The organism is Micromonospora sp. CPCC 206171, assembly GCF_036906755.1.
Lineage (GTDB): Bacteria > Actinomycetota > Actinomycetes > Mycobacteriales > Micromonosporaceae > Micromonospora > Micromonospora purpureochromogenes.
Window position 1 is genome coordinate 56156 of sequence record NZ_JBAKHT010000013.1, and the last position, 56678, is coordinate 112833.

The 56678-nt window shown below is 69.9% G+C and carries 52 protein-coding genes and 4 pseudogenes (2 of these 56 running past the window's edge); 33 read left to right on the forward strand and 23 right to left on the reverse strand.

Going from position 1 to position 56678, the window contains the following annotated elements; translation table 11 throughout:
* The 3 genes from V6U89_RS16745 to V6U89_RS16755 form a co-directional block, all read right to left on the reverse strand.
* A protein-coding gene (locus V6U89_RS16745) for a membrane dipeptidase (protein ID WP_334572115.1) crosses the window boundary here: on the reverse strand, positions 1–743 show its 5' portion. 613 nt of this gene lie to the left of the window's left edge; the window shows 743 of its 1356 coding nt (coding positions 1–743); the start codon lies at positions 741–743; its stop codon lies beyond the left edge, outside the window.
* Between the two features lie 119 nt (positions 744–862).
* Positions 863–1546 carry a response regulator transcription factor gene (locus tag V6U89_RS16750; RefSeq protein ID WP_334572116.1) on the reverse strand — a complete coding sequence of 228 codons (684 nt, stop codon included), beginning with the start codon at positions 1544–1546 and terminating at the stop codon, positions 863–865.
* Entirely contained in the window at positions 1536–3698 is a 2163-nt protein-coding gene (locus V6U89_RS16755) for a sensor histidine kinase (protein ID WP_334572117.1), read from the reverse strand. The genes V6U89_RS16750 and V6U89_RS16755 overlap by 11 nt, the downstream gene beginning before the upstream one ends.
* Before the next feature lie 263 nt (positions 3699–3961).
* Here V6U89_RS16755 and V6U89_RS16760 point away from each other — a divergent pair, with 263 nt between their 5' ends.
* From V6U89_RS16760 to V6U89_RS16775, 4 genes are read left to right on the forward strand one after another with little or no spacing between them, the layout of a single operon-like run.
* Complete coding sequence (locus V6U89_RS16760) at positions 3962–5008, forward strand: M12 family metallopeptidase (protein WP_334572118.1); 1047 nt, start codon at positions 3962–3964, stop codon at positions 5006–5008.
* Positions 5009–5019: 11 nt separating this feature from the next.
* Positions 5020–5757 carry a DUF2589 domain-containing protein gene (locus V6U89_RS16765; protein WP_334572121.1) on the forward strand — a complete coding sequence of 246 codons (738 nt, stop codon included), beginning with the start codon at positions 5020–5022 and terminating at the stop codon, positions 5755–5757.
* A gap of 56 nt (positions 5758–5813) precedes the next feature.
* Positions 5814–6566: a hypothetical protein gene (locus tag V6U89_RS16770; protein ID WP_334572122.1), complete on the forward strand. Its 753-nt coding sequence runs from the start codon at positions 5814–5816 to the stop codon at positions 6564–6566.
* Positions 6563–7150 (forward strand): hypothetical protein, encoded by a 588-nt coding sequence (locus tag V6U89_RS16775; RefSeq protein ID WP_334572123.1) that lies wholly within the window; start codon positions 6563–6565, stop codon positions 7148–7150. Before V6U89_RS16770 ends, V6U89_RS16775 begins: the two co-directional genes overlap by 4 nt.
* 68 nt (positions 7151–7218) lie before the next feature.
* On the opposite strand, the gene V6U89_RS16780 is transcribed toward V6U89_RS16775, so the two are convergent.
* The 5 genes from V6U89_RS16780 to V6U89_RS16800 form a co-directional block, all read right to left on the reverse strand.
* Positions 7219–7719, reverse strand: coding sequence for a hypothetical protein (locus V6U89_RS16780; protein ID WP_334572125.1), 501 nt, complete (start codon positions 7717–7719; stop codon positions 7219–7221).
* A 259-nt stretch (positions 7720–7978) separates the two neighbouring features.
* Positions 7979–8281, reverse strand: a complete 303-nt coding sequence (locus V6U89_RS16785) for a hypothetical protein (protein ID WP_334572127.1) — start codon at positions 8279–8281, stop codon at positions 7979–7981.
* Entirely contained in the window at positions 8266–8595 is a 330-nt protein-coding gene (locus V6U89_RS16790) for a hypothetical protein (RefSeq protein ID WP_334572128.1), read from the reverse strand. Before V6U89_RS16790 ends, V6U89_RS16785 begins: the two co-directional genes overlap by 16 nt.
* Positions 8596–8739: 144 nt before the next feature.
* Positions 8740–10539, reverse strand: a complete 1800-nt coding sequence (locus tag V6U89_RS16795; RefSeq protein WP_334572130.1) for a hypothetical protein — start codon at positions 10537–10539, stop codon at positions 8740–8742.
* 417 nt (positions 10540–10956) lie between these two features.
* Entirely contained in the window at positions 10957–11835 is an 879-nt protein-coding gene (locus V6U89_RS16800; RefSeq protein WP_442933938.1) for an IS5 family transposase, read from the reverse strand.
* A gap of 339 nt (positions 11836–12174) precedes the next feature.
* Between V6U89_RS16800 and V6U89_RS16805 the strand changes: the two genes are divergently transcribed.
* Together V6U89_RS16805 and V6U89_RS16810 are read left to right on the forward strand one after the other, a co-directional pair.
* Entirely contained in the window at positions 12175–12420 is a 246-nt protein-coding gene (locus tag V6U89_RS16805; protein ID WP_334572133.1) for an ATP-binding protein, read from the forward strand.
* A gap of 218 nt (positions 12421–12638) precedes the next feature.
* Entirely contained in the window at positions 12639–12962 is a 324-nt protein-coding gene (locus V6U89_RS16810; protein WP_334572134.1) for an STAS domain-containing protein, read from the forward strand.
* Positions 12963–13079: 117 nt separating this feature from the next.
* On the opposite strand, the pseudogene V6U89_RS16815 reads toward V6U89_RS16810, so the two are convergent.
* The 4 genes and pseudogenes from V6U89_RS16815 to V6U89_RS16830 form a co-directional block, all read right to left on the reverse strand.
* Positions 13080–13930: pseudogene (locus tag V6U89_RS16815) on the reverse strand (IS5 family transposase).
* A gap of 72 nt (positions 13931–14002) precedes the next feature.
* Positions 14003–14851 (reverse strand): DUF4352 domain-containing protein, encoded by an 849-nt coding sequence (locus V6U89_RS16820; protein ID WP_334572135.1) that lies wholly within the window; start codon positions 14849–14851, stop codon positions 14003–14005.
* A 176-nt stretch (positions 14852–15027) separates the two neighbouring features.
* A complete protein-coding gene (locus tag V6U89_RS16825) occupies positions 15028–16041 on the reverse strand; it encodes an ATP-dependent DNA ligase (protein ID WP_334572136.1) in 1014 nt (337 codons plus the stop codon).
* A 230-nt stretch (positions 16042–16271) separates the two neighbouring features.
* Entirely contained in the window at positions 16272–16829 is a 558-nt protein-coding gene (locus tag V6U89_RS16830) for a hypothetical protein (RefSeq protein ID WP_334572138.1), read from the reverse strand.
* Positions 16830–16959: 130 nt separating this feature from the next.
* On the opposite strand from V6U89_RS16830, the gene V6U89_RS16835 reads away from it, so the two are divergent.
* A protein-coding gene (locus V6U89_RS16835; RefSeq protein ID WP_334572139.1) for an IS5 family transposase occupies positions 16960–17765 on the forward strand; the annotation gives its coding sequence in 2 pieces (ribosomal slippage) (positions 16960–17296 and positions 17296–17765; 807 coding nt in all).
* Between the two features lie 105 nt (positions 17766–17870).
* Positions 17871–18345 (forward strand): annotated as a pseudogene (locus V6U89_RS16840) (IS5 family transposase); the annotation flags it as partial.
* Between the two features lie 698 nt (positions 18346–19043).
* Here V6U89_RS16840 and V6U89_RS16845 read toward each other — a convergent pair.
* The gene (locus V6U89_RS16845; RefSeq protein ID WP_334572140.1) at positions 19044–20105 is read right to left on the reverse strand and encodes a hypothetical protein; all 1062 of its coding nucleotides are present in this window, start codon (positions 20103–20105) and stop codon (positions 19044–19046) included.
* Positions 20102–21430: a toll/interleukin-1 receptor domain-containing protein gene (locus V6U89_RS16850; protein ID WP_334572141.1), complete on the reverse strand. Its 1329-nt coding sequence runs from the start codon at positions 21428–21430 to the stop codon at positions 20102–20104. Before V6U89_RS16850 ends, V6U89_RS16845 begins: the two co-directional genes overlap by 4 nt.
* Positions 21431–21604: 174 nt before the next feature.
* On the opposite strand from V6U89_RS16850, the gene V6U89_RS16855 reads away from it, so the two are divergent.
* From V6U89_RS16855 to V6U89_RS16875, 5 genes are all read left to right on the forward strand, one after another.
* Positions 21605–21850 carry a hypothetical protein gene (locus V6U89_RS16855; protein ID WP_334572142.1) on the forward strand — a complete coding sequence of 82 codons (246 nt, stop codon included), beginning with the start codon at positions 21605–21607 and terminating at the stop codon, positions 21848–21850.
* A gap of 42 nt (positions 21851–21892) precedes the next feature.
* Positions 21893–23005 carry a TRAFAC clade GTPase domain-containing protein gene (locus V6U89_RS16860; RefSeq protein WP_334572143.1) on the forward strand — a complete coding sequence of 371 codons (1113 nt, stop codon included), beginning with the start codon at positions 21893–21895 and terminating at the stop codon, positions 23003–23005.
* Complete coding sequence (locus V6U89_RS16865; protein ID WP_334572144.1) at positions 23002–23337, forward strand: hypothetical protein; 336 nt, start codon at positions 23002–23004, stop codon at positions 23335–23337. Before V6U89_RS16860 ends, V6U89_RS16865 begins: the two co-directional genes overlap by 4 nt.
* Before the next feature lie 767 nt (positions 23338–24104).
* Complete coding sequence (locus tag V6U89_RS16870; protein WP_334572145.1) at positions 24105–24578, forward strand: hypothetical protein; 474 nt, start codon at positions 24105–24107, stop codon at positions 24576–24578.
* Between the two features lie 714 nt (positions 24579–25292).
* Complete coding sequence (locus V6U89_RS16875) at positions 25293–25658, forward strand: hypothetical protein (RefSeq protein ID WP_334572146.1); 366 nt, start codon at positions 25293–25295, stop codon at positions 25656–25658.
* A 73-nt stretch (positions 25659–25731) separates the two neighbouring features.
* On the opposite strand, the gene V6U89_RS16880 is transcribed toward V6U89_RS16875, so the two are convergent.
* Positions 25732–26394 carry a C39 family peptidase gene (locus V6U89_RS16880; protein ID WP_334572147.1) on the reverse strand — a complete coding sequence of 221 codons (663 nt, stop codon included), beginning with the start codon at positions 26392–26394 and terminating at the stop codon, positions 25732–25734.
* 784 nt (positions 26395–27178) lie between these two features.
* On the opposite strand from V6U89_RS16880, the gene V6U89_RS16885 reads away from it, so the two are divergent.
* Genes V6U89_RS16885 through V6U89_RS16910 form a run of 6 tightly spaced genes read left to right on the forward strand, consistent with a single transcriptional unit; the run spans position 27179 to position 31699 of the window.
* Entirely contained in the window at positions 27179–27481 is a 303-nt protein-coding gene (locus tag V6U89_RS16885) for an urease subunit gamma (protein ID WP_334572148.1), read from the forward strand.
* On the forward strand, positions 27478–27804 hold the full coding sequence (locus V6U89_RS16890; RefSeq protein WP_334572150.1) for an urease subunit beta: 327 nt from the start codon (positions 27478–27480) through the stop codon (positions 27802–27804). The genes V6U89_RS16885 and V6U89_RS16890 overlap by 4 nt, the downstream gene beginning before the upstream one ends.
* Positions 27801–29504: an urease subunit alpha gene (locus V6U89_RS16895; protein ID WP_334572152.1), complete on the forward strand. Its 1704-nt coding sequence runs from the start codon at positions 27801–27803 to the stop codon at positions 29502–29504. Before V6U89_RS16890 ends, V6U89_RS16895 begins: the two co-directional genes overlap by 4 nt.
* Entirely contained in the window at positions 29504–30187 is a 684-nt protein-coding gene (locus V6U89_RS16900) for an urease accessory protein UreF (protein WP_334572153.1), read from the forward strand. The genes V6U89_RS16895 and V6U89_RS16900 overlap by 1 nt, the downstream gene beginning before the upstream one ends.
* Entirely contained in the window at positions 30177–30899 is a 723-nt protein-coding gene (gene ureG / locus V6U89_RS16905) for an urease accessory protein UreG (protein ID WP_334572155.1), read from the forward strand. Before V6U89_RS16900 ends, ureG begins: the two co-directional genes overlap by 11 nt.
* Positions 30899–31699 (forward strand): urease accessory protein UreD, encoded by an 801-nt coding sequence (locus V6U89_RS16910; RefSeq protein ID WP_334572156.1) that lies wholly within the window; start codon positions 30899–30901, stop codon positions 31697–31699. The genes ureG and V6U89_RS16910 overlap by 1 nt, the downstream gene beginning before the upstream one ends.
* Here V6U89_RS16910 and V6U89_RS16915 read toward each other — a convergent pair.
* Together V6U89_RS16915 and V6U89_RS16920 are read right to left on the reverse strand one after the other, a co-directional pair.
* Complete coding sequence (locus V6U89_RS16915; RefSeq protein WP_334572157.1) at positions 31650–32168, reverse strand: hypothetical protein; 519 nt, start codon at positions 32166–32168, stop codon at positions 31650–31652. The genes V6U89_RS16910 and V6U89_RS16915 overlap by 50 nt on opposite strands.
* Before the next feature lie 48 nt (positions 32169–32216).
* Positions 32217–32672 carry a MarR family winged helix-turn-helix transcriptional regulator gene (locus V6U89_RS16920; RefSeq protein WP_334572158.1) on the reverse strand — a complete coding sequence of 152 codons (456 nt, stop codon included), beginning with the start codon at positions 32670–32672 and terminating at the stop codon, positions 32217–32219.
* Positions 32673–32769: 97 nt separating this feature from the next.
* Between V6U89_RS16920 and V6U89_RS16925 the strand changes: the two genes are divergently transcribed.
* From V6U89_RS16925 to V6U89_RS16950, 6 genes are all read left to right on the forward strand, one after another.
* A complete protein-coding gene (locus V6U89_RS16925) occupies positions 32770–33897 on the forward strand; it encodes a substrate-binding domain-containing protein (RefSeq protein ID WP_334572159.1) in 1128 nt (375 codons plus the stop codon).
* A gap of 446 nt (positions 33898–34343) precedes the next feature.
* Positions 34344–35588, forward strand: a complete 1245-nt coding sequence (urtA, locus tag V6U89_RS16930) for an urea ABC transporter substrate-binding protein (protein WP_334572160.1) — start codon at positions 34344–34346, stop codon at positions 35586–35588.
* 62 nt (positions 35589–35650) lie between these two features.
* Positions 35651–36538 carry an urea ABC transporter permease subunit UrtB gene (gene urtB / locus V6U89_RS16935; RefSeq protein ID WP_334572161.1) on the forward strand — a complete coding sequence of 296 codons (888 nt, stop codon included), beginning with the start codon at positions 35651–35653 and terminating at the stop codon, positions 36536–36538.
* Positions 36535–37677, forward strand: coding sequence for an urea ABC transporter permease subunit UrtC (gene urtC / locus V6U89_RS16940; protein ID WP_334572162.1), 1143 nt, complete (start codon positions 36535–36537; stop codon positions 37675–37677). The genes urtB and urtC overlap by 4 nt, the downstream gene beginning before the upstream one ends.
* Positions 37674–38441, forward strand: coding sequence for an urea ABC transporter ATP-binding protein UrtD (gene urtD / locus V6U89_RS16945; RefSeq protein WP_334572163.1), 768 nt, complete (start codon positions 37674–37676; stop codon positions 38439–38441). Before urtC ends, urtD begins: the two co-directional genes overlap by 4 nt.
* Entirely contained in the window at positions 38441–39133 is a 693-nt protein-coding gene (locus tag V6U89_RS16950; RefSeq protein ID WP_334572164.1) for an ATP-binding cassette domain-containing protein, read from the forward strand. Before urtD ends, V6U89_RS16950 begins: the two co-directional genes overlap by 1 nt.
* Here V6U89_RS16950 and V6U89_RS16955 read toward each other — a convergent pair.
* Positions 39043–39644 (reverse strand): annotated as a pseudogene (locus V6U89_RS16955) (GNAT family N-acetyltransferase). The gene V6U89_RS16950 and the pseudogene V6U89_RS16955 overlap by 91 nt on opposite strands.
* A 530-nt stretch (positions 39645–40174) precedes the next feature.
* On the opposite strand from V6U89_RS16955, the gene V6U89_RS16960 reads away from it, so the two are divergent.
* Positions 40175–41677 carry a hypothetical protein gene (locus V6U89_RS16960; RefSeq protein ID WP_334572165.1) on the forward strand — a complete coding sequence of 501 codons (1503 nt, stop codon included), beginning with the start codon at positions 40175–40177 and terminating at the stop codon, positions 41675–41677.
* A gap of 1474 nt (positions 41678–43151) precedes the next feature.
* Here the strand turns inward: V6U89_RS16960 and V6U89_RS16965 are convergent.
* The gene (locus tag V6U89_RS16965; protein ID WP_334572167.1) at positions 43152–45407 is read right to left on the reverse strand and encodes a hypothetical protein; all 2256 of its coding nucleotides are present in this window, start codon (positions 45405–45407) and stop codon (positions 43152–43154) included.
* A gap of 434 nt (positions 45408–45841) precedes the next feature.
* Here V6U89_RS16965 and V6U89_RS16970 point away from each other — a divergent pair, with 434 nt between their 5' ends.
* Entirely contained in the window at positions 45842–47254 is a 1413-nt protein-coding gene (locus tag V6U89_RS16970; protein WP_334572169.1) for a hypothetical protein, read from the forward strand.
* Positions 47255–47813: 559 nt separating this feature from the next.
* On the opposite strand, the gene V6U89_RS16975 is transcribed toward V6U89_RS16970, so the two are convergent.
* Genes V6U89_RS16975 through V6U89_RS16985 form a run of 3 tightly spaced genes read right to left on the reverse strand, consistent with a single transcriptional unit; the run spans position 47814 to position 49962 of the window.
* The gene (locus tag V6U89_RS16975; RefSeq protein ID WP_334572170.1) at positions 47814–48032 is read right to left on the reverse strand and encodes a hypothetical protein; all 219 of its coding nucleotides are present in this window, start codon (positions 48030–48032) and stop codon (positions 47814–47816) included.
* 26 nt (positions 48033–48058) lie between these two features.
* A complete protein-coding gene (locus V6U89_RS16980) occupies positions 48059–48619 on the reverse strand; it encodes a flavoprotein (RefSeq protein ID WP_334572171.1) in 561 nt (186 codons plus the stop codon).
* A complete protein-coding gene (locus V6U89_RS16985; protein WP_334572172.1) occupies positions 48616–49962 on the reverse strand; it encodes a hypothetical protein in 1347 nt (448 codons plus the stop codon). The genes V6U89_RS16980 and V6U89_RS16985 overlap by 4 nt, the downstream gene beginning before the upstream one ends.
* Before the next feature lie 595 nt (positions 49963–50557).
* On the opposite strand from V6U89_RS16985, the gene V6U89_RS16990 reads away from it, so the two are divergent.
* The 6 genes and pseudogenes from V6U89_RS16990 to V6U89_RS17015 all read left to right on the forward strand — a co-directional run bounded on the left by V6U89_RS16990 (position 50558) and on the right by V6U89_RS17015 (position 55474).
* Positions 50558–50767: a hypothetical protein gene (locus V6U89_RS16990; RefSeq protein ID WP_334572173.1), complete on the forward strand. Its 210-nt coding sequence runs from the start codon at positions 50558–50560 to the stop codon at positions 50765–50767.
* Positions 50768–50975: 208 nt separating this feature from the next.
* Positions 50976–52006 (forward strand): annotated as a pseudogene (locus V6U89_RS16995) (hypothetical protein).
* An 11-nt stretch (positions 52007–52017) separates the two neighbouring features.
* Positions 52018–53040 (forward strand): thymidylate synthase, encoded by a 1023-nt coding sequence (locus tag V6U89_RS17000; protein WP_334572174.1) that lies wholly within the window; start codon positions 52018–52020, stop codon positions 53038–53040.
* A complete protein-coding gene (locus V6U89_RS17005) occupies positions 53037–53543 on the forward strand; it encodes a nucleoside-diphosphate kinase (protein ID WP_334572175.1) in 507 nt (168 codons plus the stop codon). Before V6U89_RS17000 ends, V6U89_RS17005 begins: the two co-directional genes overlap by 4 nt.
* 11 nt (positions 53544–53554) lie before the next feature.
* The gene (locus V6U89_RS17010) at positions 53555–54781 is read left to right on the forward strand and encodes a hypothetical protein (protein WP_334572176.1); all 1227 of its coding nucleotides are present in this window, start codon (positions 53555–53557) and stop codon (positions 54779–54781) included.
* Positions 54782–54820: 39 nt separating this feature from the next.
* A complete protein-coding gene (locus V6U89_RS17015) occupies positions 54821–55474 on the forward strand; it encodes a 3'-5' exonuclease (RefSeq protein ID WP_334572177.1) in 654 nt (217 codons plus the stop codon).
* Between the two features lie 599 nt (positions 55475–56073).
* Here V6U89_RS17015 and V6U89_RS17020 read toward each other — a convergent pair.
* Positions 56074–56678: the 3' portion of a hypothetical protein gene (locus V6U89_RS17020; protein WP_334572178.1), read on the reverse strand. It continues 460 nt past the right edge of the window; only the last 605 of its 1065 coding nucleotides appear in the window; its start codon lies off the right edge, out of view — the gene reads right to left on this strand; it ends in the stop codon at positions 56074–56076.

A 56678-nucleotide genomic window follows, 5' to 3' on the forward strand; every position in this document is an offset into this window, starting at 1 on the left:
ATGAGCGTCTCGCCGAGCGGTGTGAGACCGCCTGTGTTGCAGTGCCCGGCGCGGTAGTCGTATCCGCCGGGGCGCGGCGCTGTGTTCATTCGGAAGACCGGCAGCGACAACGGCGGATTGACCTTGGAGATGGGGCCGCCGTTGCGGGACCAGTGCAGGTTGAGGGCGAACGCGGCCCGGCCGTACGCGCAGTTCTCGAGGTGGATCGGGAACACGTGCCGCACGCCCAGGTCGTGATACCGCTTGACCTGTGCGGCGAGGTCGTCGGGTGTGGAGTGCGGCCCGATGACATCGCCAAAGAGGTGGTCCACCTCGATGCCCAGGACGACGGCGGCCTTTCCGTCGTCGATGATCTGCCGTGCCTGCGCGGCGGAGTAGGCGATCCGGTACCATCCGCGGCCGGGTCCGCCGGCCTCTTTGTCGATAGTGGCCTCGAACTCCTTGGCAGCCTGGAGCTGCCGGTCGACAGCCGGCATGTCGTCGTAGTCGGCGCCCCGGGTCAGGCTGCCCAGAATCCGGCTGTTGACCGCCATCATCACGATCAGCCGCAGGCCGCCCTCGACCGCGCGTTGCAGACCGGACCGCGGTACCGCCTGATGTGTGACGTCGCTCCACCGCGGCCACGCCGGAAAGTCCGCCGCTCCGGCGGTCCGGTGTCCCAGCAGCGCCCTGGGTGACTCTGTGCCCAGCATGATCTTGCCGATGTTGCCCGCCAGGTCGAACAGCCCGTGCGGGCCGTGCACCGATCGGCAGGATCCGAGGCCGGCGTCTCCGGCCGCCGCGGACCCCCAGAGCACCCGGCCTCCGAAGCCCAGGTCGGCGAACTGATGCAGGTGCAGGTCGGCGTAGCCGGATCCGGCGCTCATCGCTGCTCCCCGGTGGTGTGCGAGGTACGGCCCAGTCCGGCCTCCCGCGCGCGGACGATGGCCTCGGCGCGGTCCGCTACGTGGAGTTTGGCGAAGATGTTGGAGATGTGGTTGCGGACGGTCTTGGGGCTCAGCATCAGGTGGCGCGCCAGATAGGCGTTGTTGCGGCCCTGCGCGATGAGGTCCAGGATTTCCCGCTCGCGGGCGGTGAGCACGGGGAATGCTTCAAGGGCGCCGCCGGTTCGGGTTGACGCCTCGAAGAAGGACGAGATCCGCTTCGCGATGGCCGGGCTCGTGATGAACTCGCCCTTGGCGACCGCCTGCACGGCACGTGCGAGCTCGGCAGACCCCGACTCCTTGAGCAGATAACCCCGCGCACCGGCGCGGATGGCGGCGAAGACGGCGTCGCTGTCCTCCACCATGGTGAAGCAGAGCACCGCGATGTGCGGGCTCTCCTGCACCACCGTACGGGTGGCCTCGACGCCGCCCAGCCCGGGCATCCGCAGGTCCATCATCACGACGTCCGGCTGGAGCTCCCGGGCCATGCGGATGGCGTCGTCGCTCGTGTCGACCTCCGCGATCACCTGGATGCCGCCGGTCATGTCCAGCAGCGTCCGCACACCCGCCCGGACGGACGGGTGGTCGTCCGCGACGAGCACACGAATCAGGTCAGCCGTCATCTCCTGCCGTCCTTTCGCGGATCGGCAGCCGCGCCTGTACCGCAGTCGCCGTAATGATCATCGTTCCGCCGAGCTCCTCCGCCCGTTCGGCCGCAGCCTGCAGTCCCGGGCCGGTCCTGAACCTGTCGTCGGCGCGGATGTCGACGAACAGATCGCCGTGCCGCTCCAGACGCGCTCGGCAGCGGGGCGCAGCACCCGCGCACTCGGTGTGCCGGGCCGCCTCGACCGTGATCCAGAACGCGGCCACCTCCACCGCCGCCGGCAACGCGCCGAGGTCGTTCGCCGCGGCGACGTCCACCACCGCTGTCGCGGCGCCGGTCTCGTCGCGGTCTCGGCCCACCCGCTCCCGGATCGCGCCGATCAGGCCGAGCTGATCCAGCGCCGGCGGCCGCATGCCTGAGACGAGCCCCCGGATGTCACCGATCACGGTCCTGGTGCTGCTGATCGCGGCGTCCAACAGGGCGATGACGCGGTCGGGATCGGTCTCGACGAAGGTGCGGGCCTCCCTGAGCTGCCGGCTGTGGGCCGCCAGTGCCGCCTCGAGCCCGTCGTGCAACGCGTGCGCAATGCGTCGGCGTTCCTCCTCGCGGGCCAGGACGAGGCGGTGCCGGGACTCGCGCAACTCGGCGTTCAGCAGCACGACGGCAGCAGCGTTGCCGATGTGCCGGGTCATGCCGTCGAGGAGCCGCCGATCGGCCGGCCCGAACGGCTCCTGCCCCGGTCCGACGTCCAAAAGCATCCGGCCGACTGTCGTCGGCCCCTGCCGCAGCGGGATGACCCACGACGGCCGGCTCGGCGCGCCGAAGGCGGCGACGACGGCCAACCGGCCGTTCGGGGTGTACAGCTCGATGCCGACGTACGCCATCCGCAGCGCACGCGCCAGGGCGGCCGCGACCTCGGTCAGCGCCTTCTGCGGCTCTACGGCGACGTCCACCCGGCTCAGCCGCGACACCAGGCCGAACGGATTGTCGCGCTCGCCGTAGATCAGTCGGGCGATGCGTGACTGCAGCCAATCCCGCAGCGGCTGGACGCTGAAGGCGACCAGGCAGGTGGCGAGGACCACGGCGAGTCCGGGTCCGGCACCCATGAGGTGGCCGAACGTCGAACCCGCGGACAGGTAGATGGTCAGCACGCAGGTGGTCAGGCCCCCGTACAGCAGGGAACGCCGGACGATGACCTCAATGTCGAACAGCCGATAGCGCAGCACCGCCGCCGCCAGGGCGACCACCGACGGCAGCAGGGCCGTGGGAAGCAGTGCGACGTCGAGCAGCGGGCGACGCCACAGCATCGGCAGGGCCCACAGCGCCAGCATGGCGATCGCCGAGAAGATGAAGGCGAACAGGACCCAGCGCAACCGTCGCCGCGCCCAGGGGTCCTCCGTGCGCCGGTAGCCGAGCACCATGAGCCCGGCCGTCACGATCGGCATGATCAGGCTCGGCGCCAGCGACACCTGTGCCGCCCGGCCGAGGGCCTCCAGCCGCCCGTCCGACGACGGCAGCGCGACCGCGAGGTACAGGCCGTGCAGCAGCAGCGGCAGGAGGTACAGCACGGCGATGCGCCGGGCCGGCACGCGAATCGTGGTCCCGGGCATCACCACGGCGAAGTGCCCGGTGGCGCCCCAAACGAGGGCCAGGGCGAGTTCGCCCAGCACGTCGATCACGCGTGGGCCGCGCGTGGCGAGCTGCAGCGCTGTCTCGCCGAGCAGCCAGCTCGTGGTCCCGAAGCCGAACAGCGACGCGACCAGCAACAGGGCGCGGGCGGCCGGGTCCCGTGGCCGGTGCGCGAAGACGAACCATCCCACGGCGAGCATGAGGATCACGGTCAGTAGGGGGCTCCACGCGGTTCCCAGCAGGGTCGTCCAGGACAGGGAGTCGAGCCGGACGACGACGTCGCGCCGCTCATCGTCGCCCAGGACGGTGTAGACGTAGCTGCCGTCCAGGTCCGGGCCGGTGATCCCGACCACGGCGTCGCCCGCGTGGAGACCTTCACACGGGCACACGACGAAGCTGATGGGGATGTGCTCCTGCTGCCAGACCGCGTTGGACAGATGCACGACGCTGCCGTCCGAGGGCGCCGACACGCGGGTCCAGCCTGCCCACCCCAGGAGCAGGATCAGGACCAGACTGGTCGTCGCGGTGAGACGGTGGGCCATGTATCCCTCGCGTGGATCGGATCGGCCTAGCCTCGACGCACTCCAGAGTGACCCGGCATCCACTGACTGTCACGCCATTTCCGCGTCATTTTCAGGTACCGGTGTCCCATCTCCAGATGAGGCCACGGTCAGGCCCCAGCCGCTGGGACATCCCGGCCCCGCCGGGACTGCGCTCACTGCCGTCCGGGTGAGCCCCCGCCGAGACTCTTGCTAGGTGCCGCGCATCGCCGGCGGGCCTACGTCGCGGGAGAGGAGTCGGTGCCATGGCACGGGCGGAGGAAGTCAGACGGTTGCGGTACTGCACGGCGCCGCCGCGAACCGTGCCGGTGTTGCCGCAGGACATGCCGGCGGCGCGGCAGCGCGCCATCATCCTGGGCCGCAGCAAGTGGGTGAACGGAACGCGCCTGCGCTACGCCTTCCTTGATCAGAATTCCGGCAGCGATGCCCAGCGAGATGTGGTCCGGCAGGCGTTCGAGGAATGGGAGGGTCTGGGCATCGGCCTCACCTTCGCCGAGGTCGGTTCGCCCGCGGAGGCGGAGGTGCGCATCGGCTTCGTGTCAGGGGACGGCTCGTGGTCGTACCTGGGCCGGGATGCCCTGCTGGTCCGCCACGACGAGCGGACGATGAACTTCGGATGGGACCTGAGCAACCCGTACGGCAGAACGACGGCCCGCCACGAGATCGGACACGCGATGGGCCTCCCGCACGAGCACCAGAATCCCCACGCGGGGATCGTCTGGGACGAGGAGGCCGTCTACCGGTACCTCGGCGGCCCGCCCAACAACTGGGACCGGGCGACCGTGTACGAGAACGTCCTGCGCAAGCTGGGGGCATCGGAGGTAGAAGGCTCCGACTGGGACCCTGAGTCCATCATGGAGTACGAGTTCCCCGGCGGCCTGGTGCTGAACCCGCGGGCCTACCGGGCCGGCATCTTCCCGCCCGGGACCATCTCGAAGCTCGATACCGAGCAGGTCCTCCGGTGGTATCCAGGGCTCGGCAACCAGGTGGTACGGCTTGAGCCGTTCCAGTCCGTGTCACTAAACCTGGATCCGGGGGAACAGTTCGACGCCGAGATCGTGCCGAGCACCAGCCGGACGTACCGGGTCGGCACCTTCGGTGCCACCGACATGGTGCTCGTACTTTTCGAGGAGGTCGACGGCGGGCTGCGCTACCTCGCCGGCGACGACGACAGCGGCGAGGAGCGCAACGCGCTCATCCGCGTCAAGCTCCTCGCCGGCCGACGGTATGTCGCCCGGGTCCGCATGTACTACGCGTGGCAATCAGGCGCCTCGGCGCTCATGTACTGGTGAAAGGAATCGACATGTCCAAGACCAACGAGACCGGCCGGAACAATCCGAACGACCGGAACGACGACCAACAGCGCCCATCGACCGGTGCGGCCGGACCGGTGGTTCCGGCGGCCAGGACCGGGGAGGCCGCCGCCGTGGCGGTCGATCAGCTGCGGGCGATCTCCCGGGCCGCCGAGGCCGCCATGGCGGTCCTCCCGGCGGCGGCCCCGTCGACCAACTTCGCATCGGAGCTCAACAACATCCCGTTCCGGGTGATGATCGGTGGACCGCTGCAGGCGGCGGTCGACGCCCAGGTCGCGTCCTCGCTCGCGACCATCGACTTCATCAACCGGGTCGGGTTCACCCAGCCTGACCAGGCGGGCAAGCGGGAACTCGTGATGGTCGACTTCACGCACACCCGCAAAGACGTCACCGCGGAGGGTACGGAGACCAGCAAGAACGTCGCCATCAGGGTGCCCCTGCTGGCGATGTTGCCGATCCCCTCGCTGCGCATCGAACACGTCAACGTCGACTTCAACGTCAAGCTGAACTCCGTCGAGACCTCGCAGGTCTCCGAGAAGCTCGGCGTGGAGGCCGAGGTCAAGGCCGGCTGGGGGCCGGTGAGCTTCCGGGTGTCCGGCTCGTACCAGCGGCAGAGCACTACCGGCGTCGAGGTGAAGAAGGAGTATGCGCTGAGCGTCAACGTCAAGGCGGTGCAAGACGAGATGCCTGCCGGACTGGAAAAGCTGCTCGGCATGCTCGCCGCCTAGTCCGGCGCTCCGATGATCTTCCAGTCCACTGCCCTGTGACCGCAAAGGAGTCTGCTGTGACCACCATCCCGCTCGGTGACTACGTCGGCTACTGCTTCACAGAGGCTGTCAGGGCCAGGGAGATCGCGGACGAGTACTCACGGCACATCGCCGAGCAGAAGAGCGTCCATCCCGTCCTGCGCGACTTCTCGACCCCACGCTTTCGGGTCGCCAAGCTGGAACTGACCATCCCGATGGTCGTGGACGACGTCAAGTTCCAGCGGGTCGCGCGGTTCGTGATGGATCGCGATGAGTTCGTCAAGATCCTCCTGGCCCGGGCCTGGCAGGCCCGGGCCATGGCGGAGCAGGAACTCAGACCGCCGCTCGAACCGTACCCGGACGACCCTCGACCCGAGCCCGTCGTCGACTCGCGGGCCGGCCACGCCGCGACCGCACTGTACGACGACCTGTCCGGCAATCCGGACCCGATGCACCCCGACGACATCGTTCGCATCGGCTGGACCGAGGTCTTCGACCTCACCTTCATGGAATCCCCGCTCCTGCGCGAGCATCGTGAGTCCGATGTGATCGCGCGTCTGCGGGCGCAGACCACACGCAGGATCGTCGACCTCGTCCGGGGGCGCACCGTCCTGGACCGGCTCGAGATCGAGCAGCTCCCCATCAACCCGCTGACCCAGGTCATACATGACGTTGGCGACACCTCCTCCCTGCTGAGCGTCAAGGCGGAGCTGGTGGAGGAAGGCTTTTACCTGCGGCAGGCGCGGGACTCCGAGACGGGGACGACGCACACCATCGTGGACTTCGAATGAACGCGCCATTCCTGCACCACCGCCTGCAGGCACTCGAGACCCTGTTGTCGTACGCCAACGCAGCGCTTCGCGCGCACGGCGCTCACGACCTCTCATCCACCGACCTGACGATCCGCTTCCTCACCGACGCCGCGACGACCTACGCGAGCCTGGGCATGGGCGTCGCCGAGAACGAGAGCCTGGCGCTGCGCGCCGAGGTCGCCGGCGCGCGGCGCGGGCCGGGCGCCAACGCGGATCCCGCCGGCCCGGGGCGACGTCGTGAGGCCGAGCGCGGGGTGGCCCGGTGGGCGCTGGCTGAGAGCGGCAAGCGGCTGCGAGCCGAATACGAGCGCAACGCCGAAATCCTCGGTAGGGCTCGGGACGAGGTCGCGGTACTGGTGCACCATGCGGTCGAGAACGCCCTCGTCGACGCCGCCAGTGAGCCGGCGAGTGACGGTGGCGCGCGGAGGATCTGGCGTGTCCTCATCTCCGAGCAGAGCACCCGGTCTGCGGCGCGCCTGCTGGCCCTGCGGGTCGCGCTCCCGGATGTGCTGTTGCTGATCGACGAGCGGTTCACGGCTCTCACGACCGCCGAGCACCTCTGATCGTCCACCGCGGCCGCGCAGGTCCCCACCGGACCCGCGCGGCCGTTGTGCTGCCGCCGCGAGCCGGCTCAGGGTTGTACTGAGCAGCTGCCGGCGGTCACCGTGACGAACGTCAGCCCGGCCTTCAGGTCGGCCTCACATACGCCGGTCGCCACGCCGGCCGCCACGCCGAGCCGCGAGCGGCCCGGGCGAAGGTCGGTGAAGCTGTACTGCAGCACGCAGCGGTCGCCGCTCGGCGAGAACTCGTAAGGCGGCTGGGTGGCGTTGACCGGCCCTCCGTCACCCGGCCCGGCAGGCACGCTGATCGGCACGGCCGACCACTGGATCGGTCCGGCGGTGCACTTCGGTGCGCCGAGCGAGGCGAACGAGGTGGTCAGGCTGACCGTGGCGGTCGTCGGTGGCGCTGGCGCGGTTGAGGCTTCCCGCCGCCGACCAGCGCACAGCCGCCGGCCGTCAAGGTCAACGCTGCGGCGGCCGTCAAGGCACCGATGCCGCGCGCCTGGATCCGGTCGATGAACATGGCGATCCTCCGAGAAGTCGGCCGCGTCGACGCGGCCGGTCCAGCCCACCGTCGACCCGGCGCCGTCCCGGCGGGAAGGGATCGCGGACCCGGTCCGGCGTACCGCGCCGGCCCGTCTCCGGGCAGGACGTCGATCCCACGCGGACGAGGGCGTCGCTCCCTTCAACCGGGAGGCCCCGGCCTGCGGGCCGTGGACCCGTCGGGCCGCCGACCAGCTCCTGGCCGCCTGACCAACCTGCACCGCGAACGGCACCCGGGCCCCGGAGGGCGCGGGCGCCGGCGCCGTCCGTGGACGGCAGGTGCGAGGCTCAGGCGGCCAGGGCGAGTGTGCCGGGCCTACGGCGTACCGTGATTTCGTCCTGCGGCGGGTTGCCGTAGGTCGCGGACACGATGCGGCGCGCCCAGCGCATGCGCCGCACTGCCCCGTCCGGGTGGTCGCCGTATTCGGCGGCGACCTGCCCGAGGCATCCGCGGATTCCGCCGTACCGGCGCACGGCGTGCCTGATCGCCGCCTCGACGTCGGCGCGTGTGGGTTGGGACCACGCTGACAGGTCACTGGCGAACAATGCCTCGGCGCGGGCATCGGTCAGGATGGTCATTCGTGTGGCCATGACGGCTCCCTGTGGGGTCTGCGGTGTGAGTGCCGACGGGTCGGTGAGGTCACCAAGAGGCCGTCGATCCAGTCGAGGATCGTGCCAAGCAGGCCGCCGTCGTCGCTGTCACCGGACTGCGGGCCCGGGTCGGCCGGGCCGGCCTGCGGGACGGCGTTCGGTGCCTCCCCGACCCGCAGCTGTTGCCGGGCGGGGCCGAGGGCATCGTGCACCTCGTTGAGCGCGGTGGATTCGTGTCCCGCGAGTCGCGGCGCCGCCCGGGCGGCGGACACTGCCTTCACCGCCACCATGGCCAGGTCGATGATGGTGGACATAGATTCCTGCTTCCGTCGGGCCTCGTCGGCCGTCCGCCGACGCTCACCGGAGTCTCGGGCGCCTGACGGCCCGATCGACAGGGAGCAGGATCCCGCCGCTGCGGAGAATGCCGGACGGGACGATGACCTGGGACCGGGCGTCGGTCACGGATGCGGTTCGAGGCCGCGGGTCGCGCAGAAGGCGTTGTCGAAGGTGGCCGGGTCGCTGTCTCCGATGATCTCGGCGAGGCACGCCCGCCACCGCTGCAGACCTGGGTACGAGGCGGCGACGGCGGCCAGGTCGGTGGTGTTGCGCTGGCCCCAGTGAATGGTGCCGCCGCGCGCCAGCGCCGCCACCTCCAGGGCGTGCAGCACCTCGGCGTTACCGTCGATGCCCTTGAGGAGCGCGACCTCGACGGCGCAGGTATGGTCCCACTGCTGCATCGCCAGCAAGGCCGATGACCGGCGGGTGAAACGCAGTGAAACGTAGCCGGCCACGGTGCGGCCCGCCCTGGCGGACCGCTCGAACGCGGGGAACAGGTCCTGCTCGAGGAAGTCCACGTGTTGTCCGGCGTCCGCGTCGAAGAAGGCCTCCATCGAGTCGGCCCGGTAGCACTCACCGCCGGACTCCGCGAGGTCCATCATCTCGTAGCCGACATCGGACGTGGTCACACTCGGCCGTGCCCGGCGGATGATCGCCTCGATGGCGCGGCGGACGAGCCAGGGCCGGCCGAGGCGATTGGCCAGGTTGCAGGCGCGGGCGACCAGGTCGCCCAGCGACATCCGCGCGAAGATCAGCAGCGCGATCAGCCCGAGCAGGACCAGCACCTCCGCGGTGACCAGTACGGCACCAACGCCGGGGACGAGCCAGGACACGCCGATGGCCAGGACGGTGGCGCCGATGAGGATCAGGACGATCGGTGTGATCGTCGAATGGCGGCACAGCAGGGTGAAGAAGCCCACGCTCTTCGGCCGCCGGTCACCGTCCCCTGCGGCTGCTGTCCAGCGTGCGGTGAGGTAGCAGGTGTGATCGCCGTTGATGCCGGCGTAGGGCAGGACGACGGTTTCGAGGAACCGGGTGGGTGTTGCCTCGTCCTGCCCGGGTCGGATGCGGGTGAAGGCGTGGAACGGTGGCCTGAGGCCGGGGGCTTCCGTGCTCCAGTGGGAGGCGGTCGTGGTCTGCTCCAGCCAGAACTGTTCGACGACGCGCAGCACGAGGGAGTAGATGATGCCCATGCGTCCGGCGGAGACGAGGACCGCGTTGAACAGTTCGGTGCTCGCGCGGTGGTTCACCCCGGGCAGGGCGGTGTGGAGTCGGTGCGGGTCCGTGATGGGGCTGTCGCGTTCGATCCACCATTGCCGGCCGTCGGGGCCGATGAGGTGGATGGCGACGACCATGTCCGCCATGGGGGGCAGGTCGTGGTCGCCACCGTGAGTGCCGGTGGAGATGGCGCCGGCGAGTGTCTGCCCCGCGGCGCCACCCATGGTCGGCAGTGCCCACCGTTTCCCGGCGCCGGGCCACTGGTCGGGGATGGCGTCGACGGGCATGGCTGCCCACCGCCGGTCGGCAGCTGGCAGTGGTTGGCGGTCGAGGCGCAGGTTAAGGTCACGGACCGTGATGCCGGCTTCAACGTGGTAGTAGCTGTAGATCTCCAGCGCGCCGTCCTGCTGTAGCAGGTGGTGGCGGGCCCTGTCGGTGAGGGCGGCCGGGATGACGTCGTAGAGGGTGGCGCGCAGGTCACGGGTTTCGATGAACCAGTCGGGACTCACGGCGATGTCGGAGAACGACCAGTGGCTGCCGCAGGCACGCAGGCGACGCGATGGCTGTTCCCTCCCGGCGTCGCGGACGATGCTGAGGAGGTCGGCCAGGCAGGCGGGGTGGTAGCGGCGCTCCGGGTGTTCGACGACCACATCGCCGGCCCAGTTGCTCCACCTCTCGCGGCTCCACCTGACCATCAGAATCACCCGCCGCCCTTCGCCTGCTGGTTGATCTCCACGATCGCCCCGGCGCGCCGCTTCCGGAAGGGACCGCAGTCCCAGGGCAGTCCCACATCTCTGGGACCCGCAAGCTCCCGCCCCTGGTTCGGGCCGCTCGACGTGTCAGTGCCGACCAGAAGTCCGGCGTCCTGCCGGGATCCGGACGGCGTTTCGCCCGGCGGCGGGACCCGACTGCACGTACGTCGTCATCGCTCTTGTGAGTGCAGACGAGCGCGCCAGCGCCAATTCCCGTTCCGTTCCTCCTCGCCCCGTCTGCGTGCCGCGTAGCCGGTCACGGCGGCCAGCGCCGCGTTGGCCAGCGGTAGCGGGTGACCCGGACGGAGAATCCGAGGAACCCGGGGCCGCCATCTGGAGCAGGGGTCTAAGGCGTGTTTCATAAGCCGGTCAGAGCCACTCGGTGATGATCGTGATGGTCAGGACGGCTTGGAAGCGGACTGCGAGTTTGTCGTAGCGGGTGGCGACGCCGCGGTGGCGTTTAAGTCGGCTGATGCCGTTCTCGACAGCGTGGCGTAGCCGGTAGAGCTGCGGGTCGAAGGCAGGTGGGCGCCCGCCCTTGGAGCCTTTGGCCTTGCGGTGGGCGTCCTGGTCGGTCTTGCTGGGGATGCAGGCCTTGATCCCGCGTGAGCGCAGATGACTGCGGTTGCCGCGACTGGTGTAGGCCTTGTCGGCCAGGACCAGGTCGGGGCTGGTCCGAGGCCGGCCCACGCCGAGACGGGTCACGCGGATGCGGCGCAGGACGGGAATGAACTGCGGGCTGTCACCACGATGCCCGGCGGTCACGATCAGGGAGAGGACCTTCTGTCCCTGCTCGCAGGCCAGATGAGTCTTGGTGGTCAGCCCGCCGCGCGAGCGGCCCAACGCATGATCGGCCGGCTCCTCGTGCACACCGCCGGGCGGTTCCTTCTGTAGATGCCCGTCGGTGCGAGCGCCGGCGGCGTGCTGGTGGGCGCGGCTGGTCATCGAGTCCACGCTCACCGTCCATCCGATCCGGCCGGTCGCGTCGCCGGCAGCCTGTAACGCGGACAGGATCTTGTCCCAGGTCCCGTCACGCTGCCAGCGGCGGAACAGGCCGTAGACGGTGGGCCAGGGCGCGTACTCGGCCGGCACGTCACGCCACGGGGCACCGATGCGGATCCGCCACCGGATCCCGTCGATGAGCTGTCGTTTCTCCCACTTCGGCGGACGACCCGTCCTCGGCGCGGCAGGCAGCAGCGGAGCCAGAACAGCCCACTGCCTGTCGGTCAGGTCATGCCGCCTCGTCACCGTTACGCTGGGCACGAGGTCTCCGGTATGAAGTTCTTGCTTGGTCGCAGAACCAGATACCGGAGACCTCTTCAGCTGTCGATCGCCGCCACGCCGTGACCTCGGCGCTGCCAGCCTGACTTACGAGACAGGCCTTAGCGGCGCCCGGCCAGCGTGGGTGGTGGCCAGCTCACAGGTCGCTCTTCGGTGCCCGATCCGTGCCCGGCAGAGCGGTACCGTTAGGCCAACATGGGGGCCGCCCCCGTGATCCCTGCCGGCCAGGTTCGTCGTACAGCGCCCCAGCCATGCTCGACGCCAAGATCCTCAGCGGAGGCCATCTGCGAGGTGTACGGTGCGCACGTGAGCAGGGGTGGCTCGGTCGAGACTGGTGAGGGTGACTCGGCCGGTTGGCGCTTCCCGGTCACGACGCTACTGTCGGAATCGATCACCGAGGTCGCGGTGACGCGGCTGCGGCATGCTGTGGCCGCGGCCGCCGGCGCGGCCGGTCTGGCTGGTAGCACGTTGGAGGACTTCGTCTTGGCGGTGCACGAGCTGGTCACCAACGTCGTTCGCCACGGTGGCGGCACCGGGCAGCTCCGCTTGTAGTGTGACGCAGTATCCCTGTCCTGCCAGGTGAGCGACGACGGTCCCGGAGCAGAGGATCTGCAGGTCGCGTTGCCGCGCCCCGGAACGCCGGGCCACCGGGGACTCTGGCTGGCCCAGCAGTTCACCGACAGCCTCGTCATTCAAAGCGGGCCTCACGGCATGACGGCGACGGTCACGACCCGCCTCCCCGGCGCACAGGCGAGCGGGTGAGGTCCGGCGTGAAGCAGACGTGGAAGTCAGAGACGACGGTGAGCGACGGGACCGCCGTGGTGACCCTGTTCGGCGAACTCGACATGGCCGGAGCCTGCGCGCTGGGGGAACTCCTGCAGGCCGCGATCGCCCGCGCGCCGCGCGTGCAGGTCGACCTGGCGCGGGTCAGCTTCATCGACTCCACTGTGCTGAGCGCATTCGTCAACGCCCACCACAGTGCCACGGACACGGGCGTCAGCCTCGTCCTGGTCAATCCCACCGGCCACGTCCGGCGTGTGCTGGCGATGACCGGGATCCTGCCAATGCTCACCACGCCCGACTCTGGCGAGTAGGCCGTCAGGCGGACTAGCTATCGGTCCGGCACGGGGTGCAGCCGGCGCTGACGATCGGGTCCACCCGGACGTAGGGGCACATGGCGCAGCCCAGCCCTAGGCCGTGTCTTCAAAGGCTCACAACCATTGCAGTAGCGCGGCGATGGTGACCGTGGCCTGGTACGAGGTTGCGGTCTTGTCGTAGCGGGTAGCGACGCTGCGGCACTGCTTGAGCCGGTTGAAGCAGCGCTCCACGACGTTGCGGCGCTTGTAGAGATGCTTGTCGAACACCGGCGGCCGGCCGCCCCGACTGCCTCGTCGGCGGCGGTTGGCATGCTGGTCAGCGCGCTCAGGAATGGTGTGCCCGATGCCTCGTCGACGCAGTTCGGACCGGATGGACTTCGAGCTGTAGCCCTTGTCGGCGATGACGTGGTCCGGGCGGACCCGAGGGCGGCCAGTTCCTACTCGCTCAACACGGATGGCAGCCATGGCGTGGGCGAAGCGGGTGCAGTCGTTGACGTTGCCACCAGAGAGCACGAAGGCGAGAGTGCGGCCGAGGCCGTCGCAGGCGAGGTGAATCTTGGTGGTCAGTCCACCTCGACTTCGACCGAGGGCGTGATCTTGTGGTTCGTCCGTTTCTCGGCGCCCCCTTTAGCGCCGGCGGAGTGCTGGTGGGCTCGCACGATGGTCGAGTCGACCGACACCAGCCAGTCGATGTCCCCGGCCGCGTCCGCGTCGGCCTGCGCACCGGCCAGCATCCGCGCGAACGTGCCATCCAGGGCCCACCTGCGGAAACGGGTGTAGATCGACTGCCAGGACCCGTACCGGGCGGGTACGTCCCGCCACGCCGCGCCCGCCCGGATCTTCCACACGATTCCGTTGAGCACCCGCCGGTCATCAGCCCGCGGACGACCACCGGTTACCGCCGACGGCAGGTACCGCGACAGCGCTTCCCACTCGACGTCAGACAGCTCGTAGCGACGACCCACGCGCTACATCATCCGACACCAAGATCCTTTGAAGACACCGCCTAGGTCACGCCTCTCTCGAAGAGCGGCCGGTCAGAGGGTGACGACGGCGTCCTCGGCGAGGGTGAACAGGCCGGCGCCGAAGGTGATCGTCTTCAGCTTCGTGCCCTTCGGCACGTCGAAGTAGACGTTCGCCTTCACCGAGTTGCCCGGGTTGATCTCGTCGAGGAAGCCCTTGGCGTCGTCGTTGCCGTAGATGGCGGCTTCCCCGTCGACGTCGTACTCCCGGCCGGAGGCGTCCTGGGCGGTGATGGTGCCGTCGGCATGGAACAGGTGGGCGCTCTTGGTGACGTTCTTGGCGGTCACGCTGACCCGGCAGAAGGTGCCCTGAGCCTTGTGGTTGAAGTAGCTGCTGCCGACCTGGGAGATCCCGCACTTTACGCTGTTGACGGTGAACTCGAAATCGCCGCCGCGCACCTTGTCGCCCAAGCCGAAGGTCTTCGGCTTGGCCGGGGCCGGGGCTGCGGTCGTCTTCGCCGGCGCGGGCGCCGGGGCCGAGGTGGTCGGCGCCGCCGCGGCCGGGGCGGAGGTGCTGGTGGTGACGGCCGGGATGTCGCTGCTGGCGGACACGTCGGTCTTCTTGCCGTTGTCGCTGGCCAGGCCGATCACCATCGACCCGCCGCAGCACAGCACGACGAACGCACCGACGCCGATGAGGGTGGGGATCAGCCAGGGCCGCTTGCGGGCAGCAGGCGCCGCCGGCGCGGCGGGCTGCTGCCATCCGCCGGGCGGCGGCGGGTACTGGCCGGGCTGCTGAGGGAACTGGCCAGGGGGCGGAGGGTACTGCCCGGCGGGCACGTGCGGGAACTGGGCGGTCGGCGGCATCGGCTGCTGGCCCGGAGCCGGCGGCTGGTTGTGGGCAGGGTCGTAGGGGGTCGTCATTGAGTGGTGGTCTCCCAGGTCTGAATTCGCGCTGCCCCGTACCGAGCGCAATGCATCCAACGTTGTCACAGTGTTTTCACAGGCGCAGTCCCCCGGCCGTCCCGTCGTATACGCCGGTCAGCTGGGGAAACGCCCGATCTGATGACCGAAGGTCGGACGTTGAGCCAAACCGGTGTCTACGCTCCGGCCGCGGCGTCCCAGAACGGGTCGGCCTCGTCGCCGAGCAGCAGCGGCACGTCGTACACCGACAGGTCCAGCCGCGGGCGCACGTACCACACCCGGTGGCGCCAGCGCCGGTTCTCGAAAGCGGTGTCCACTTCGATCTCGGCCACCACGGTCGGCTCCACCTGCAGGTAGCGCAGTGGCTCGGGTCGGTCCAGCTGCCCGCTCCAGCTCGGCGGCCGCGGCTGCGGCCAGGGGTGCGGGGCCACGATGCCCCGGTGCTGCTGCGGCCGGAGCGGGGACAGCAGCGCCGGGAGCTCCCGGCGCTGGACCATCGCCAACGGGTGCGTCCTACCCGTGTAGCGCAGGTGTCCTCGTCGATCGAATCGGCCGAGGAGCAGCGTGCCCGGGTTGGCGAGGCTGCCGGTCACCCCGCCGATGATCGCCTCGGTCGCCGCACGCACCCGGAACTTCTGCCAGCCGCGCCGGCCGGGCTCGTACCGGCCGTCCAGCCGCTTGACGACCACACCCTCGATCCCGGCCGCCGTGTACGTGGTCAGCCAATCCCCGGCCTCGTCCATGTCGGTGGTCTGCGGCGTGAGGGTCAGCTGCGCGGGCGCATCCTCGAGCAGCTCCGCCAGCCGGGCCCGGCGCTCGAACAGCGGCGCGTTGATCGCGACGTGGCCGCCGGCGTCGGCGAGCAGATCCCACATGACGTAGTGCGCCGGGTGCTCCCGCGCCATCATCAGCAGGCCCCGTCCGGCGGTGATCCGGCGCTGCAGCCGGGCGAAGCTGGTCCGCCCCCGCTCCCACACGACCAGCTCCCCGTCGAGGATCACCCCCTGCGGGAGGGTCTGGCGGATCGCCCGGGTGATGTCCGGGAAGAACGGGGTCAGGTTCTTGCCGGCGCGCGACTGAAGGTAGACGCCAGCCGCCTCGACGAAGGCGATAGCGCGGAACCCGTCCCACTTGGGTTCGTACGCCAGGCGCGGTCCCTGCGGCACCACGTCCACCGGCGCTGAGAGCATCGGGGCGACCGGCCGACGAAGCACCGGCTCGGCCCGGCCGAGGCTCACCCCGGCCGGGCCGAGCCACCCTGGCTGCGCACCGTGCTCATCTGGCCCCCTGCCGCGATCGTGCCGGACCGGCATGGCGCCGCGGGCGCAGATCGGGCAGGGCGAATGGCTCAGTACCGTGAGCACGGCGACAGCCCCCGCGCACGAAACCGGGGGCCGTCGTCGTGTTCTCGGAGTCCCAGCTACGGGTGTAGCCACTTCCAGCCGGCGAGGCAATTGTGGGTGTCGAAGATCGCGCCCTTGGGCACGTCGACCTCCGTGTAGGACGTCGCGTAGCCGCCGTCATCCAAGCCGTACTCCGGCGGCAGGGACAATCCCCACATGCAGTCGGTCAGGCCGGTACCTCCGTCGGTCGCCCACCTTCCCGGCTCGACAAGGTCGTCCTTCTCGCACCACTCGACGTTCTTGCAGCTGTTGCCGGCTACGAAGTAGCCACACTTGTCGGGCTTGTCGTCGATGCAGTCGCCTCCCTCGTCGGTCATCGTTGTCGGCAGCTTCGGCGTGTAGCTCGGCGAACTGCTCGGTGACGGGGTGGGCGAGGCGCTGGGCGTGGCGGCCAGGGTGGTGGCGGCAGCGGTGGGAGATGCAGCCGCCGCTTGGCGATCCGCCGCCTCCGGCTGATCAGAGCCACGTCCGAGCGCGAAACCGACGGCGAGGATGAGGACGGCAACAGCGACGGCAGCTGCGGCGATGAGGAGCCGGCGTTTGCCGGCTGGCGCAGCCGCAGTGGGTTCGGTCATGCGCACGGATCTTAGTGATCATCAGCGGCGTCGGTTGCCCTCAGACAAGCAGTGTCTCTAAGAGATCGTTTCAGTTTGAGTTGGGCGTGTCGCTTGTGGACAGCAGCAGCGGGCGGTAGATCGGTGGGCTGTGCGTGAGAGAGAGATCGTTGACGGGTTGTGGGAGCGGCTGGGACCGCTGATCCCGACTCGTACCCGCCGGTTCCGCTACCCCGGGCGGTTGGCTCGTGACGACCGGGCGGCCTTGGCGGGGATCTTGTTCGTGCTGAGGACCGGGATCCCGTGGCAGCAACTGCCCACCTCGGCGTTCGGGGTGTCCGGGTCGACGTGCTGGCGGCGGCTCGCGCGCTGGCAGGAACAGGGCGTGTGGCAGCGGCTGCATGAGGTGCTCCTGGCCGAACTGCGTGCCGCTGGCGCCCTGGACCTGGCCTACGCGGTGGTCGACGCCTCGCATGTGCGCGCGCTCAAAGGGGGGACCATGTCGGGCCGAGCCCGGTCGATCGCGGCCGGCCCGGCAGCAAGCACCACCTGATCACCGACACCGCCGGCACGCCCCTGGCCGTGACTCTGACCGGCGGGAACCGCAACGACGTCACCCAGCTCATCCCGTTGATCGACGCCATCCCACCGATCCGTGGCCGCCGTGGCCGACCGCTGCGGCGACCTCGCAAGATCTACGCCGACCGTGGCTACGACCACGACAAGTACCGCCACCTCGTCCGCGCCCGCGGGATCACCCCGGTCATCGCCCGCCGCGGCACAGGCCACGGCTCCGGCCTCGGCCGCCGGCGCTGGGTCGTCGAACGCAGCTTCGCCTGGCTGCACGCCTTCAAACGCCTGCGCACCCGCTACGAACGCCGCGCCGACATCCACCAAGCCCTACTCAGCCTGGCCTGCACAACCATCTGCCTCCGGAAACTCCACAACTCAAAGTGAAACGACCTCTAAGAGGTCCTAACAAAATGATCTCTGGGTCTTCCATCCCTTGTAGAGGGTGATCTACGATGTCGGGCCGTGAGGCGTGGCGAGCAGCCGCCGTGGATTGTGTCGGACGGGCTGTGGCAGCGCATCGAGCCGTTGCTGCCCAAGCCTGAGCGCAATCCACGGCACCCGGGACGCAAGCGGATCCCGGACCGCAAGGTGCTGTGCGGGATCTTGTTCGTGCTGCACACCGGCATTCAGTGGGAGTTCCTTCCCCAACAGCTCGGGTTCGGGTCCGGCATGACGTGCTGGCGACGGCTGGAGGAGTGGAACCGGGCTGGAGTGTGGCAGCGGCTGCACGAACTGCTGCTGGCCGAGCTGCAGGCAGCCGGGAAGTTGGACTGGTCCCGCGCGTGATCGACTCCTCGCACGTGAGGGCCGCCCGACGTGGCCCAAAAGCGGCCCGAGTCCGGTCGACCGCGCCCGCCCGGGCTCGAAGCACCACGTCCTGACCGAGGGCGCCGGCATTCCCCTGGCCGTGTCGCTGACCGGCGGCAACCGCAACGACGTCACCGAACTGCTCCCGCTGATCGACCAGAACGTGGCCCGGGTCGAGCTGTCCATCGACCAGGCGCTCGTGGCCGGGGCAGGGGCCTGACCGACATGGAGCTGGTGGAGCTGGCCACGTCAAAGTCGCGGCTGTCGGGCGGCAACCTGGTCGCCGCCGGCGGCTGGGGTGCCCTGTCGGAAATTCTGTGGGAGCTGTGTGAGGGCTGGAAACGACCGAGGGCCTGCTGGACCTCCCGGGCATCACGATCCCGCGCGGCGGCGGTATCGAGGTGCCAGCCAACCTCGACTTCCGGGACCTGCATTCGGGGATCGGCTTCGTTCAAACCGAAGCCGACAGCACCGCGGGGGTCGACAGTCCTCGCACCGGGTGCCGACGGTGAACTGGGCGGGGACGCGCCTCGAAGGGACGTCTCGTAACCCCGCTGCCTGGCTTTTGGGGTTCGTCGAAGAGGTCACCACTCAGGAGGTGCTGGTCATGGCGCCGCCAGTCGGACTGGAGTCTCACCTTCCAGGACCGGCAGCCGCTACAGCTTGGCTCACATAATTGTCATTTTGCAGCGCCGGGCAGTCTTGTCTCGTCGACGGGACCTGCACAAGTTCTGATCGCGCCAACGCCCGTTGCGGAGATGACTAGGACCTCGGAGTGGATTGAAGCCCGCGGGCATGGCCTGTTGGGTCCTGAGCCCCTGCTACGCGGGTGCTGCACTGTGCTGTGCTGTGCTGTCATGGCGTTGCGGCATCGACAGGGTGAGTCTTCACCACGTCGGTGCCGCGTAGCTTCGTCAGCACGGCGTCGAACGCGAGCCCGGCAGCGAACCCGACTGGCACGATGAAGTATCCGAGACGAGCGGCGCTGTCTCCCTGGAGCAGATTCGGGTTGGTTGTGAGCTGCGCCGCGAGAAAGAGAACTGCGGACAGTCCACCGGCGGCAGCGCCGAACACCGCGGCGCGTAGCCACTCGCCGACCTCGTCGAAGACGTTGCGGATCAGCGCCCCGGACACCGCCGCGCACAGCGGTCCGAAGACGAGCAGGGTTACCGCCGCCCAGGTGCCGGACCGCCACGCCGTGGCCGCAGGCAGCGTGGCGAGACCCGCCGCCAGGAAGACCAACGCGGACAGCAGGCTCCATGCTCGACGGCGCGTCTCGGCGGTCGTCTGACGCTGTAACTGTTCCTGCTCGCTCAAGCGCCGTTCGTGCTGCCGGAGCAGTGACCCGACGACTGCTTCTGCTGAACCAGGACGCCACCTGGACACCATCGCCGACAGGTCTTCCTCAGACGCGGCGTCCGGCTCACCGTGCATGCGTTGCCACGCCTTCTCGGCAGATCCCCCGAACGTGCCGACCGGCGCGACTGCGACTCGCCGGGACAGCGCAATGAGCCCGGCGATGAACGTCGACCGGCCGCCGCCAATGAGCAGGATTGCATCGACCTGCAGCAGTGCCCGGTAGAACGAAACCTCCCAATCGGGTGTGGGCTCGGGTCGCGTGTCAAAGAGTTCGGGGTTGGATTGCGCCTCGGGGAAGTCCGTGGGATCAGCCCGATACGGACCGCGCACCTCGATGCCCCCCGGCCTCGCCTGGCCGGACTGGGCGTAGCCGCGCACTACGGCGGACTCGACGAAGCCTTCGTCGCTGCTGAAGACCACCAGCCGGCACCCATGCTGTGCCAGTTCGCGCCCGATTTCCTCGGCGGCGCGGGCGGCCACCGCCACGTCACGCAGCGGTGGATCGTAGGAACGCCCTGTCGCCACGCTGCCCACTACAGCCACCGTTGGCGCGCTCATGCCACCTCCCGGGCGATGCCGGCAACGATCTCGGTCGGAGACATCCGCGTGGCGCGACGGTATTCCAGTTGGCTGAACAGGTCCACGCCCGAGTCCGCAAGCAGCACCGGAAACACCCGCATTCGACCGCCGAGAGCGGCATCCATCATCCGTCGCCCTTCTTCCATGCAGTAGGAGCTCGCGACATAGTTCGGCGACAGCAGGGGCACTCCGATCGCGGCCGTCGCCAAGCTGGCCAGCATGTGGTCGAGCCACCGTGCGCCGTGTGGTATTGCGGCCGGCTTCCTGTAGTCGAAGACCTCTTGGAAAGCGCTACTGAGCTCGGCGCCGATTCGATCGGCGTACTCGTGATCTTCTTTCGCGTAGCTGAGGAACACGAGGTGATTCAGCTTGGCGGCCGACTGGAAATAGCCCTGGGCGTCGACCCGGTTGTCGATAAGACCTGGCTCACTTAGGATCTGCCCGATCCGTTCCTCCAAGGCGACTTGCAGGCGCTCCGGGTCGCTCCAACGGATGAGGTCCTTTGCGTAGTGTGGGGCGAGTTCGCCGTAGATCAGTTCTTCCGTTGCGACGTCCGGTGGTCCATCCACCGGCCCAATCCGCAGGACAGGTATCCCATGGCCCCGCAGGAACGCCACTGCGGCCACGGCCGACGGTTGGCTCAGGTCGGCCAGCACCCAGTCGCACCTCTGTAGCTGCGCGATGAAGCCACCGTCGATGGCGATGGGCCAGGGCAGGACTTCCACCGCATAGTTGAACGCCTCGACGGCGGCCGCGATAGCGCCTCGCGCCTCGCCCGTTGGCGGTACAAGCAATCCGACTGCGGCGGTGTCGCGCGCTGACCGCTTCTGAGAGTGGTTGGCGATCGATCGGCAGAACGTGGCGAACTCGTCGCGAAGATGCCGCCGTGTTGTCTCCATGCCTTGGCTGAGGATCTCCTGCGCCGAGTAGCGGAGGCTGACGGAGCCCGGCGGCCCATGCAGCCTGTTCCCGAACCGTCGGTCGATGAACAGGATCGACGGCTTGCGGTAGCGCATCGCCATGTCGAGCTCGAGCTTGAAGTACCGGGTGGCCCGCACCAGATCTGCGGCCGGCAGACGCTCAAACGGATCGTCGCTCAACGAGTAGATGCCAGCGAAGATCTCGACGTCGCGGATCATGCGTTCCAGGCGGGTCGTGCTCGTTGCCTTCAGCCCCCGGTCGACCTCGAACTGGACATCGGCGACCTGGTCAATCAGGTCGAAGAACTGCAGGTTCACCGCGGGCGACCGGTAGCGGTGGCTGAGGAAGACCTTGACGTTAAGCCGGTCACTGGGTGCGGTCACCCGGTGACAATTGCAAGCACCCTGCGCGGCCGTCAAGAACCAGAGGTACCGACCCGGGCCGGCTTCCTGTACTGGCTTGACCTATCCCGGGCAGAGCTATGGCACGCGGCTGGGTGCGGTGTACGCGGAGCAGTTCCGGCAGCGGGTGCGCGCGATGGTGGGTTCGACCCCACCATGGGCACGGTCGAGCGCCGGCCCGCGGCGTATGGCGGGGTCCAGCGCGCCTTCGAGGCGATGGCGCTGCCTGAGCGAAGGTGGCGGACTGTCCGCTGGGGGACCGTCCCGAGGGCGTGGACGTCGACGTTCCAGAAGATCGTTCAGGCGCTGCGAGGCAAGCCGGTGCCGCGCTTGCCGATCGCCTTCCTTTCCGATGCGCCGGCCTCTTGGCCGGTGCACGGCGATGATCGCCGGTTCGCGTAAGGTCCTCACATGCAACCGAGGGCGTTCGAGCAGCACATTGCAGTGTTCGGGGAGAGCGGCAGCGGAAAGACCGTCCTACTCTCGTCGTTCTACGGTGCCACGCAGGAGCCGCAGTATCTGAAGAGGAGCCTGTTCCACGTCCTGGCAGAGGACATCGGCCAGGGCAACCGGCTACACAAGAACTACCTCGGCATGAAGGACGAGGGAACGCTGCCGCTCACCACCCGCTTTGCCGCCACGTCGTACGCCTTCAAGGTACAGATGAAGGACGGATCAGATCCCGCGGCGGCGAAGTCCCGGCCGTTCGACGTGCTGCGGGTGGTCTGGCACGACTATCCGGGGGAGTGGTTCGAGCAGTCCGTGCAGAGCCCGGAGGAGGCCCAGCGCCGCGCGGACACCTTCCGGTCCCTGCTGAGCTCGGACGTCGCCCTGCTGCTGGTGGATGGCCAGAAGCTGCTCGACAACGCGGGCGAGGAGGACCGGTACCTCAAGTCTCTGTTCAGCAATTTCCGCAACGGCGTGCTGTCGCTACGGGACGAGCTGCTGGAGGACGGCAAGCCGCTCGCCCAGTTTCCCCGGATATGGGTGATGGCGCTGTCGAAGGCCGACCTCCTGCCGGACATGGACGTATACAGGTTCCGTGATCTGCTCGTCGCCAAGGCATGCGAAGACCTCGAGCAGCTGCGCGAGGCGATCGCCGGGCTGGTGGAGGGCCGCGAGGCGCTGTCGGTGGGCGAGGATTTCGTGCTGCTCTCGTCGGCGAAGTTCGAGCCGGGCAAGATCACGGTGACCGAGCGGGTCGGGTTGGATCTGATCATGCCGCTGGCCGCCGTCCTGCCGTTCGAGCGGCATCACCGGTGGCACGAGTTGACACAGCTCCCAGCACGCATCTTCGAGGCCCTTCTCGGCCGTGCCGACGACCTGGCACTCGCGCTGCTGGCTAGGACCAGGCTGCCCGGTCCGCTGGGCCTGCTGATGAACCTCGTCGGTCCCGACCTCTTGAGCAACGCGGCGAAACTGGCCGGAGACAAGCTCCGGGCGGTCAACGCCGAGGCGCTGTCCAAGAAGGAGTTCCTCTCGGCCACACTGACCGGCTTCCGGATAGACCTGGAGAAGGGCGAAGAGAACCAGATCCTGCTCCGGAGCGTGCGATGAGCCTCATCTGGGCCACCCGCGGCCGGGCGTGGGGTTTCCGTTTCCTGCTCACCGGCGGGTTCCCGGACCCCCTTCCGGAGTACGAAGCCGCTTTCGTGGGCGCTGGCGATGCGCCGGAGATCTGCCACCCTGTCGGGGACAGGGTGGCGTTACGAATCGTGGATCCCCTGGGGCGTAAGGACCAGTCGGGCCGGCTGATCCCGCACGAGTTCGTCATCTTCGGGCCGCAGGCCGCAGAGATCCGTTCGGTGGCGGACGGTCTTGCGCTGGTGTGGCCGCAGGTGGCTGGGGAGTTCGAGCGAGTCTGGGAGATGCCTCGGCCGCCTGTCTGAAGCCGATCGTGGACATCTCGGTGGCGCTGGAGCTCAGCGACACAAGTTTCAGCCCGAATCCCGTGACGCTCGAGGTTGCCCTGCTTCCGCAATAGCCCGGCCAGCTGCTCGGCGGCGGGCGCAGCTCCGGCACTCGCAGGCCCGCCCACATCGGGAACCTCCGGGAGCCGTTGAAACGATATCCAAAGTTCGCCTTGTTCGTGCCCTTCGGGGCGTGCCCCTTCAGGGAGTCGGTCGCAGGGCCGTACTTCGCCACGGCTGAGCTCTCTCGGCTTGCCGACGTGGTTCGCGTCTTTCGCGCAGGGGTTCGCTGACCGGGCTGCGGCCGGTACGCGACCGTGGCCCGCTACCCAAGAACGGCGTAGTGGGCCACAGTGGCATCACCCGGCCCCGGGATAGGCGCGCAGGTCGCCGAAGGGGCCGTTGGCAGCCCGGCCCCCGCCGAGTCCAGCTACGGTGACTGTCGACCGATCGAGATGGCGCCGACGTTGCGCAGCCCGAGATGGGCATCGGTTCGTGTCGATCATCGATCATCGATCATCGATCACGAGCCGGGACGTCGGCGCCAGCAACGGTTGATGCGGCTACCTGGGCGTGAGTTGTAGTTCGCCACGAACGGCGATCATGGATTCGTGGTCGACGTCGCCCCTCGGACACAGATTTTCCGCATCTATGTGCTGTTTCACGTGTTCGTGTTCAAGCGCGCTTGAACACCTCATCTACCCTCTGGCGTCTCTGCGGGTGACCGCCGGGCGGGGGTGGTCGTGGTGACTGCCTCGTTCGTGCCGCCGGTGATCCCCAAGGTGGTCCCCGGCGGCGGTGCCGGTGGTGGTCCGGTGGGTCGGAGTCGACGGCCGCTTCCCGTACCGGCGTTGGAATCCGGATCCCCGCGAGCGACCGACGCCGTCTACGCGTTGAGCGCGGTTGACAAGAGCGGCCGGGTCGCCGATCGCAGTATCGTCCGGGTGCTTGGCTGGGGGCCGGGGGCTCGGCTGGACATCCGCGAGCAGGCGGGAATCATCGTGGCCCGGCCGGCAACCGATGGTGTCCACTGCGTCGGCGATCGTGGTCACCTCCATCTGCCGTTGGCGGTGCGCCGGTGGTGCCGGCTGACGGCCGGGGACCGCGTTCTGCTTGCTGCCGACCCTGCCGCTGGCGTGCTGGTGGCCTATCCCCTTGCGGTGCTCGACCGGCTGCTGGCTGATGTGCACGCCGCCGTGGCGGGGGGTGAGGCGGCGTGAGTCAGACCTTCGCTGGCCGGGCGGAGTTGGAGGCGGCCCGGTTGCTGCTGGAGCGGATGGGCATCTCCCCGGCCGATCTGCTGGAGGTACGGCCGACTCGCCCGCCGGCCCCGACGTTCGCCGAGTACGTGCCGGTGGTGGCCGCTGCGGTGTCGCCGGGTACTCGTCGGGCGTACGGTTCGTACTGGAGTCGGGTGGTCCAGGCATGGGGGGATCGGCGTATCGACGAACCCCGACCGTCTGAGATCGAGCAGTTGCGCGCCCAGGTGCAGGCCAATGTGGTGGCGCGACGCAACAACCGGGGCGGCCGATCGGCTGCCGAACATCTGGTGGCCGCGCTGCGCTGCCTGTACCGGCGGGCGGTGGCCGACGGGTACCTGGATGCGGCCGACAACCCGGCGTTGAAGGTGGACAAGCCACGCCGGCTGCCCAGCACCCGGCGAGCGATCGGCGACGTTCCCCCGAAGGTGAACATGTCTGCCGTGGCCGCGCTCGCCCTCACCTTGGCGCTGGCTCCCGCGCCCACCCCGTCCGCCTCCCCCGGCACCCTCCGGAGGGCTCGTCGGTGGCCTGCTCGACGGTGTTGGCGGGCTGGTCGGCGACCTGCTCGGCGGTGCCACCCCGAGCCCCGACCCGTCGCCGACCCCCGGCCCCTCGGTGCCGGGTCGGTCCGCAACGCCGGCACCGTCCGGCACGGCGGCGGGGGTGTCGCCGATGCCCGGCCGCGCCGCCGGTGCCCCGGCGGGTGTCCCCGCCGGCGGCGTTCCCGGGGCTTCGACGTCGACAGCGCCGGGCGGGAGCGCGACAGTTCCGGAGGCGCTCCCGACCGAAACCGCGGAGGAGACCGACCGGCTGTTGCTCTACGCCCTCGCCCTCAGCGCGGCGGCGGTGCCGGTGCTGCCGCTGACGCGGCGGCGCCGCTCCCCGACGGCGGTGGCGCCGGCCGACGCGCCCCGCCCGGCGCCGGATCCGGAGCCGGCGCCCGACAACGTGTCCCGGCTGCCGACCGACCTCAACGGCATCTACGAACTGGGCCGCCTCGACGAGCGCCTGAGCCAGCAGCGCAACCGCCGTTCCTGACCGGCCGGTGTGCGGGGACGACGAAAGGGCCGGCCCCCGGGTGGGGGCCGGCCCGTGTCGTGTGTGCCGGGTGTCAGGAGGTGCTGTAGCCGCGGGTGGCGATCCAGTCGGCCAGCGCGTCGGTGGTCATCCAGTACTCGGCGGTGTCCGGGTTCGCCGAGTCGGCGATCTTCACCTGGTGGCCGCCGTCGCGGTAGCCGGTGACGCTGATGTAGTGGCCACCCTCGAAGGAGTGCACGCCGCCGTCGGTGTCGTAGGCGGTGCCGGCGATGTTGGCGACCACGGCGCGGCCGTCGTCGACGGTGCGCATGACGTCCTCGCGCAGCTTGTCGGTCTGCTTCTCGTCAGCCTTGGCGTCGGAGATCTCGACGCTGCGGTAGACGTCCTTGCCGGTCTCCTTGTTCAGCACCGGGGTGATGTCGTTGATGGAGTCGGTGCCGGCCTCGGTGGTGCCCATCCGCTCGGCCATCGAGTCGACGTCGATGTCCTTGCCCTGCACGGACAGGGCGTTACGGGCGGCGGCCGGGCCGCAGTAGTAGAAGTTGGGCTGCGCCTCGTAGCGCACGTCCAGCTCCCGGTTCTTGTCGCCGCCCTTGCGGTCGCCCTTGCGGTCGGCCTGCACGGCGGGCTTGTCGGCCGGGGCGGCGAACGCGGTCGCCGGGCCGGCCAGAGCACCGCCGAGGAACGCGGCACCGGCAGCGGTCAGCACGGTCTTACGCAGAAGATCGGTACGCATGATTGATCACGCCTTCCGTTCGAGGGAATCGCGCGTCCGGCAGACAAGAAGGGGGGATACGCCGACCGCGCGGGAAAGGGTGTCTCACGGGACAACCCGGCGGGGTGCTCGGGTGTCCGGGGGATGTAACCGTCCCGGGCCCGGGGCCATTCCGGCCGTGGCCGCCGCTGGGTGCCCGGTGGGGCGCTCGACGGCACCCCTGTCGGTTACGCCATGTACAACGACCCGGCCCACCCACCCATTTCATGACTGGGGTGGCCCCGACCACGGCACAGCCGACCTGATCCCGGACATCCACCCCCAGGACACCCAGCCAGAACCGGACACCCCACCCAGACCGCACCAACGCCGCAAGCGGCCCCCGAGCTCGCAGCCCCCGTACCCGGCCTCAGATGCCGCGTTGATCATGATTTTGCCGGGGCCGCTTTCGCGGACGCGGGCCGGCTCGTCGTCGGATACGCCGACGTGTCGCACCCAGGGATCCGCCTGCGCCCAGGCCCCGATCCGCCGAGCCGGCTGAGCGTGCCGGTGAACCACGCGTCCACGGTCGCCCCTCGACGGTTGCCGCGACGGGAGGGCATCCTCTACGGTCTGCTCAGCGGTGGCGCGGTGCGGTCCGCAGCCGACGACCGCTGGGTGGCGCGCGAGCGGGCCGGGATGGTGGAGTCCCGGGATCGCCCCGCCGGCGTCGGTCAGCGTCCATGTGACTCCCTGCTCGTGACCCCCGGGTGCCATGTGCCCGGAGCCGGCGGGCCGGGACGCACCGACCCCACCGGGAGCACCCGTGTATCTCACCCCGCACGAGCAGGACCGCCTGCTCGTCCACGTCGCGGCCGACGTCGCCCGCCGGCGACGCGACCGCGGCCTGCGACTCAACTACCCCGAGGCCGTCGCGGTGATCACCGCCTTCCTGCTGGAAGGCGCCCGCGACGGCCGGACCGTGGTCGACCTGATGTCCGCCGGACGCACCGTCCTGCGCCGGGACGACCTCCAGGACGGCGTCCCCGAGCTGCTGAGGGAGGTGCAGGTGGAGGCGACTTTCCCGGACGGCACCAAGCTGGTGACGGTGCACCACCCGATCCCGTGATCCCCGGCGAGATCCTGGCCGCGCCCGAGCCGGTCGAGATCAACGCCGGGCGGCCGGTGACCGTCCTGCTCGTCGTCAACACCGGCGACCGTCCCGTCCAGGTCGGCTCGCACTACCACTTCGCGGAGGCGAACCCGGCGCTGCAGTTCGACCGGGCGGCCGCCTGGGGGCGGCGGCTGGCCGTACCGGCCGGCACGTCGGTGCGCTTCGAGCCCGGGGTCAGCCGCGAGGTCGACCTGGTGCCGCTGGGCGGCGCGCGGATCGTGCCCGGCCTGCGCGGCGAGTGCGCCGGACCCCTCGACGGAACGGGGGCCGGCCGGTGACCGCCGTCGACCGCGCCCGCTACGTCGACCTGTACGGGCCCACGACCGGCGACCGGATCCGGCTCGCCGACACGAACCTGCTCATCGAGGTCGAGGCCGACCACTGCGCCGGCGGGGACGAGGTGGTCTTCGGCGGCGGGAAGGTGATCCGCGAGTCGATGGGCCAGTCCCGGGCCACCCGCGCGGAGGGGGCGCTGGACACCGTCATCACCGGTGCCGTCGTGCTGGACCACTGGGGCGTGGTCAAGGCCGACGTCGGGCTGCGGGACGGGCGCATCGTGGCGCTCGGCCGCGCCGGCAACCCGGACACCATGGACGGGGTCCACCCCGACCTGGTGATCGGGCCGGCGACCGAGGTGATCGCCGGCAACGGCCGGATCCTCACCGCCGGAGCCGTCGACACCCACGTGCACTTCATCTGCCCGCAGCTCGTCGACGAGGCCCTCGCGAGCGGCATCACCACCCTGGTCGGTGGCGGCACCGGCCCGGCCGAGGGCACCCGCGCCACCACGGTCACCCCGAATGCGTGGCACCTGGCCCGCATGCACGAGGCGCTGGACGCGTTCCCGGTCAACGTGCTTCTGCTCGGCAAGGGCAACACCGTCTCGGAGGAGGCGCTCTGGGAGCAGCTGCGCGCCGGGGCGGGCGGCTTCAAGCTGCACGAGGACTGGGGCACCACGCCGGCCGCGATCGACGCCTGCCTGCGGGTGGCGGACGCCTCCGGGGTGCAGGTATCCATCCACACCGACACCCTCAACGAGGCCGGGTTCGTGGCCGACACCCTCAAGGCGATCAACGGCCGGGCGATCCACTCGTACCACACGGAGGGGGCCGGGGGCGGGCACGCGCCCGACATCATCACCGTCGCCGCCGAGCCGAACGTGCTGCCCTCGTCGACCAACCCCACCCGCCCGTACACCCGGAACACCCTCGCCGAGCACCTCGACATGCTGATGGTCTGTCACCACCTCAACCCGGCCGTGCCGGAGGACCTGGCCTTCGCGGAGAGCCGGATCCGGCCGTCCACGATGGCCGCCGAGGACCTGCTGCACGACCTGGGCGCCATCTCGATCATCGGCTCCGACTCGCAGGCGATGGGCCGGATCGGCGAGGTGATCCTGCGGACCTGGCAGAGCGCCCACGTCATGAAGGCCCGGGTCGGCGCGCTGCCCGGGGACGGTGCCGCCGACAACCACCGCGCCCGCCGGTACGTCGCCAAGTACACGATCTGCGCAGCCATGGCGAACGGGCTCGACGGCGAGATCGGCTCGGTCGAGCCGGGCAAGCTCGCCGACCTGGTGCTGTGGGATCCGGCGTTCTTCGGCGTACGTCCGCACCTGGTGCTCAAGGGCGGCTTCATCGCGTACGCCCAGATGGGTGACGCGAACGCCTCCATCCCCACGCCGCAGCCGGCGCTGCCGCGCCCGATGTTCGGCGCGTACGGCGCGGCGGCGGCCGCCACGAGCCTTGCGTTCGTCGCCCCGGCCGCCCTCGACGCCGGGCTGCGCCTCGACGTGCGGCGGCGGGTGTTGCCCGTCGCCGACGTACGCAGCCGGGGCAAGGCCGACCTGCCGAATAACGGCGCGATGCCGCGTATCGAGGTGGACCCGGACACGTTCACCGTCCGCGTCGACGGGGGGGTGGTGGAGCCGGATCCGGTGCCGGAGCTGCCGATGGCGCAGCGGTACTTCCTCTTCTGATGGCCGCGCCGAGCCTGCTCCTGCTCCTCGCCGACGGGCGGTTCCCGGCCGGGGCGCACGCCCACTCCGGTGGCCTGGAGGCGGCCGTCGCCGCCCGGCGGGTCACCGACCTCGGCACGCTCGCGGCGTTCCTGCGCGGCCGGCTCGCCACCGCCGGGCTGGTCGGCGCGGCCTTCGCGGCGGCGGCGCACCGGGCCGCCCCGGCGGGGGACCGGCGTGCCCGGCTCGCCCGGCTCGACGCCGAGCTGGACGCGCGTACCGCCGCGCCGGCCCTGCGGGCGGTCTCCCGCCGGCAAGGGCGGGCGCTGCTGCGGGCGGGCCGGACGATCTGGCCGCACGGCCCGTTCGCCGACCTGCCGGAGGCCGGCGGTGGCCCCCACCAGCCGCTGGTGCTTGGTCTGATCGGCGCCGCTGGCGGGCTGGACCGCACGGAAACCGCGCTGGCCGCCGCGTACGGCACGGTCACCGGGGCGGCCAGCGCCGGTCTGCGGCTGCTCGGCCTCGACCCGTACCACGTCCACGCGCTGCTGGTCGACCTGGCCGGCGCGTGCGACGCCACCGCCAGAGACGCGGCGGACGCCGCCGACGGTCCACCGGAGGACCTGCCGGCCGCCGCCGCACCGCTCGCCGATATCCACGCCGAAGTCCACGCCACCTGGGAGGTGCGTCTCTTTGCGTCCTGAGACCGATCACGACGAGTCCGTACCCCACACCCACCCCGACCCCGGCGTCGACCCGCACCCACCGCTCGCCCCCGCCGGCCGTGCCCTCCGGGTCGGCATCGGCGGCCCGGTCGGCTCCGGCAAGACCGCCCTGGTCGCGGCGCTCTGCCGGGCCTTCGCCGATGAGCTGCGGCTGGGCGTCGTCACCAACGACATCTACACGACCGAGGACGCCGACTTCCTCAAGCGGGCCGGAGTCCTCGACCCGGAGCGGATCCGCGCCGTGGAGACCGGCTGCTGCCCGCACACCGCGATCCGCGACGACATCGGCGCCAACCTCGACGCGGTCGACGAACTGGCCGAGGCGGTCGGCCCGCTGGACCTGGTGCTGGTGGAGAGCGGCGGGGACAACCTGACCGCCACGTTCAGCCGGGGCCTGGTGGACCGGCAGATCTTCGTCGTGGACGTCGCGGGCGGTGACAAGGTGCCGCGCAAGGGCGGGCCCGGGGTGATTGCGGCCGACCTGCTGGTCATCAACAAGACCGACCTGGCGCCGATGGTCGGCGCCGACCTGTCCGTGATGGACCGCGACGCGCGGGCCCGCCGGGGCGACCTGCCGACGGTGTTCCTGTCGATCAGGGAGGACCCCACGGCGGGTCGGGTCGCCGCCTGGATCCGCCACGAGCTGTCCCACCACCGCGCCGTCACCGCCGTGCCCGTCGGGCCCGCCTGATGCGGGCCACCGCCCGGCTGATGGCCCGGGCCGACGGCCGTGGCGGCACCACGCTGGTCGAGCTGCGCGGGGAGACGCCGCTGCTGCTGCGCCAGGTTCCCGCCCGGGACGGTGGGGTCACGGCGTACGTCGTCGGCGGCGCGGCCGGGCCGCTCGCGGGCGACGACCTGCGGCTGGACATCGAGGTTGGGGCCGGGGCGGCGGTACGGGTGCACACCGTCGCCGCCTCGGTGGCCCTGCCGGGCCGGCCCGGCGCGACCTCGCGGATGCTGGTCCGGGCGGTGGTGGAGGCCGGTGCCGCCCTGCACTGGTTGCCGGAGCAGCAGGTGGCCGCCGCCGGCTGCGCCCACGTCGCCGAGTCGCGGATCTCCGTGGCCGACGGCGGGGCGCTGTCCTGGCGCGACGAGCTGGTCTGCGGCCGGCACGGCGAGCAACCCGGCGACGCGGTCGTACACACCGTCGTCGACCACGGCGGCCGGCCGCTGCTGCGGCAATCCCTCGCGGTCGGGCCGGACGCACCCGGCTGGGCCGGCCCGGCGGTGCTCGGCGGCGCGCCGGCCACCGGCTCGCTGCTGGTGCTCGACCCGTCCCGGCCGGCCGAGCCGCCGCTGGTGACGGTCGCTGGCACCGTCGCCCGCCTGCCGCTCGCCGGCGGCGCCGCGACCCTGTGGACCGCGACCGCCCCGGACGCGCACACCCTCCGGTCGTACCTGGACGAGGCCCGATCCGGACCCCGGTCACCCCGTGGATCTACTCCGCCTGGTCGGCCCCGCGCTGCGGTGGTGGCTCCCAGGCCCTGATCTGCCGGTCCGGCAACCGCCGGCGGGACGGCCACAGCTGCACCCGCCAGTCGTCTCCAGGGGTGGTCGATCCGGGCCAACCGCGGTTGACGAAGCCCCGGCCGCAGATGGGGACCCCGTACCGTCCGTCGGGCACCTCGTAGGGCCGGTTCTCCATCGTCGGCGAGCCATACCACAGGACGCCGCCGTCGACCTCCGGCCCGCACTCGAAGATCTCCTGCCAGGCGCCGAAGTCCCGGGGTGGCGGCTCGGCCCACACCTCCACTCGCAGCGGCATCGAGAAGTTGTTCTGGTGCGGTACGCACACGACGACGGTGGACTCGTCGCTGGCGATGCGGGAGCCGATCTGCGCCAGATGGAGGAGATCCATCAGGTCGCTGCCGTCCCACCGGGCGCCGCAGAGGCTGAACCGGCCGTAGTCCAGCGCGACCTCAGTGTCGTACATCACGACCGGTGCCGGTGTCTGCATGCCGGACAGTGTGGCGCAGCCGAGCGCTTCTTGAGGGACGGCGGCTGTTCAGGCAGTGGTGGGAGCCGCGGCGCGGCGGCGGTCGGGGTCGAGGCGGGCGATCAGGTCATTGAGCTGACGGGTCAACTCGGCGTCGTCCGACGTGGACAGTCCAGCCAGGTCGGTGCGGACCGTGGCGTCGAGGCGGGCGTGCTCGCGGCGGCCCCGCTCGGTCAGGTACGCCCGGATGCGCCGCCGGTCGGCCGGGTCGATCCGGCGGAACACAAGGTTGCGGTCGACGAGCTGATCCATCAGCTTGGTGAGGGTGCCCGGGGGCAGTGACGCCTCGGCGGCCACGTCGCTCATCGGGTGCCCGAGGCCGTCGGAGAGCAGGCAGAGCACCCGCCACGCCTCGATGCTGAGGGACTCGGCGGCGACGACCGCGCCGACGCGGCGGGACAGCAGGCGTTCGGCGCGGGTGAGCAGCCGAAGCAGGTCGGCTGGTGCTCCGGGAAGGTCTGACATGGCACTCCCGCCTGGCGGTGGCCCCGCCATCGTACCCAGCCGTCCCGCTGGGTGGGGAGCGCTGGCCAGCGCCGACGGGTACGGCCACCATGTCCTCATGTCCGCACCGGTTCCCGGAGCCGGGCGTCCGTGGGCGGGGGAGCGCCTCACCGCCGGGGCGCCCTGGTTCATCGTCGACCGGAACGTGGTGAGCGTCGCGCTGGTCTACCCGATGCGCGGCCCGGCGGGGATGTTCGGGCCGAGCTGCGAGCTGTGCGCGCGGCTCGCGGTGGAGGAGGTCAACCGCCGGGGCGGGGTGCTGGGCCGGGAGCTGCGGCTGGTGCCGGTCGACGGCGGTGCGCCGCCGGCCGACGTGGCCGCCGAGGTGGAGGCGCTGGTCTCGGTGGGTGCCGTGCAGGGCGTTACCGGGTGGCACATCTCGTCGGTGCGCCAGGCGGTGGCCCCGCGGGTCGCGCACCGGGTGCCGTACGTCTACACCGCGTTGTACGAGGGCGGTGAGCGCACCGAAGGGGTCTTCCTCACCAGCGAGACGCCGGACGCGCAGCTCTGGCCCGCAATGCGGCTGCTCGCCGGTGAGCTGGGGGTGCGCCGCTGGTTCGTGGTGGGCAACGACTACGTGTGGCCCCGACGGACGGCGCGGGCGGCCCGGCGGTACGCGGTGCGCAGCGGCGGCCGGGTTGTCGGGCAGCACTTCCTGCCGTTGGCGACGCACGAGTACGCCGAGGTGCTGTGCCGCATCGAGCGCAGCGACGCCGACGCGGTGCTGATGCTCCTGGTCGGCGCGGACGCGGTCCGTTTCAACCGGGCATTCGCGCGGGCCGGTCTGGACCAGCGGTGCCTACGCCTCAGCACGCTGATGGACGAGAACATGCTGCTGGCCAGCGGGGCGACCGCCACCCGGCGGCTGTACAGCACGGCGGGTTTCTTCGCCGGCCTGGTCACCCCGGAGAACCTGGACTTCCACGGGGCGTTCGCGCGACGGTTCGGGGTGGAGGCGCCGCCGTTGGGCAGTCTGGGCGAGTCCTGCTACGAGGGCGTCATGCTGCTCGCCGCGCTGATCGCGACGGCCGGCACGCTGGACGTGCGCGCGTTGGACGCGTCCGCCGACGTGGTGTCGTACGACGGGCCACGGGGTGAGCTGCGCCTGCGGCGGCGGCACGTCCGCCAGCGCATCTACCTGGCCGAGGCCGAGGGGCTGGACTTCACCGTCCGAGCCGAACTGTGACCTGGGCGGCTTGACATGCCGACGCATCGGCCGCCTAAGATGCTTCCTGCGTGAAGTATCCGGGATGGATCCGGGATACCACGAGACCCGTGACCCGGGGTGTTAATTGCCGCCGAGGGCGGCGATATCCGCTTGCCGGTGCCCGTACGCCGATTCTCTGTCGGTGCGGCGCCGGCATTTTTCGTACCCCTCGAAAAAGCGAGCGGAAACAGTCAATTGAGGAGTGGGAAACATCCGCGCAATGAAGCGGATCCAAGCTTTCCCTTGCCCGATATCCGATCCGCGACGGCCGGCCCGGCGTCCACCCGCCGACCGTTCGCCGCCGACGTCATCTACAACGGACCGCACCGCGACACCGACGTCAACCACGACATTGCCGAACCGATCGCCGACCACCGCTCGGCGCCACCAGACCGTTGCTCCACGCTTCAGCGCAGGGAGAATCGATGTCACTGATCCGGGGCCGCCGCATCCTGGCGGGCGCCTTGACCCTGGTCGCTGCGGCCGCCTTGGCCGCGTGCGGCAGCAGGACCACCGACACCGACACCGCCGCCGGCGTCAGCGCCGATGTCTCCGGCGACACCGTCAAGGTCGGCCTGCTCAACTCCCTCTCCGGCACGATGGCCATCAGCGAGGTCACCGTCCGCGACGCGATCATGCTCGCCGTAGAGGAGATCAACGCCACCGGCGGCGTGCTCGGCAAGAAGATCGAACCGATCGGCGAGGACGGGGCCTCGGACTGGCCCACCTTCGCCGAGAAGGCGGAGAAGTTGATCAGCCAGGACCGGGTCGCCGCCGTCTTCGGCTGCTGGACCTCGGCCAGCCGCAAGGCCGTCAAGCCGGTCTTCGAGAAGAACAAGGCGCTGCTGTTCTACCCGGTGCAGTACGAGGGTCTGGAACAGTCCCCGTACATCTTCTACACCGGCGCGACCACCAACCAGCAGATCGTTCCCGGCCTCGACTACCTGAAGGCCCAGGGCGTGAAGTCGGTCTACCTGGTGGGCAGCGACTACGTGTTCCCGCGGACGGCCAACAAAATCATCAAGGCGTACGCGGCGGCGAACGGAATGACCGTCGTCGGGGAGGACTACGCGCCGCTCGGCTCGACCGAGTTCGGCACGATCGTCAACAAGGTGAAATCGTCCAACGCGAACGCCGTCTTCAACACGCTCAACGGTGACAGCAACGTCGCGTTCTTCAAGGAGTACACCTCGGCCGGGCTCACCGCCGCCACCATGCCCGTGGTGTCGGTATCGATCGCGGAGGAGGAGGTCAAGGGCATCGGCACGCAGTACCTCGCCGACCAGTTGACGGCCTGGAACTACTACCAGACCACGCCGGGCGCGGCGAACGAGAAGTTCGTGGCCGCGTACAAGAAGAAGTACGGCGCGGACAAGCCGACCAGCGACCCGATGGAGGCCGCGTACGTCTCGGTGCACCTGTGGAAGGCGATGGTCGAGAAGGCCGGCAGCTTCGACGTGGAGAAGGTGCGTGCCGCGGCCGACGGCATCACCTTCGAGGCGCCGGAGGGCCTGGTGACCGTCGACGGCACCACGCAGCACATCGCCAAGACCGCCCGCATCGGCAAGGTCGGCGCGGACGGGCTCATCACCGAGGTGTGGAACTCCGGCCAGCCGATCAAGCCGGACCCGTACCTCAAGAGCTACCCCTGGGCGAGCGGCCTGAGCTGACCGACGTGGCCCGGGCGGCGGCCCTGCCGCCCGGGCCACCCCACCCGTACGGAGTTCGCACCGTGACAGTCCTCATCGGTCAACTGTTCACCGGCGTCAGCATCGGGGCGGTCCTGCTGCTCATCGCGCTCGGCCTCGCGCTGACGTTCGGCCAGATGAACGTCATCAACATGGCGCACGGCGAGTTCATCATGGCCGGCGCCTACACCACGTACGTGCTCCAGCAGACCATCACCGGCGCCGGCTGGTCCCTGCTGGTCGCGCTGCCGGTCGCCTTCGTGGTGGCCGGCACGATGGGCGTGCTGCTCGAGATCCTGCTGATCCGCCGCCTCTACGCCCGCCCGCTGGACACCCTGCTGGTCACCTGGGGCGTGTCGCTGATCCTGCAGCAACTGGCCCGCGACATCTTCGGCAGCCCCAACGTGCAGACCCGCGCGCCGGAGCTGCTCACCGGCAACATCGCCCTGCCCGGCGGGCTGACGGTCGCGAACAACCGGCTGTTGATCCTGGCCCTGGCGCTCGCTGCGGTCGTGGCGCTGACCCTCGCCCTGCGGCTCACCCCGCTCGGCCGGCGGATCCGCGCCGTCGTGCAGAACCGCGACCTCGCCGCGGTCTCCGGCATCCCCACCGCCCGCGTCGACCGCACCACCTTCTTCGTCGGCTCCGGCCTGGCCGGCCTCGCCGGCGTCGCGCTCACCCTGCTCGGCCCGATCGGCCCCACCATGGGCACCAACCTGATCATCGACGCCTTCCTGGTCGTCGTGGTCGGCGGGATCGGCCAGCTCAAGGGGAGCGTGATCGTCGCGTTCGCGCTCGGCGTGCTCCAGGCCACCGGCGAGTACCTCACCACCCTGAGCGTCGCCAAGGTGATGGTGTTCGTCGCCATCGTGGCGTTCCTCCAGTGGCGACCCCAAGGCCTGTTCACCCTGCGTACCAGGAGCCTGGCATGACCGCCGTCGCCGGACCGCCCGTCACCGACCTCGCCCCCGACGCGGCGCCACCACCGGCGGTGCGCCGCCCGCGCCCCTGGCTGCGCGCCGCCGCCGGCTTCGCGCTCGGGGCCGCGCTGCTGTTCGCCGTCGCCCCGCTGGTGCTGTCCGACTTCCGGCTGTCGCTGCTGGCCAGGTACCTCTGCCTGGCCATGGTGGCGGTCGGCATCGGCATCGCCTGGGGCCGGGGCGGCCTGCTCACCCTCGGCCAGGGCGTCTTCTTCGGCCTCGGCGGCTACGCGATGGCCATGCACCTCAAGCTCGCCGACGCGGGACCGGGCCAGATGCCCGACTTCATGCAGCTGTACGGGCAACTCGACGAACTGCCGCTGTGGTGGCGGCCGTTCGCGAGCCCGTGGTTCGCCCTGCCCGCCACGGTGCTGCTGCCGATGGCGGTCGCGTTCGGGCTCGGCTCGCTGGTCTTCCGGCGGCGGGTCCGCGGCGCCTACTTCGCCATCCTCAGTCAGGCCCTCGCCGCCGCCATGGTGATCCTGCTGGTCGGCCAGCAGGGCACCACCGGCGGCACCAACGGTCTCACCGACATCCAGGGCTTCTTCGGGTACGACCTCGACGACCCGGTCAACCAGCGGACGATCTACTTCCTCATCGCCGCCGCCCTGCTGGCGCTGCTGGCGCTGGCCCGCCAGCTCGTGCAGAGCCGCTACGGCGAGCTGCTGGTCGCCGTACGCGACGGCGAGGAGCGCGTGCGCTTCCTCGGGTACGACCCGGCGACGGTGAAACTCGTCGCGTACGTGACCGCGGCCGGCATGGCCGGCCTGGCCGGAGCGCTCTTCGTCCCGGCGGTCGGCATCATCTCGCCGGCGCTGATCGGGATCGTTCCGTCGATCGAGTTCGTCATCGGTGTCGCCGTCGGGGGACGGGCCACCCTGCTCGGCCCGGTGCTCGGCGCGGTGGCGGTGGCGTGGGCGCGTACCGCTCTGTCCGAACGGTTCCCGGGCACCTGGACGTACCTGCAAGGGGGGTTGTTCGTGCTGGTCGTGGCGTTCCTACCGGGCGGCCTGGCGTCGCTGGTCGCCCGCCGCGACGGCCCCGGCCCGCTTGCCCGGCTGCGCCGCCGCCGCACGGAGGCGGCGGCGTGAGCGAGCTCGACGGGCTGGTGATCCGCGACCTGCGGGTCAGCTTCGACGGGTTCACCGCCGTGGACGGGGTGAGCCTCACCGTGCCGTCGGGTGACATCCGGTTCCTCATCGGGCCGAACGGCGCCGGCAAGACCACCCTGGTTGACGCGGTCACCGGGCTGGTCCGGGCCACCGGGTCGGTGCGCTTCGGCGCGCACGAGCTGCTCGGCCGGCCGGTGCACCGGATCAGCCGGCTCGGCGTCGGCCGTACCTTCCAGACCGCCGCCGTCTTCGAGGAGCTGTCCGTCCTGCAGAACCTCGACATCGCCGCCGGTGCCCGGCGCGGCTGGGCGACCCTCGCACGGCGGCGGCGGAGCGTGCCCGACCAGGTAGCCGCGGCACTGGACACGATCGGGCTGGCCGGGCACGCCGAGCAACCAGCCGGCACCCTCGCCCACGGGCAGAGGCAGTGGCTGGAGATCGGGATGCTGCTCGTCCAGGACGCGAAGCTACTGCTGCTCGACGAGCCGGTGGCCGGCATGAGCCACGAGGAGCGCGACGCCACCGGCGCCCTGCTGGAGACGGTGAGCCGGGACCGCACCGTGGTGGTGATCGAGCACGACATGGACTTCCTGCGCCGCTTCGCGCGGACGGTCACCGTGCTGCACGCCGGCCGCGTGCTCAGCGAGGGCACCGTGGCGCAGGTGCAGGCCGACCCGCGGGTGCAGGAGGTCTACCTCGGCCACCCGGTCGACACCGGGTCGGCCCCGAGCGGAGGTGAGTGATGCTGGTGCTGCGCGGGGTGTCCGCCGGGTACGGCCGCACCCAGGTGCTGCACGGGGTCGACCTGGCGGTGCCCACCGACGGGGTGGTCGCCGTGCTGGGCCACAACGGGGCCGGCAAGAGCACGCTGCTGCGGGTCGCCGCCGGCCTGCTCCGCCCCACCGCGGGTGTGGTCGAGCTGGACGGCGAGGACGTCACCCGACTCGCCCCGCACCAGCGGGTGGCGCGTGGGTTGGCGTACGTCCCGCAGGGGCAGCAGTGCTTCCCCCATCTGACGGCGGGTGAGAACCTGCGCCTGGTGGCCGACGGGCGCCGCGACGGCGCCGCCGCCACCGCGGACGCGCTGGACCTGTTCCCGGCGCTGCGGCCGCTGCTGCGGCGCCGGGCTGGCCTGCTCTCCGGCGGGCAGCGGCAGCAACTCGCCCTGGCCCGGGCGCTCATCACCCGACCGCGGCTGCTCATGCTCGACGAGCCGACCGAGGGCATCCAGCCGTCGGTGGTGACGGAGATCCAGGACCGGATCGTCGGGCTCACCCGGCAGGCCGGCATCAGCGTACTGCTGGTGGAGCAGCACCTCGGCTTCGCGCTGCGGGTCGCCGACCACTACCACGTCCTCGAGTCGGGGCGGGTGACGTCGACCGGCGCGGGCGGCGTGGGGGCCGAGACGGCGGTCCGGGCCGCCCTCGCCGTGTGAGTGCACGGGTGCCGTGTCTCAAAGATGCCGCCGTTGGACTCGATCACCTTGCGGGATGCCACGTTGTCTACGTCGCACGTCACCAACGCCGACGCGATGCCAGGCTGTACGCCACCGGCAACGCGGCGCGCAGCATCGCGGTGGCATGGCCCCGACGCCGCGCCGATGGCCGCACGTCCTAGCCAACGTGGCCGCCGACCTCCCGCAAGTGAGGGGGCAAGCGATGCCGGATCGCGAGGCGGCCGAGGTAATCGTCGTCCTGGATCCACCACAGCGTGGTCGATGGCACGTAGCCGTCAGGTCGGGGTGAATCCTCCAGGGCCTGGGACCGCAACCAGTCGACGTACGCGGCGAAGCCCTCAAGTACCGCCCAGCGGCGCCCAAACTCGCGCAGCTCAGCCCCGATCATGGTGTCATCTCCCGAGCTACCGCGTCCCTCGGCGCGAAACTCGGCCATGGCGGCAACGAACGGTCGATGCACCCGTACGACGGGCGGGCTCAGCTCGGGCATAGCGACATTGGTACCGAATCGACCATGCCTGCGCATCCTCAATTCGGCACGAGCGGGCGCTGACCCGCGCGGTCTGCGGCATGTGAGGTGTTTGGGCCTTACCGTTCTTGGCTCTCCGGACCACTGGGGATCAAGTAGCCGAGTCACGAGCCTGGGCAGACTGTCAATCTGACTGTCTTCAGTGGGGAGGAAAAGCACGTACGTTGGCGGCAGGGAGCTCCGCGGCTCGCGGAGCGGGTCCCGACACCGTTCATGTCACCGCCGAAGCGCTCCGCCCGGCGCTCGCCGCGAATCGGCAGCCATTGAACGGCGTTGAACAGCGCTCAACGCCAGTACTCAACTGCACCCGCCATGACCTGGGAGTTGTCGTTCTCGCAGGTCAGGGCGCCACCGGGCCGGCCGCCCGGCCTGGTCGGATAGCGCTGGCCAGGACTTCCCATCGATCCCGTGCTCTATAGGTTCGATGACGACGGCCGTAGGATCCGGGGGTGAACGATCTGCATGGAGCGGATTATCCAACTCCGGCATCCGTGACCGACTGGGCGCGGCTGTTCGTCAGCCACTGCCAGTACGACGTGTCCACCGTGCCGGGTGCGTCCGGCGTGGGGATCTACATCCTCGGTGACGACCTGCTGCACGTCGGCGGGCCGAATCAGTTCACCGGTTTCTGCGGCATCCACACCGGCTGGATCGAGGCACGCGTCCGTGTCCTGTCCGATCCTCCGGCAGAGGTCGACGTCGGCTGGGACGCGATCAGTGAGGCGACGCTGTGGTGTCCCAGCGGCCGGCTGTCGGTCGTCGGCCTGATGGGTGGCACCGCGGAGGCCCTGACCGACGTCGCCGTTCCGCGCGGACTGGTTCGGGTGCGGGTGCACGCGCGCGACCGCCTGCACGAGACCGTACGCACCGACGACGATCCGCCCGAGCGGCACGAGCTGCACATCTGGGCGGTGTCCGAGGAGAGGCCATGGCGCACTGTGCTGGCCGATCCGGGGGGCCGCGACTGGGAGCAGAGACCGGCGAAGGCCGCCGAGTGGGCGATGCTGTCGCTGGTACCGCGCCCGTCCGGCCGCCCGGCCATTCTGCCGCCGCTGCCACGTGACCCGTACGAGGACGACACCGGCCTGTCCCGGGTGGCGGTGGCCCGCTACCGGCCCGCGCCGGTCGAGGTCCCGCTGGGAGTGCTGCCCGCCGGCGACCTGGAGGTCCGGCTGAAGCGGGTCGACGCCGAGACTCTCCTGTGGTCGTGGGCCACCGCCGACGAGCCGATCTTTCCTCGTCCGCTGGCCACGCTGCCGGACGACGAGCCGAGTACCGTACGGCTGACGTCCGGCCCCGACGGCTTCGCGCTGCGACACGAGGGAGTGCTGGGCCGGCACGCCTTCGCCCTCGGCCTGATCTGGGACCATCTGCTCGACACCGCCGGGTCGTACCCGTGGATGGAGACCTTGCGTGGGCAGGCCGCCGAGGCGACCGCGCTGGCCGAGAAGACCCGCCGCCTGCAGGCCGAGCGCGACGCCGCGGAGTGGGGAGGTGCTCCGCCGTCGGACCGTGTCCGCGGGCTCCTCAGCCAGGCGCGGTCCCTGGCCCGGATCGACCGCCCGTTGCTCGACCGGATCGACGCGCTGCCCGCCGCCCGCCAGCGCGGGGCGGCCTGCTGGGCGGCCCGCCGCGCGATGCGGGTGGCCGGGCTGGAGCAGATCGGGTGGATCGCCGACGCGCTCGCCGCCGCCGAGGCCGACCGCCCACTACCCCGCTCCTTCACCGAGCAGAGCGGCACCGCCGCGTTCAACCGGCTCTTGTCCGATCCCGAGGTGCCGCACACCACCATCCCGCTGCGCCTGGACCCTAGAGCGATCGGCGGATGCGGCGTCACCGAAATGCTCCAGCAGGCCGCCGCGTTCCCCGCCCTGATCGCCCTGGCGAACGACGAACCTCTGGTCGCCGCGATCGACGCCGTCTACAACGCGGCAGTCGCCCACGGCGACGACCGCGACCGCTTCCTCACCGACGCCCACACCGCCCTGCACTGAACTCCAATTCGATCCCACCGGCAACGCTCTGACCAGGCTCTTCGGTTCGAAGACTCCTTCGGCGGATCCGAAGAGGTGAGTCTCAAAGTCTTGCCGACGGTCATCGGCGGTGGGGCAAGGGTCCGTGTCGCTCCTCCGACACGACCCATAACCCCACGGTGCGCGCTGAGATCAGCTTCAGCGCGCACCGTTTGCGTTTCTGGCTGTACGTGAGTCGGAGGCCGAGTTGCTTGGACCAGGTTGGTGATCTCTGTTCGGCTCATCCGCTGTGAGCTCTTGTTCGGTATGGCGTGGAGATCGGCTTCGGCACGTGTCGCTCCGCCTGGGTTTGGGTGATCCAGCCGGTAATCACCGTCGGGGCGGCTCCGGCGTCGAGGGCTGCTCGGTAGCGGTCGAGCTTGGCGTCGCAGTCGGCGATGGTTGCCCGGGCTGCGGTGCCGGGGGCGGGTAGATCATCAGTGGTCTGGGCGTTAGCCATAGCGCTGATTGAGCAGGGCGGGCGTTACATCATTGCGGTTGTCATGTCTCTTGGCAGCCTCGACATGGGCGAGCGCTGCTTGATGGCGGGGCTTGCTGCCGCTCGTTCGAGTGAACTACGTAGCAATGCTGTGGAGAGCACTTTCTTTCACACCGAAGAGGTCACTGGTTCGATCCCAGTATCGCCCACCGTGGATATTTCCAGGTCAAAAGCCCGTTACCGGAAGTTCCGGTAACGGGTTTCTTGCCGTCTGCCCCTTAAATTGGGAGCAGATTGGGAGCAGTCCGCTCGCCGCGACGTTGGCGACCACCAGCGGCACGACGTCTTCCTTGCGCTGGTTGCTGTGGGAGCCGGATTCAGTCACCGGCGGCGAGCGAGCTGCGCGCTGGCCAACGGCAGGCAACGAGTGCATGAATGAGCTGACCAGGCTCAGCGCCGCGACCGGATGCGGGCGTAGACGAGGGCCGGCAGCGCCGCCACGCAGGCTACCGTCATCCAGTAGCCCACACATCACGCATCCATGCCGGTGCGAGGTCAGGGTTCGTGGCGAAGAACGTAATGGCGACAGCAGCGACCAAGCACATCACGACCGGTGTCAGCAGAATCGCCATGCCGAGCGGACCTGGCGTGTCCGCACCGGACTGCGCCGGGCGCATGTCTGTAATCAAGGACTGAAGCGGAGCCGGCCCTCCTGGGCGCTTGGCGCCGGTAGAGGCCAGGACTTCATTGCGGCCGGGGAGCTACGCCGACAGCTTCACGACCACGGCTGGTCGAGGGAGTACGAGCGGTCGACGATCTCCTGCGAGTCTTCCACTTCGTCGACTGGGGCGGGCACCGCGTCATGGTGGAGGCGGTAGACCCGACTACAGCGAGGATCGACATCCATGTCCATGCGGGGTGGCCGCGGGGCAAGCGTGACCCGGCGGCGATCTTGTCTGGACCGCCCTGGCGGGCTGCGGTCAATGGCGCGACCGCAGCCCGTCAGGGCAGGCGCGGTCAGGTCCGACAGCCGACGACCTTGACGTCGTCTTCGCCGACGAGCCGGATGCCGTCGGTCAACTGTCCGGTCATCAGGAGCACAGTGGTGCCGCAGGTGATGCCGGTAGCCGCGGTGTCGGCCCGGCAGATCAGGTCGAGACGACCGTCGTTGTTGACGTCCTCACCGTCGGCGGCGCAGGAGATGACACTGTTCTCCGTGCCCGTACGTCCGAACCGCAGGCTGGCGCGGTCGACGTCGGTCAGGGCGTTGACGTCGGCCGTAGACAGCACGGCGAAGGGCAGGACGCCCTCCTTCCCCATGTTGACGGCGCTGGGCAGGCTCCGCGGCTTGACGTCAACGGGGTTCCACACGGTGCGAGTCGTGTTGTTGGCCGCCGCCCGGTCCTCGGCGTGAGGTTCGTCAGTCACCACCCTCGCGGCGACGGTGGCGCTGTGCCGGGCGTTGCTGGTACACGTGATCCGCCAGGTTGTGGTGACGACGGCCGTACCGTCCCGGTCGAGGGTGACCTGGTGGGTGTCGGGGCCGTCGGCGCTGGCGCTGCAGTCGTCGGCGACGTCGATGGTGAGCGCGGTGCGCGTGGCCACTGCGGTGGCCGGGCCGGCATTGCGGATCAGTGCCTTGGCGGTGCATGCGGACGCGGTGGTGGTGCTCTCGCGTTCGGTGCAGCGCACGGTGAGGTCGTCCACCGACAGGTCGGCCGGTTCGAAGATCTCCACGATGCTCTCCGCGTCGCCGCTGGCGTTGCCGGCGATGGGATCTTCGACGTGCAGGTGGTCCAGCACGGCGGCGGCGACCGCGGTGGTGGGGTGGTAGCTGCGCTGGGCGCAGGTGACCTGCCAGGTGGAGGAGACGACCTGGGGTTGCCCGGTGGGCAGGCTCTGGGTCTGGCGGGCGTCGTCGCTGGTGACGTCGCAGTCGGCGGGTGGGTGCAGCCCGAACGTGACGTTGGTGGTGACCGGGCCGTAGGGGCCGGCGTTGGTGAGGACGGCGGACACGGTGCACTGGAAGCGCTCGCCGACGTCGGCCCGCGGCGGGCACACCACGGCCGTCCCGCTCAGCTGCACGTCGGCGCGGTGGAACACCGGAAATACGTGTTCGAAGGCGACGGTGTTGTTGATGAGGTCTGGGTCGGTGACACCGCCGGTGGCGACGTTCAGCTGGTCGGTGAACGTCATCGGGTGGAACGACGGTTGGCTGCAGCGCACCCGGACCCGGAAGTCGACGACGGCGGACTGCCCGCGTGCCAGCTGCCGGCTCACGTGCGTCTGCGCCGGTTCCGCGGTGCAGTCGTGCGGCACGGTGACGGTCAGTGTGTCGGTGGCGGTGACGTCGGCGGGGCCGTCGTTACGCAGCACGGCGCGCACCGCCAGGTCGGTGTCCTCATCGGCTTCGAGCCGTTGCGGCGGTGCAACCAGGCCGAACTCGGCCTTGACGAGGTCCGCGCGCGTTTCGGCGTTGCCGAAGACCACGTTTGCGACTTGGCCGTCACCGATGCCCTCGGGTACCTCGACCACCCGGGAGGCGGGGGTCGTGGGCGCCCAGCCGTCCTGACCGATCTCCTCCACGAGGTAGGTTCCCGGGCCGGCGCCGTTGAAGTCGAAGCGGGCCTGCCCGCTCCCGCCGGTGGCGATGGTGCCGACGTGCGCGTTGGCCTGACCAACCCGGCTGCCTATCCGGCTGATCCGAAACTGCCACCCGGCCAGCGGCCCCTCGCCGGCGTCGCGGGCGCCGTTTCGGTTGCGGTCGTCGTACTTCTCCACGCTCAACCAGGGCACCGGCGCTGACTGCCCGCCGGGCGGGTGCCAGAAGTTGCCGCAGGCGCGGGCGATCACCGATCCGCCGTACTCGAGCACGTGGAACTGCACGGGCCCGGCGGTGAAGTTGCCCAGGATCGGGTGATGCGGCAGGGCCGCCCCGGTCGGACAGGCGCCGCCGTAGTGCAGGCCCGCGGGGCAGGCGACCCACTCCTGGGACGAGCCCGCCGCGACCGTCACGACCCGCTCCGGGGCGTACCACAGCCACTGCCGGGAGAAGCCGTGGCGCGCGTACAGGTCGGCGTTGTCGAGCAACTGCTGACGGCTGACGAGGTTGCCCCGACCCGGGTCGACCAGCCAGGTGCTGCGGCACCACTCTCCGATGGTGTCGAGCATGTCCTGCTCGGTGGACCACGGGCCGCACACCGTCTCCTCGGCCGCGGCGGGCGCGGACGCCACCACCGCTCCGGTGAAGGCACCGACCACGACCAACAGCACGGCTCGGATCAGTAGGCCAAAAGCTGAACCGTGCCGTCCCCGGTGCAGGCGGCCGGGCGAATGGTGGTGCGAGGCGGTGATGGGTTCGAAATAACGCATAGGTGGCTCTGCCTCTCGTGCAGGTCCGGGCCGCCGCAACCGAAGGCGCGACGCTAGACCTTCACAACTACCAGCACCGATGTGACCGCATACAGTAGCTGCCTGTCTGTCAATGGAGACCCTTCGACGCCCGAATGGAACGCTTGGCCGACGGCTGATCGGCGAAAGCGGTCCCGCAATCCGGTGTCCGAGAAACCGCCATCGGTTCACCGGCCATTGCCGGCACCACCTGCGTCGGGAACCAGACACCCAGGCCCTGCAACCCGCCTGAACCACAATCACCGGTGGCCGGGCTGGCCCTCCACTTCGGATCCGCGCGCGGGTAGGCTGCGTGCGTGTCCCAAGGCGAAGGCTTCGAACAGGTCCCCGCCCACCTGTGGCAGTACGCGCAGGACCAGGCTTTCCTAGCCGACGCGGCCGGCGAGACGAAACGCTTCCTCACCGAGTTGGCGCGGGACGCCAGCATCGACGTCCACCTAGTGGAGGCACGCCCCAAAACCCTGGCCTCGTACACGGAGAAATCACAGAAGACGAAGGACGACGGAACACCGAAGTACACCGACCCCGCTGCGCAGATCCATGACTGCGTGGCGGCCCGGGTAATCGTCTACACCACCCGAGCGCGCAACGACCTGGCAGACCTCATCGTGAGCCGCTGCGAGTACCGGGAGCGGCAGAATCCCGGCGACAAAAGGCACAACGGGTACGACAGCGAGCACATCGTCATCTCGGGCATCAAGGATTCTGGCGTGCAGCGACGCTACGTGGCCCTCGCGAAGTACCTCGGTAAGTACCAGGGCCTGGAGATCCAGGTGCGCAGTGTGGCGGGTCACGCGTGGGCGGAGTACGAGCACGACATCCGCTACAAGTCTGGCGCGTACCAGGAGCTGACGCCCGGCGACAAGGGGCGGGTGGATCAGTACTTCGTTGAGGCTGGCGGGATGCGCCGGTACATGGACAAAATCTTCGACGAGATCGAGGAGTTGCTCCGGCCGCAGGACGCCGGCGAGGTCGCACCGGCTGGCGAGCCCGTGATCGGGGTGGACGAGCCGTCGCCGGAGGCCCTCAACCCGACTCCACTGGACCTAGCAACACTGGGCGAGCTGATCGCCGACCGCTTCCCAAGGGATGAGCCGGGCGACCCGCCGTCGCTCGCCGTCCTCGTCGACCAGTTGGCCGCGCTGGACGTGACCACCATCGGCCAACTGGAAGCGGCGCTCTCCAACCTCGAAGAGGGCCAGGTCGCCCGGCTGATGGACTATCCGACCGAGACGACCCGGATCCGGAAGTTGGACGACGAGTTGCTCGCCGTCTTCCGCGACCGCTACGTCGGGGCCGCAAAGGACGCCGACCGGCAGCAACTGCTGCGCCTGCGGCTCCGCCGTGTACGCGGCCGGTTCACGATCTACTCCTTGGAGGGGCCGAAGGGCACCCGGCGACCCGTCGCCGCCGCGCGAGCAGTACGCGATCTAGTGAAGTTCGTCGCCGAGCGCGAGGGCATCGCGGCGACGATCATCAACGGTGCCGTCGGCGCGAATCAAAACGACGTGACCCCAGGATATTTTCCAAGGGAGGTACAGACCTCCGCCGGCCCGGTGTACGTCGCGACGAATCTGTCTCGCTCCCACGCCGAGAGCCTGATGGACAAGTTGGTCGCACGAGTTCCCGGCTCGGGCCTGCGGGTCAAGCGGGCCGGTGACCTCCTCTTCGAGGCGCCTCCCGGAATCTCGGCAGCGGATTCCGCTTGAAGCTGGGCGTTGCCTGCCGAAGTACGCGGTGGCCGCCGCCGCGACCGGAGCAGAGGCGTCGCTGGACGCATCGCGGCATCTACTGCGGGAGCACGGCCTGCCCGCGGGCCGCGAAGCCACAGCCACCACTTGGACCGCACTTCGCTTTCGCGTGATCAGCAGCGCGCTCATGACCGCTTACCGCCCGCTGGCGAAAAGTGTGGTCTACTCGCCGCTAGCATTCACGTCGTCGGTTGGTGCCCGCCGTGGTTTGTTGCGCCGGGGTGTCGTTCGGTTGGCCAAGTGTTGCACCACAGGCATGACCAGCACAGGTTTGCGGTGGTGTTAGAGCCGCCGTTGAAGCGGGCGAGCCGGTGGCCGAGGGAGCCGATGCGTCGACCCACGTGCGCCCAGGGTGCCGGCCGCCCGTCGGCGCCCGACGGCCGATGTTCGAGGGCGAGGGAGCCGCAGTGCTCGCAGCGCCCTTCAGCGGCCTGAAGGACGTTCCAGACGTCCGCGGCGGTGATCTTGCAGTCCGGTGGCCCGGACATGAGCCTCGTCCGATTCGCTGCGCGAGCCTTCAGCCGGCCCACGCCTCGCGTTCTTCAGCTGCGGTGTCCGCAAGGTACTGGGCCCAAGACACGTAGACCAAGGCGGGTAGCGCTAACCCAGCATCCTGTTCGGGTGTGAGCGATGCGGGATACGCGCTCGCGAGCAGGTTTCGCGCCTGCTCGGGCGGCAGTTGCGTCGCGAAGCGCACCAGTTCATCAAGGGTCGAGGCCTCGCGTATGGGCTCCATGATGCCGATTATGTGAGCACCGGGGTTCACCTGCTCAATCTCTCGCCGGCCAACCCGGTCGCCGCTTCGAACGCCGTCGTCCAGGGGAAGGCATTCTGACGACTGTTGCCGCTGCCGGGTGGGTGTGGCTCCCATCCGTCGTTGGCCCCGAGGAGAATCCGGACGTGCTCATCGCGAAGGTTCGCCACGGCACGTTGGAAGGGTGTGCGGGTGGCCAGGGCGGCGTTGACGAACGGGACGACCACGGTGGGCACCCGCCGGCCGATTAGCTCGGCGACTGCGGTCATCGCATAGTTGTCAGCGATGCCAAGGGCGATCTTGTTGACGGAGTTGTAGGTGGCGGGGGCGATGATGAGCGCGTCCGCGGCGGGGAGAGATCGGCGGGTGCCGGGGGAGGACCGGTATGTGGACCGGACCGGGTGCCCGGTCAGCCGTTCTATCGTTTCGGCGTCGACGAAGTCGAGGGCGCTGGGGGTGGCGGTGACCGCCGTTGTCCACGACTGGCGCGTCGCGGTGGTGACCAGTTGTGTCACGTCTGCGGCGGGGCCGGCAGCGCAGACGACGATTTGCAGGTGTCCGCTGGTCATACGCGGATCCCGGCGTGCTGGGCGAAGTCGAGGGCAGCACTGCGAACGCGCCCCCGGGTGAGGACTACCAGGTCGCTTGCGATGCGCTGCACCGCTGGTCGGCACCGGATCTCCTCTGGTGCCACCTCGTACGCGTTGCGTAGCGCGTTCAGGCCGTGCTCGTAGCGTCCCCATTGCGTGTAGGCGCGGGCCACGTCGACGAACAGGGAGGCTCTGCGTTCGGCGAGGTCGATCTTGTCCAGCGGCACCTGGCGGGCGAGGGTGATGGCGGTGCCGGCGTCGCCCAGGGTCAGCGCGATGTTGACGCGGTGCAGCAGGACGTTGGTGGCACCGAAGCCGGTCCACCGGTCGTTGCCGTCGTAGCCGAGTCGATCGGCGGCATGGGAAGCCTCATCGAGCATGGCCTGCGCGTTGTCTCTGTTGTCGTCGCGGGCGGCGGCGATAGCACCGCGAAGCAGCAGTGCGCCGTACACGGCGACCGCGTCGGTCGACGCGAGTCCGCTGCCGCGTCGGAGGTGCTCGGCCGCGTCTTCGGCAAGCTGTCGCCCCTGGGTACCGTGGCCGTTGCTCATGAGGGCGTGGGTCATGATCCGGGCACTTGCAGCCATCGCCACCGGGTCCTGACTGCTCTCAGCGGCACGGGCGCTGCGTTCGGCGGCGACCAAGGCCATGCCTTTGTCGCCGACCTTGAGCAGCACGCTGCCGACGACGTGGTAGAGGTCGCTGGCCAGGGCGTCGACCTGCGTCCGCTGCTCACCCTCGGCCTCCGCACGAGTGGGTTCCACGGCGGGTAGCAGGGCGACAAGTCTGGCGAGAACCTGCTCGTAACGGCACGCCTGATAGTCGGTTTTCGCGGCGGCTACCTCCCGATCGAACTGCCGGATCGGTAAGGCAATGGGCTCGGGGTTGCAAGGTCGTGGTGCGACCAGTGCGTCGAGCAGAGCCGCGACGTTCGGCAGGGCGATGCCGCTGATCGTCACGCCGGTCAGGAGATCTCTGCGCCGCACGTCGCCATCCGAGTCGAAGTCGTGAATGCCGCCTTCGCCAGTATGGGTCTGCGTGTCCCTGACGGGCAGCGTCGCAGGACCCGCAAGTGCACCACTGGTACCTTCCCTCACCAGTGCTTCGAAGCGCTCGCGGACGTCCGAGGTGGCCCGCGCCAGGACCGTGTCGAGAGCGGCCTGCATGTCTGCCCTCAGATGGACCTTGTTGCCTTGGCTGCTCCACTTGGCCACCGTTCGCCGTGCGGCGCCCAGGTGCTCGGCGAAGCCGGTAACGCTCATCCGCGACGCCTGACGCAGCGCGTTTGCCTCCCGGCCGGTCCAGGTCGTCACCGCGGCCATCGCACGTCCTCTCGATGCGGACAGTCGTCCGGACGATCGTATCGGCACTTGGCGTGCTGGCAGGTGCACCGTGAGTGCACCGCCAGGACATCCCCAATGCTGCACTCACCGAGCGAACCTGACTGGGCTGGTGCGCCACTCTCGGCGAGTACGCGGCCGGCGCGCAATCGCAGCCTCACGCCAGGGAGTTCGGGATGAATAACGGAAGGGCTGGGAGTCAAGAGCTGGCCTTGGCGCTTCGACCGGTGCCGTCCCAGCCCGCTCCCTTACGCGTGAATGATGCCCCGCCTGCGTACCGCCAGGTGGGCTGCGTGGGTGGGTGATTGGCGGTCTGCTCCTGGCCGCTGTGGTGCGGCGGTGGGCTCGCCCTTCCCCCGGCGAGCCCGCCGCTCACCGTCTCTGATGGAGGTACCGGCATGACGGTGTATGTCTCGCGTAGCGCGATGGCCGAGCGATCCCGGCTCCCTGAGCCTGCCTCAGGGTTCTTGCCGAAGCAGGTGGGGCCATTGGTGGAGCCGACCCGCTTCTACCCGAGGGCCGGGCCGCTGATGACCCTTGGACAGCGCACCCTCTACCGGGTGCCGGGGCGGCCCCGATGAGCGGCATCCTCGTCCACGCCATCACCGCCGCCGCCACGGCCACGGCCAACTCGATCGCCCTCCTGCACCGGGTGCCCGACGGCCGCCCGCACGCCAGGGTTTGCATCTCCTGCACCTCACCCGGGAACTGCGAGGAGAACGAATGGGCCGAGAGCTACCTGGCCCAGGTCGTCGCAGACGCCGCCGCCCGACAGCCGGCGTCATGACCGGCGCTGGCCTGTCACTGCAGCAGTCGACCGCGCGGGTGGTCCTGCTGGCTCGCATTGTGGCCACCTGTCACTGGCCGAATGCCCGCGGTCGGTGCCCACGTTGCGGCGTGGCCAACTGCCTGCCACTGCGCATCGCCCGAGACGTGCTGCGACGGCGGTCCTGGCCGCCAGCGCCCGTCCTGGCGGGAGATTCTCGGTGAGGCGACTGGAGATCGGCTATAGCTGCTGGGGGTTCCTCGGCCCCGGCGTCGTTGACACCCCCGACGGCTCGCGCTCGTACCGGGCCCCTCTGATAGACGCGCTGGAAATTGCAGGTCATCTCGTGACGCTGCTTCAGGCCAACCGGGACCTGGACGAGGCCGGTCTCGATCTGCGCGACGCGTACGACTTCAACAGCGGCCTGCCCGGCCTCGACGTCGTGATGTTCGAGTGGCGGTGGTCCCTGCCCGGCCCCAACACCACGGCCTGCGGCAGCCCCGGTCACCACTGTGACCTGCACCGACAGACCGAGCTGATCGAGCACTACACCCTCGCCGGCGTACCCACCATCATCTGGGACCTGGACCGACGGCTGCCCGCCGACGATCCGCTGCGGACGCTGCGCAACGTGCGGGTGTGCGAGTTCGCCACCCGGCCCACATCGGGCGCGACCACCACTTTGTGCCCGATGCCCGACTCCTGGCCGAGGCGGCCGACGCCTACGAGCTGGCGCAGCTTCACCGACCCACGTCGCTGGTGTACGTCGGGAACCAGTACGACCGCGATGAGCACTTCGACCGGTACTTCGCCGGCCCGGCCGCGCAGGTGGGCCACCGCGTCGCGGGGAAGTGGACTCGCACCCGGGCGTGGCCGCACGTCAACTTCACCGGCCGGTGCGCGTTCACCGAGGTCGACCGGATCCACCGCGGGGCCCTGGCCACCGTGATGCTGCTGCCCGCCCGGTACGCCGCCGTCGGCCACATCACGCAGCGGCTGTTCGAGGCGGTCCTCGCCGGCTGCGTGCCGCTCATGCCCTTCGACGTCGTTGACGGGCACCGCTTCGTCCCCGACGAGCTCATCGTCGTCGACGGCAGAGACGTCGTCGAGCGGGTCGAGTACCTCCAGCGCATCGCCGGGACCGTCACCCACGCCGGCCTGATCTACCAGTGCCTGCGCTACCTCGACCAGATGCGGCTGTCCCGCCAGGCAGCCGTCTTCCAGCAGGTCATGACCGACCTGATGTCCACCCCCGAGTGAGGGAGACGCCCATGGTCTTCGGACCCGAGTTCGGCAGCTTCCAGCCGGCGTACCTGGCCGTGCTGCGGGAGATCGCCACCAGGCACCGTTTCGACACCTGCGGGCGAGGTAAGGACGCCCTGGAGATCATCAACACCAGCTTCACGATCACGGACCCCGTCGATCGGATCGTCTACCTCGCCGCCCGCAAGGCCAACGTCGTGTTCAACCACGCCGAGGCCCTGTGGTACCTGACCGGCCGCGACGACGTCGACATGATCTCCTACTACGCGCCGCAGCTGCGGAATCTGTCCGCCGACGGCGCCCGGCTCACCGGCACCGCCTACGGGCCCCGCCTGTTCCGGCCCGGCCAGCCCGACGCGTGCAGCCAGTTCCAGCGGGTGGAGCGGCTGTTCGGCGACGACCCGGACACCAAGCGCGCCGCGATGGTGATCATGCGCCCCGACGAGCTGGTCGACCCCGTCAACCCGGACGTGGCCTGCACCCTCGGCCTGCAATTCCTCCTGCGCAACCGGCAGCTGCACATGTCGGTCTACATGCGCGGCAACGACGCCGTCATCGGCCTGCTGGGCGACACGTTCGCGTTCACCTTCATCCAGGAGTTCACCGCCCGCCGCCTCGGCGTCGGCGTCGGCACGTACGCCCACCACGTCGGCTCGATGCACATCAACAAGCTGGACGTGGACAAGGTCGACGCCATGCTGGCCGAGGCGACCGGACCGCTGCCGAACCGCCGCTTCCCGGTCGACCAGATGCCTGCCACGAGCTGGGAGACCATCCGGGAGGTCGCCGCATGGGAGCAGGTGCTGCGCGACGACCGCGACCAGCTCACCCCCGGCCGGCTGACCACCGTGCGCGTCGACCCGTACTGGCGGCGGATGCTGGCGCTTTTCGAGTGCTACCGGCAGATCGTGCACGACCCCGGCAAGCCCGTCAGCCGGGACATCCTCGCCGAACTGCACCCCGGGCACTGGTGTCTGGTGGCCAACCGGTGGCCCGAGCGGGTGCCCGCTTTCCCCGGGAGCCGGGCATGACCGACGACACCGCCGTCGACTGGTCCCGCTGGACCGTCATCCTGCTCAAGCCCGACTGCGTCCGCCGCGGCCTCGTCAGCGAGGTCCTGCAATGGATGCGCGGACTCGTGACCATTCTCGACTCCCACACGGTGATCCCCACCGAAGACCAGGTGTTCGCCCACTACGCCGACATGCTGCCCCTGTCCGAGCAGCTCGGCCGCGACGTGCCCGCCGAGCTGCGGCGCATCTTCATCGGCAACCGGGTCGTCGTCGCCCTCGGCTACGGCGAGAACGCCGCCGAGCGGGTACGCGCCGTCGTCGGCGTGACCGACCCGGCCAGCGCCCCCAGCACCACCGTCCGGGGCCGCTACGCCAAGGACACCCTCGACAAGGCGGTGGCCGAGGGCCGCCTGGTCGACAACCTCATCCACACGTCCGACCACAGCGGCGTGGTCGAACGGGACTTCGGCATCTGGTACGGACCCCAGCGCACGCACCTGCTGCGCCCACCCGCCGCCTGAGGAGGCGCCCGATGACCCAGGTCCCCGTCCAGATCAGTTCTGGCCCCCGCCAGCTGAACCTCATGCCGGCCGCTGAGCAGGCCGGCCTCGACCCCTACATGCAGCTGATGGTCGGCTACCGCAAGTCCGGGCTGTCGCTCAACCACATCGTCGGCTGCCCGCTCGACTGCGGGTACTGCGTCCGCCACTTCTGGGGCAACTTCGACGACAAGACCCCGACCCTGCTGGTTCCCACGCAGGAGGCCATCGAGCTGCTGATCGGGCACGAAGCGTTCCGGCCCCACGTCACCCCGATCCAGCTGTTCAACAAGGCCACCGACCCGTTCCTGCCGGGCGTGAAGCCTCACCTGTTCCAGGTTCTACGGGCCCTCGACGAACGCGGGTACACCAACCAGATCCTCATCATCACCAGGTTCAAGGTCACCGGCCAGGACATGGAGATCCTGGAGTCGCTGCGCCACCTGAAGGTGACCCTGCTTTTCACCTACTCCGGCATCCGAGACGACCGGGTCGAGCCGATCACGAAGAGCGCCATCACGATCAACTCGATCTACACCGCGGTCGCCCACAAGAAGCGCACCGGCGTGGTGCTGTACTGGCGGCCCATCGTCCCCGGCTGGAACACCGCCCCCGAAACCATCGACCACGTCCTAGAGGTCGCCGGCGACGTCGACGCCGCCGTGTTCACCGGCTACTACCACAAGCCCGAGAACGCCGCCTACCTGCGCCAGCTCGGCGTAGACGTGCCGTACGGCGACGACTACGCCCGCCGCAAGACCCTCCCGCGCGAGATCGACGAGCTCATCGTTGGCGCGTGGAAGGCCTCCGGGATCACGACCCCGCTGTTCCGCAAGACCAGCTGCGGCGTCTCCTACACCCACGGCGTGGCCGACTACAACGGCCACTGGGGCGTCAACGACCTGTGCAACATCTGCCCCGCCAAACAGAAGCAGCTCTGCATCGACGACTACCGCGACCCCACCGAGCAGGAGGTCAAGGACGTACTCGACATTCTCGGGTACGAAAGCCCCGTCCTTGTCGAGCCTGGCCACGTATGGACCCACGGCCTCGGCGAGCAGAAGCGGTACGCCGTCCAACACCACCTGCGCCACCAAATCTGGGAAGCCAACCAGCCGCACTTCCCCGGCGCGCACGGCCGCCAGCTCTCGGCCACGAGGTCGATCCGCGCCAGGCAGAAAGGTTCGCCGCGGTACGGGCGGAACTCGTCGAAGCCGTGAAGTATGGAGACGACGACTAACCCACCACGGGGGAGAAGCATGAGCGGCAGCCCGAGCGACCCCTGGACCACCGCCAGCCTGGTCGTCATCGACCTGGAAGGCACCGGCGCCCAGGACCGCGACGACGAAGCAATCCTCGAGATCGCGCTCGTCCCGCTCGTCGCCGGGCTGCCCGACATGCCCACCAGCTACACCACCCTGATCAACCCCGGCCGGCCAATCGCGGCCCGCCCGTGGCTCTCACCCGGGCTCACCGACACCACGCTGCGCCGCGCCCCTGCCCTCGCCGACATCGAGCGGCACCTCGTCGACCGGATCAACGGCCGCTACCTCGTCGGCCACAACGTCTCCGTTGACTGGCGGCTCCTGCACCGCCAGCTCCCGGCGCTCCGGCCGGCCGGCCTCATCGACACTCTGCGCCTCGCGAGGGCGCTGACGATGGGCCGCTCCCGCGCTTTGACCGCGCTCATCCACGAGCTGGGACTCACTGGCCGCGTCAATGCGGCCGCACTCGGCTCGCAGCCACACCGCGCGCTGTGGGACACCATCGCGACGGCGCTACTGCTGCCCGCGCTAGTCACCCGCCGGTGGCCCACCGCGGCCACGCTCGGAGAACTGCTCGCCGAAGCTGCTCTCCCCCTTAACCCCGAGAAGCAGCCCACCGCCACAGCACCTCAGCTGGCCCTTTTCTGAACCCTGCGCCAGGCGCCCGCCCCGCTGCTCGGACTGACCGCATTGGGCGAGTCGGCGATCGGCGCCGCGTCCGCCTGGTTCCTCCCGCTGAGCTGGACGCTGGCCGCAGTGGTGCTACCTCTTGTCGGACTCGGTGCCCGGCAGATCGCCACGTGGCAGCCCAAGCCCGGGGCAAGGGTCAAACGGCGTTGAACGCGCTCGCCATCACCTCCGGCGATCGTTTCTCCGCTGAGACCTATTTCTGTGTGACCGCTTTCGGCGCGAGCCCGAGGTGCGGGAGGTCATCGAGGGCATGCTTCACCAGCCGTCGCGGGACGCCGCTCGTGCCCTTGCGGAATTGCTGGATCGCGAGGCGCGACGCGACCCGGCGTTCGGCGCAGAGTTCCAGGCCCGATGGGAGCGGACCGAAGTGGTCGTCCCGGCCGCTCCTGGCGGCGTGGCGAATCCATCTCCGGCAATGTCAGCGGACCTGTAGTGCAGGCGCGTGACGTCCACGGGCGTATCTCGTTCGGAGGCGATAGGTGATCCTGGCTGGACCTTCGCTGTGGGATGGTTCAGTACTGGACGCTTCAGCATGCACATGCCGCGCCTTGAGTGACCTACGCCTCGTTGGGTTCGGCGGCTCTGGGCGGTTTGGGGGTGGCGCGGAGGAACTCCGAGTCCCACTCGGCAAGCACCATCGCGACGAAGTGATCGATGACGGGCTCGATGGCTTCGGGCGGCAGGTCGAGGTCGAGCCGTGCGATCAGCGTGTCGTACAAGTCGCGCAGGCGCGCCTCGCGTTCCACCGAGGCCTCGTCTGGCCTGGTGCGGGACAGATAGGCGCGCACGTCCCGGGATTGCCTCAGCGTGCGTGCGACGTCGGCGACGTTGAGCTTTCGGGCCATTCCTTTACCAATAGTGGCCAGCAGGGGCGGCAGCACGCGCCCGGCGTGCCCTTCGGCATACCGCAGGAACAGGTCGGTCGGTGCCGTGACCTGGTTCGCGACGGCCCCAGCCAGCAGACCGACGCAGGCGTCGGTAAGTCGGACCGGCGCGCGGCGAACCCAGGAGTTCGCGGGTCGGGTGATGCGGAGTCGCTCGTGCGTGACGTGCCGCAGCAGTGACGAACTGGTGGCATGGGTGAAGTACTGCGATGCTGGCCGGTACGCCTGGTCGTACAGGTGAATAGCCAGGGTGGCGCTGGTCTTGGCGTCGATCTGTG

What these genes read in the sequence shown, in the direction of transcription:
- V6U89_RS16750 (WP_334572116.1), bottom strand. Translation starts at nt 1,546, where the DNA reads ATGACGGCTGACCTGATTCGTGTGCTCGTCGCGGACGACCACCCGTCC.
- V6U89_RS16755 (WP_334572117.1), bottom strand. Translation starts at nt 3,698, where the DNA reads ATGGCCCACCGTCTCACCGCGACGACCAGTCTGGTCCTGATCCTGCTC.
- V6U89_RS16760 (WP_334572118.1), top strand. Translation starts at nt 3,962, where the DNA reads ATGGCACGGGCGGAGGAAGTCAGACGGTTGCGGTACTGCACGGCGCCG.
- V6U89_RS16765 (WP_334572121.1), top strand. Translation starts at nt 5,020, where the DNA reads ATGTCCAAGACCAACGAGACCGGCCGGAACAATCCGAACGACCGGAAC.
- V6U89_RS16775 (WP_334572123.1), top strand. Translation starts at nt 6,563, where the DNA reads ATGAACGCGCCATTCCTGCACCACCGCCTGCAGGCACTCGAGACCCTG.
- V6U89_RS16785 (WP_334572127.1), bottom strand. Translation starts at nt 8,281, where the DNA reads ATGGCCACACGAATGACCATCCTGACCGATGCCCGCGCCGAGGCATTG.
- V6U89_RS16790 (WP_334572128.1), bottom strand. Translation starts at nt 8,595, where the DNA reads ATGTCCACCATCATCGACCTGGCCATGGTGGCGGTGAAGGCAGTGTCC.
- V6U89_RS16820 (WP_334572135.1), bottom strand. Translation starts at nt 14,851, where the DNA reads ATGACGACCCCCTACGACCCTGCCCACAACCAGCCGCCGGCTCCGGGC.
- V6U89_RS16825 (WP_334572136.1), bottom strand. Translation starts at nt 16,041, where the DNA reads ATGCTCTCAGCGCCGGTGGACGTGGTGCCGCAGGGACCGCGCCTGGCG.
- V6U89_RS16830 (WP_334572138.1), bottom strand. Translation starts at nt 16,829, where the DNA reads ATGACCGAACCCACTGCGGCTGCGCCAGCCGGCAAACGCCGGCTCCTC.
- V6U89_RS16845 (WP_334572140.1), bottom strand. Translation starts at nt 20,105, where the DNA reads ATGAGCGCGCCAACGGTGGCTGTAGTGGGCAGCGTGGCGACAGGGCGT.
- V6U89_RS16855 (WP_334572142.1), top strand. Translation starts at nt 21,605, where the DNA reads ATGGGCACGGTCGAGCGCCGGCCCGCGGCGTATGGCGGGGTCCAGCGC.
- V6U89_RS16865 (WP_334572144.1), top strand. Translation starts at nt 23,002, where the DNA reads ATGAGCCTCATCTGGGCCACCCGCGGCCGGGCGTGGGGTTTCCGTTTC.
- V6U89_RS16875 (WP_334572146.1), top strand. Translation starts at nt 25,293, where the DNA reads ATGCCCGGCCGCGCCGCCGGTGCCCCGGCGGGTGTCCCCGCCGGCGGC.
- V6U89_RS16880 (WP_334572147.1), bottom strand. Translation starts at nt 26,394, where the DNA reads ATGCGTACCGATCTTCTGCGTAAGACCGTGCTGACCGCTGCCGGTGCC.
- V6U89_RS16900 (WP_334572153.1), top strand. Translation starts at nt 29,504, where the DNA reads ATGGCCGCGCCGAGCCTGCTCCTGCTCCTCGCCGACGGGCGGTTCCCG.
- V6U89_RS16910 (WP_334572156.1), top strand. Translation starts at nt 30,899, where the DNA reads ATGCGGGCCACCGCCCGGCTGATGGCCCGGGCCGACGGCCGTGGCGGC.
- V6U89_RS16915 (WP_334572157.1), bottom strand. Translation starts at nt 32,168, where the DNA reads ATGCAGACACCGGCACCGGTCGTGATGTACGACACTGAGGTCGCGCTG.
- V6U89_RS16920 (WP_334572158.1), bottom strand. Translation starts at nt 32,672, where the DNA reads ATGTCAGACCTTCCCGGAGCACCAGCCGACCTGCTTCGGCTGCTCACC.
- V6U89_RS16925 (WP_334572159.1), top strand. Translation starts at nt 32,770, where the DNA reads ATGTCCGCACCGGTTCCCGGAGCCGGGCGTCCGTGGGCGGGGGAGCGC.
- urtA (WP_334572160.1), top strand. Translation starts at nt 34,344, where the DNA reads ATGTCACTGATCCGGGGCCGCCGCATCCTGGCGGGCGCCTTGACCCTG.
- urtC (WP_334572162.1), top strand. Translation starts at nt 36,535, where the DNA reads ATGACCGCCGTCGCCGGACCGCCCGTCACCGACCTCGCCCCCGACGCG.
- V6U89_RS16950 (WP_334572164.1), top strand. Translation starts at nt 38,441, where the DNA reads ATGCTGGTGCTGCGCGGGGTGTCCGCCGGGTACGGCCGCACCCAGGTG.
- V6U89_RS16975 (WP_334572170.1), bottom strand. Translation starts at nt 48,032, where the DNA reads ATGGAGCCCATACGCGAGGCCTCGACCCTTGATGAACTGGTGCGCTTC.
- V6U89_RS16980 (WP_334572171.1), bottom strand. Translation starts at nt 48,619, where the DNA reads ATGACCAGCGGACACCTGCAAATCGTCGTCTGCGCTGCCGGCCCCGCC.
- V6U89_RS16985 (WP_334572172.1), bottom strand. Translation starts at nt 49,962, where the DNA reads ATGGCCGCGGTGACGACCTGGACCGGCCGGGAGGCAAACGCGCTGCGT.
- V6U89_RS16990 (WP_334572173.1), top strand. Translation starts at nt 50,558, where the DNA reads ATGAGCGGCATCCTCGTCCACGCCATCACCGCCGCCGCCACGGCCACG.
- V6U89_RS17000 (WP_334572174.1), top strand. Translation starts at nt 52,018, where the DNA reads ATGGTCTTCGGACCCGAGTTCGGCAGCTTCCAGCCGGCGTACCTGGCC.
- V6U89_RS17005 (WP_334572175.1), top strand. Translation starts at nt 53,037, where the DNA reads ATGACCGACGACACCGCCGTCGACTGGTCCCGCTGGACCGTCATCCTG.
- V6U89_RS17010 (WP_334572176.1), top strand. Translation starts at nt 53,555, where the DNA reads ATGACCCAGGTCCCCGTCCAGATCAGTTCTGGCCCCCGCCAGCTGAAC.
- V6U89_RS17015 (WP_334572177.1), top strand. Translation starts at nt 54,821, where the DNA reads ATGAGCGGCAGCCCGAGCGACCCCTGGACCACCGCCAGCCTGGTCGTC.